The following is a 57,671-nucleotide window of genomic DNA, read 5'->3' on the forward strand; positions in this document are numbered from 1 at the left end:
GGAAAAGTTTTCGTATCCTTCTTCATCTAACAGCTTCAAGCCGTTTCTAATCAAATCTGCCTTTAAATTTTCATGATGGTAATTTTCGTTTGACACTCGACCATACTTCCTCTCAACAAGCATAAATATATTATACCACAAGTTTATAAAATGTTTACACCGCAAACATTCCGTGCTATTATTATGTTGACACCGTAAACATAATTCGATAAGGAGTGAATTGAATGATAGCCTTGTTGATTTCAGATCAGGAGTATCTGACCAAAACCTATCAAGATCTGAAAGATTTGATAGGCAAGTTCCTGAAACAAAAGGGATATGAGATAGAGATGACGGAACTAAGGGAGAAAGATCTAACCTTTTGTAGGGGTTGCTTTGGCTGCTGGATCAAAAAGCCAGGGGAATGTATTATCAACGACGGGATGGCCCTGATCAACCGCAGGGTTATGAACAGCGACGCAGTTATTTATCTCAGTCCGATCATCTTTGGACAGTTCAGCTCAACTATCAAAAATGTCATAGATAGAGGCTTGCCCAATATGCTGCCATTTTTCGAAAAGCGACCTGATGGCTCTACAATGCATCCCCCCCGGTATGATACCTACCCCAGTCAGATTATCATCGGTTATGGAGATGATATTTCAGATGAGGATAAACAACTTTTCATCGATATCACCAAAAAACATCGGAGAAGTATTGAAGTCCTGATCTATCAAGAACCAAAGGAGAAGACCATTGAGGCCTTAAATAAACTGGAACTTGGAAGGGTAGGTGGACTACTGTGAAAAATGTTGTTTTAGTCAGCGCCAGCCCTAAGATAAATGAACAATCCGTCTCTAAGCAATTCTTAGAAATGTTGGGAAGCCAAATAAATTCTGAGCTATTTAGTAAAACATTTATTGATGTCAGGAAAAGCTTTTCAAGTCATAACCTTACAGAAGATTTTGAAACTCTTGCCAAAGCCGATGCCATAATCATTTCATTTCCTCTTTACTATTTTTCCTTGCCAGGCATGTTAACACGATTTTTAATTGATTACCATAATTATTACACGGCCAGCGGGGACGTTAAAAAAACGGTCAAAGTATATGCTATGGTTAATTGTGGGTTTCCCGAACCAGAAATAAACCTAGAGGCTGTCAGAGTTATCAAGAGTTTTAGTCAACACCTGAGCGCCGAGTTCCGGTTCGGCGTTCTCATCGGCGGAGGTTCCATGATGGTTGCGGCCAAAGATGCACCCTTTATGAAAAAAGCCAGCCAAAAACTCAACTCTGCTTTTACCTCCATAGCAGCAGATATTCAAGCTGAGAATTCAACACCGATGGATTCGATTTATATTGGAGTTAATTATCCTTTATTAAGACGCATTTACTATTTCATGGGTGGCAGAGGCTGGATTACAATGGCCCGAAAAAACGGCCTGAAGAAAAAGGATCTTTATAAGAAACCGTATCGGCTAAATTAATAACGACAGCTGATCTCTGCTATCCTTTGTTCCACTCCTCTAAATGAGTAGCAATGAATTCAATAATCTGGCTATTTTCCTCTTTCCCTAAACCATTGATGGACAATGGTTCGCCAAAAGCCATATGAATGGGTTGCTTACGATTGATGGGACCTAAATCCTTTAAGTATTTACCGTTTCCCCAAAAATCCGTTTTTATTGCAATGGGAACCACCTCAACCTTGGCTTTGCTGGCCAGCTTTACTCCCAGTGAATTAAATTCCTTCGGGACGAAATTTAGGGTTCTCGTGTTTTGTGGAAACACAACGATCGATATTCCATTGGCTAATAATTCTTGCCCCTTTTTCATCACAATTTGAAGATCAGCTCTGGAATTCTTCCTGCTTACGACAATTGGATTTTGGGCACTGATGATAGGGCCAAAGAAAGGATGTTCAACCAGGCTGTCCTTTACGACAAAGGTTACCTCCATAAGCGGAGCAATCAGACAGGGAAAAATCATTGTTTCAAGAGTGCTCATGTGGTTACTGATAAAAACAACAGGCCCTTTACACTTATGCAGATTATCAAGTCCTGTGATATGAAACCTCCCCCCACAGCCCTCTATCAACTTAAAAATATCATAGGAAGATAATATCCAGGCCTCTGTATCGTAGTGGCCCTTTACGGCAGCACTTCGGGATTTAAGAACAATCTTAAAGAAGTTAAGCATAAAAAAAAGACGTGTATTGATCAGTAATCTATCTAGCAGGAAACGCGGAGTATTCTCGGCAGTATGATATGAATCCAACATGAAAAAGTTTTTTTTCAAAGTCTAACCCTCCTGTTTTCTAGTAACGATACCTTTAAATCTTCCACATATCCGCTGAATTTTCCTGCTTCAACTCATTTTCAGTACTATTTCTTTCCTCAATATTATAACCATTTAATACACAGCCAAATAACCTAATATCATGTACCGTCAGGACTGGATAACAATAATAGAAGCTAAGATTGGCCGAAACGCGAAGCAACAAAAGTTGCCTCGCGTTATTTTTTCAAGCACGAATACCTTAGGTAGCCGAGTTAGATTTGATCTGATATACTTAAGTTGGGCAGTATCCTCAGAACTGCACCTTTTCAGGAAATCCATTTAATTATACTGCCTGTATCCGTTGCGGACCGGGACAGAGGGATAAAAACTTTTTTGTTTTAAAAGTTCCTTCTGATAGGGACTTTTTTACTGCTAAAATTGTTTTTGTCACCTCTCCTAAAAAAGGAGGAAAAAGAATGAAATCAACAAAAGACTTCTGGGTACAAAAAAGCGAGGGAAAGAAGATTGTAATGGTTACAGCCTACGATTATCCTTCGGCCAAGCAAGTTGAGCAAGCTCAGGCGGATGTGATTCTTGTGGGTGATTCTCTTGGCAATGTTGTGCTGGGCTATGACTCAACAATCTATGTAACAATGGAAGATATGCTTCATCACGCTAAAGCAGTCAAGCGTGGGGCTCCTAACACTTTCATAGTAGTAGATATGCCATTTATGAGCTATCACCTTTCTGTCAGAGATACACTAATAAACGGCGCAAGGCTTATTCAGGAAACAGGTGCTCATGCAGTGAAACTAGAAGGGGCTGATGATGTACTCCCTCATATACAGGCACTTGTAAAGGCAGGTATACCTGTTGTTGCCCATCTGGGGCTTACCCCGCAATCCGCCGCAGTTCTTGGTGGATTTAAAGTACAAGGCAAAGATGCTGAAGCCGCTAGAAAAATGCTAGCAGACGTAAAACTCTGCCAGGAAGCCGGAGCCTTTGCAATTGTTCTTGAATGTATTCCTCAACAACTTGCCAAGGAAATTTCAATGTCCTTAGCAATTCCTACTATCGGAATAGGAGCAGGTGTCCATACTGACGGACAAGTCCTGGTATACCATGACATTCTCACTTATGGAGTCAATCGAGTTCCAAAATTCGTTAAAGCATACACAAATGTAGATGAACAAATGACTAACGCCTTACGTGAGTATGTAAGCGAAGTGAGAAGTGAACTTTTCCCTAAAGACCAGCACAGTTTTACGATGAAAGAAGAAGAATTAAAGACTCTTTACGGAGGTAGAGAATAATATTCAACGCCTGTCATACTAACGCCGTTAAGAGCCAACGAATAGTCTATGATAGCCATTGCACTTTAAATTAAAACTATGGTATTGCATGCAAACTATTAAAAGCTGATTTCCTTTACAAGTATGGAATATCAGCTTTTATTTATACTATCTCTTCAACGAGCCATTCATTATCTCCGTATTTGATAAAAAACTGACCCTCCCGCTCGATCAGACTTTTACATAACTCAGCATAGGCAGGACGAGACAGTTTCGTATCACGCTGCCAGAACAGAGAGATGTAGGGGATATTGCTTTTCATGAGAATACTACCAAGGGGCATGGGAAATCTTCGGCCATCATAGAGTTGTATTATAAGTTGACCATCCTCCCCAGTTAACGATGGAACGAAAAAAGGCACATCCTCCACCCTCACAGGGTACAAATGACCCTGCCAGTCAATATGATATTCTTTATGACCATCATTTTTTAGATGGGAAGCAAATAGCTTAATGATTTCGTTATTGATCATAAGCACACCGTCAGCGTACCATAGCCCATCCTTATCAATAAAAAGTTCGGGGGCGCGAAAATTTTCCATGATTCATTCCTCCTTAAGATTAAGGTTGTCAAATCAAAAGATTAGTCCTTAATTAATATTCCATTATCCCCCTCAATTTCCTGCCTACAGTTTCCAATGACTTTCACACATTGAGATACACTAAGGGGCCGGCTGAAAAAATACCCTTGAAATTGCTGGCAGCGGAGCTTTTTCAAAACCTCTGCTTGCTCTGATGTTTCTACGTATTCGGCAAGAACCGTGATTTCCATTGATTCAGCTAGGTAAGTAATTGAGGAAATAATATCCTGGCAACTTTTATTGTCGATAACATCCTTCGTGATAGAACCATCTATTTTAATCTTATCCAAGTTAAAATACTTCATATAATAAAGGGAGGCGTGGCCCGCTCCGAAATCATCCATGGCTATACTTACACCCAGACCTTTAATCTTCTCTAATAAATCAACGGTTTGGGTGTTGGTCCCAAAGGCAACTGTTTCAGTAATTTCTAATTCAACGTCTCTGGGATTAAGTTGAGTAATCCTAAATATATTGACTAGTATATCTAATAGTTGATCATTCAATTGAGTCGGCGAAATATTGATGGCCATTCGAATATCAACAATACCATTCTTATTCCATTCCCCCAGTTGAAAACATGCCGCTTCAATAACCCATCGTCCTAATTTATTTATTATTCCAGCCTCTTCAGCTATAGCAACAACTACCTGTGGGTTCACCCTTCCATAGAAAATATGATTCCACCGAAGCAAAGCCTCCACACCTATAACCGTTCCCTTTTCATCAACCTGGGGCTGATACTCAAGGAAAAACTCTCCCTTTTCAAGAGCTACTTGAATGTCGTAGCTTAGAGCATTAGCCATATTCCCTATCTGATCATTCCTGGTTAAAATTCTCTTTTTTATACTATAATCTTCGCTCAGAACTGTTTGAACTAATTGTTCATAGGTATTGATAATTGCTTTTTGTTTTTGAAGTTCATAGAGCCTAACAAAGGGATAGTACAAACAGGTACCAATTATTATGTTGAAAATCTGCAAAGCCAAGCCCCTCCATGAAGAGGTCGCCAGCCATCCACCCAAAAGGGGCGGTGTTGTCCAGTCAACGGGGGCTATGGTTACCGGGACTAGGCCTATAGATGTTGTTAGATAAGCGATAATAGTTAAGATAAGGGGAACTAGTATATAGGGGATCAAAAATAAGGGATTAAGGACAACAGGCAGACCAAAAACAATTATCTCGTTAATATTAAAGATTGAGGTTAGAAAAGCTATCTTGGCTAATTTTAAAGTATTGCTCTTTTTTCCAGTCAGAAAAATTGCTATTAACAAACATAATGTTGAACCTGAGCCTCCTATCAGGACAAACACATCGAGAAAAGGTTTAGTTAGAATATGTACCGGTTCCCCTCCTGTGGATAGGGCACTGATATTTAGATTTATTGCTTTCATATAGATATCTTGTGAAACGGAATATAAAATATTGTTCCCATGAATACCAAAAAACCAGAAGACCTGATTCAAGAAAACAAATAATATAGATTCTGCAAACTGATTTTCAATGTTTAAAAATAGGTTCATGGATAAATCAGTTATTAGTTGGTTAATATCTTCAATACCCAGATAGGTTAGTAGGACTCTCAACACTGAAACCCCGACGAGGGTTAAGCAAAAAGGGACTATTAAGAATAAGACTTTAGGGATAAGCGGATCGGCATCCACCATAAACGATAAATAATACTTATCCAAACACCTATTAAGATGAATAAATAATTCTGTAGTGAGAACTGTCACAATAATAGATAAGAATATACCTGTTACTCCGGCATTGCTTGTATGTATTCCTGAGCTTCCTGTGTTAATAATAGTTAACAGAGAGATTAGAGCGACAAGGGAAGTTATGATGGGCTTGACACTGTCCTTAGACATCTGAGGATCAGCTATGGCAAGAGAATAGGATATTGTGACAGAAAGGGCCAGTCCCATCAAGCCGAATGTCAAATTCCAAACACTTTGGCCAAAGGTTTTCCATTCAGCTCCAAACAGCGACGTCATTAGATCTTGGTACTGAACAAGGGGAAAATTATTAATAACTAGAGCTATAGACCCGGCAATAATTAATGGGATAATTAGGATTAACCCTTTGTTAATTGATTTTACAATAAGATTTTCAGAGATTGCCGTTGACAAATCCAATGCCCGTTGGGTTAACTTCATGGAAACCACACCCCAAACTTTTTGAAACTCTCTGATAACTATGGAAAGTGATTCTTATTAACATAAATTACTAGAATTCAACATTTTTTGCGAAAGTCCTTCCCTAATCTTTACCTAATATGAAAAGCCGCTACAATTTCTGTAACGGCTAATCAGCTATTTTATAAACCCATCCCGACCGATCAATCTTCACTTATCATCTCAGGCTATATGGACACCATGCCACTGATGATACGATTTCAGAATCAAACGGAATTATTTATATCTTAGATAATAATTGAAGTAATAATTATAGTTGGAAACTTGAGAAGTCTCGTTTTTATTTTGGTAGTGGTCAATACTAAATGCGATAAACCCTTGAACATAGGGGGCAGCGGCGGAAATTCTCTCTTGAATATCAGATTGGGTTGCTGTAACATTACTGGATGATTTCGAGGTATAAGTTTCATTATCCGCATAAAGAGTCATACCCATCGCATCCGTTGCCGTTTTAGTATACCTAAAGAGATTTTTTGCTTGAGAGATTGTATTATAACCGGCACCTACACTATCTTGAAGAGCAACAATATGGATTCCTGTACCGTTCAATATGTTTTTAAGCATTTTTGTCCAGCCAGATAGTGAAACTAAATAAGAGTATTTAGAGTTATAAAAAGGTGCAACCATGATATTCAAAGTACTTTTAAGCTGAATCTCGGCTGTAATCTGCTTATAAAAATTATTAAGATTAACTTGGTGGATCCTGCTTCGAGCACTTAATTGAGAGAATTCATATGGGATATACCACCCCCCTAAGGATGGATGAGTTCCATAAACATCCACAATCTCGTCCACAATCAGCTTATTCTTTGAGGCTTCAACATTGAGCCAATTCATGTTGCTGGCATTAACCTTCCACCAATCCCCGTTAAATCCTAATCCAATCCGCACTTTCATGTTTAGGGAATCAGCAGCGGTTAAAGCATTGCCGACCATATCCACATCATTAAGCGCATATCCAGGAATCTTCGTGGGGTATGCTGCATACATCGCTTTCGTATCTGCTATATCTTGTAAAATAATCTCGTTAATCCCTGTGTTTTGAAGCATACTTAATTCCTGGGTCCAGCGGTTCAAATCCCAATCTTGCGCGTACCAATATTGGATAAAAGAACTGCCAAAAATTGGTTTCACTCCAGGCAGCGTTTGAGGTGGGGGCGGCAAAGTTGTTGTTTTTGGCTGCTTTGCCATTACGGCTGTGACCATTGTTAAATTTAAGATCAGGGTTAATACCAAAATCTTAATAATCTTTCTTTGCAAATTCAAAACACTTTACCTCCATTTTACTCTATAAAGCTATAGGTTTTTATTTCGCCAGATATACAATTTCTCTATTAATCTCTATTTTTCCTTCTTGCAACTAATAGGTAGGGTAACTTATACACTTGTGTTGCGATATGCCTTGAAGGTAAAACAGTATAGCCCGGAGACGAAAATCTCCGGGCTATACTGTTTTACTTTTGAGTAAATGACTGGTGAGCTTGAGCAGGTTTAAATATATTATCCAGTTCTATCTCTGTTTTCCTCTTAATCATGCTCCTCATATTCTATTATTACATCGTGCCCTTTTGCTAACTGGTGTCTGGCCTTGCGGATTGCCACCGTATCGAAAATAATCGAAAAATCATAATCCTCCGGATAGAGTTCGCTGGCGGGAAGGAAAAGCTTTAACCGCTTGTGATTAATCAGCTGCTTCTTATCTTTAATCTGCACGCCAAGCTCGCCTTTTTCATTGGTTCTCCTGTAAACAATCCCCAGAGATTTTTGGGGGTAAACTCTTACACAGTCACCTATATTAAAGCTTTCGCTCCGTGAGGGTGTTTTTTCCTTTGGAATTTCTTTTTGAATTTTGTTGTGGGAAACATTGTCTGATTTTTTGGTGTTGTCCTCATCATTAGTGTTATCCTCATCAAACATAATAGTTGGTCTGTCTCTTAACTTAGAGGATCTGCCGCCATAGGCTTCCATTTGTGCTCGCTTCAGCATATGCCCGGGAAAGCCTAATCTTTTGGCAATGTATAAGGCACAGCTTTCCCCGGCCTCGCCAATTTGTAGTCTGTATAGGGGCTGTAAGTTTTCCCGATCAAACTCCATACGGGCATTCATAAGTCCTTTTGTGTTCTTGGCAAAATCCTTGATTTCCGGGTAATGGGTGGTGGCCACAAAAAGACAGCCTCGCTGATTTAATTCCGCTAAAATTGCAATTGCTAGTCCCATTCCCTCAGCAGGGTCTGTACCGGAGCCTAACTCATCAAGCAAAACCAGACTTTCCCTTGATACCTCCTGGAGAATAGCTACAATATTTTGGATATGGGAGGAAAAAGTAGATAGATTCTCAGAAATGCTTTGCCCATCACCGATATCGCAGAAAACACTGTTATGCATAGAAAATACACTGCCTGGGGACACAGGAACGTGAAGTCCACTTTGAGCCATAATTGACAGTAAGCCAATGGTTTTTAAGGCAACGGTTTTTCCCCCTGTATTCGGCCCGGTAATTACAACCCCGTTAATAGCATCATCACCCAGGCCCCCTAGAATCTCAAAATCAAGAGGAATACAGAGGTCTGGCTTCAATAAAGGGTGTCTTCCCTGCTTTATGATGATTTTTCGTTCTGTTGTAATGGACACAGGAACTGCTTTCATCTCGATGGACAGCTTTGCCTTGGCAAATATAAAGTCCAAGGTTTCCATGCAGTCCTTGTTGATTCTCAACTCATTAATATGCTCTTCAACAAGTACGGTAAGGGTGTATAATATTTTTCTAATCTCATTATCTTCATCAATTTGTAAAAGGGACAATTCCTCCTGCAGCTTTCTGACTGCTGCTGGCTCAATAAAACAGGTGCTGCCAGTGCTTGAAGTATCAATGACTGTTCCGCTCAACTGATTTTTATAGCCTTTTTTAACCGGCAAGACAAACCGTCCATTACGGATGGTGACATATCCATCTGTGAACCATTCCTTTTTGCTGCGCAGAATGTCCTCTAGCTTTATTTTAACGGCAGATTTTGTGTTTTCTATTTTTCTGCGAATGTCACGAAGGACTGAAGAAGCACCATCGTCAACCCCTTCATTTCTGATACAGCGCTCAATTTCCCCAAAAAGCATATCCAGTGGACTTAAAGAATGACCATAAAAAGCTATACCCGTATTAAAGGCTTCAGCCTTGTTAAGATATTTCTTCGTTCTTTTGCAGGAAGAAATAAAACCACAAATACCTGTGAGCTGTTCAGGGGCCAGCATTGAGCCTTTCTCTGTTAAATCCAGAATTTTATCCAACTCTTTCATTGAGGCCAGGGGTGGCGTGCCTATACCCTCTAAAATTTTGCGTGCTTCTGTTGTTTCCTGCATTTTGGCTTTGCACTCTCGCTCATTTAAAAATGGCTTTAGGGAGAGCAATTTTTCCCTTGCCTTTTGGGAAAGTGCATGCTCAGCCAAAGTTTCAAGTATTATATTAAATTCCAATGTATTGTTGGCATTCATCAAAAATCCTCCCTATACAATTAAAATGCCCACAAGAGAGATTACCTTATTTTCAGGATCTTTAGTTCCCAAAAATACGCAGAATACTCCTGTGGGCAATGATTTTAACTGATATAAAATCACTTAACGCTATTGAGAAAATAAATAGAGTGCCACAGGACATGCCTGTTACACTCTACAAAACTATACGATAATAATCGCCATAGTTACAATGTCAGCTTTGTTAAGCTTATCGACAAAGGGTGACACTGTTTATAACTCAAATGGTTATTGTAGGACGTAATCTGTAAGGCGTTATCCAAAAACGCAAAGGTTGCGCTTTCAGAAAGGTGCACTTAAAAAAGCAGGTTTAACACCCACGTTTTATAAAGTAACCTCTCTCAACTGTTTAGTTGAAAATCACCATTACAGACACATTTAACAAAAAAACCATCCTCTCGTTTTTAGGTATACCCTAGTTTATTACAAATACGTAGCAAATGTCAATTATAGCTGATCAAAACAGGATAAATAACTAAAATACTACTCAAAAATATTTTTGCACAGAAGGTAATTTTGGAGAGAAATCAATATGCTTTTCAAAAAACTTGCTGCATTGAGCAATTATGAGGCCGTTAACCAGAGCGCAAATTACCGTGCCGATACCAACACCGCGCAGGCTATTAAAGAAAAGGTACGACATGGCCACGGCCACGGCACAGCTGGTGCAGTCATAGCCAATTTTAAACTTATTAATATCTATCCTGTACTTTTTAGAAACTTCTTTTACGAACAGTTCATAAACTTCAGGTGCAAGATAAGTGTGAAAGAGCAGTGAAATACCCATGGCGCAAAAGAGCATACCTACTAAATATAGAGGGATGCGGATACTCAGCGTAGCAGCGGTTACATCATTCAGCATCCAGATCCAACCATCCAACACCAAGCCATAAATAACTGCCGTGACAAAAGAGAAACAGTAAGACAGCTTAAACTGGCCCAGCAACAGACAGACGAAAATCAGCAGAACGGCCTGGAGAGTATATTCAGCCATGCCAAATGTGAGAAAATTAACTTTCAAGGATATTAAATAGGCTGGGGCAACTACCATAGAAATGCCGAGGTCGGCCTTTTCCATTAGTGCCACGCCTAAGGCCAGAATAATCAGCCCCAACAGATAGGCCATCTCGGCAAAGTTTTTGATTTTCAAGCTATTCCTTCCTCCCACAAAAAAATGCTATAACTCCTGGCTGTTTGATATCAGAAACAGCAAAAGTTATAGCATTTCATTTATTGATTTAGAATAAGCCTATTACAAAATCACTCTGTCGTCAATGTTTTTTAATCATTACTTCATAATAATTCCCTCTGGGTCGATGACTTTATAGAGCAGTTCCAATTCCTCATAAGTAGGAGTCAGAGTTTCACCTTTACACTTAGAAATATTCAGATCAAAACTACAGTTTTCCCGGCATTCTTCCGGCGTAAATCCAGGGTGGACCGTATCTAGATACATTTCGCCCTTTTCATCAAAACGGTAAACACCCATATCTGAAATAACAGCAGCTGGCCCCCCATTGAACGCCGGCCCATAAACCTCCTGTTTGGGAACCCATTCTTTATCCGGCCAATGTGGAATTTTCCAGCCAGGCGAGGTAATATAGCTGACTCTCTCAACAAAACGACGTTTTTGACCAAATTGTGGCATGATTAAAACGCTGCGCTTAGCAAGGGAATGAATATCAGAGTTACCACCGCTCCCCGTCAGCCTTTTCCCTGTGGGGCCGCCCATAAAGGTACAATTGACATTGCCATAGAGATCCACTTCTGCACCACCCAGATAGGCCAAATCCACTTTGCCGGACTGGAGCTGACCGAAGACGTCAGTTAAGCCATCACCAACTGCCGCCTGATAACTGCAGCGGGCATCGGCAACGGAGGTCGGCAGATCTATAGGTCTACCGTCAATGGAGCCTGATTCATAGATACAGACTGCAGTAGGCGCTTGGGTATGCTGAGCTACCATGATGGCTAACATTGGGAGGCCTGTTCCCGCAAAGACAATCTCTCCATCCTTTACTTCCCGTGCTGCAGCACAAGCCAAAAGATCCATGGGCTTAAACTCACCGGGTTTAGAATGGCCTTGTTTGTTTTCCATTATCTTGACCCCCTTTTCATGGTGGAAGAATAGCCGAGAGCCGGATTGGCTTTGAGGGATTCCAAACGCGTAACTCCTAGCTTGCTAAGATATTCTTGGAAGTCTTTAACTCCAAAGATCCATTCTTCAGCCCACTGATCAAAACCCTCTTGTGTTCGGGTAGCCTTAAAGAAGTTAGAGATAAATTCTCCGTCAGGTTCGTGTACGCCATACAAACCTGTTGGGTGAGCCCCCCAAGGCTGCTCGACAATATAATCTACCAGATACCCCCCTATCATGTTGCGGGTGGGTTCTCGACGTAAATATTCTTCCGGAACCACTTGTTCAGCAATAATAATGTTATGTTTAGACGCCTTGATAACTTCTTGATCGCTGAATTTTAGGCCATCCACTCGAACGGTGCCTTCCGCGCCGACCATTTGAACGTGAGTAATACACCAATCTGGATTAGCGGCGGGAACCAAAACAATTTCCGAATTCGTAAAAGGCTCTTGGTACATGGCGTATTTTAATTTACCAATATGGGGGTTAGATCCGTCACGGAGTCCGGCCTTACCAAGGTTATCGTTCTCCGGATTTAACATATCACACCCCATGGCAGAATAGGTGGGCAAAAAGGGCAGTCCCTTCGATCCGGCAGTCAGTCTGTTTAAGATATGAATATGTGCCCAGTCTTCGTAGAGAATCTCACCTTTTTCTATTTTACGGGCCAGATTACTGCCGAATTTCCCATAAAGTTCGTGTCCGCACCAACTTGATTCCCAGATTCCCACACATCCGGCCCCTACGAGCATGTCATCATGAGTTCCGCCATTAACTTCTACGAGATGCAAATTGCGCTTTTTCTGGCGAATTAACTCGTAAATAGCCGCCATAGGACGACGCCAAACCGTAAACCCTCCAAAGGTTAACATATCCCCGTCATTAATCTGTCCTACTGCTTCAGTAAGACTCACAATTTTAGGCCTAGCCATTCCTAAAACCCCCTTTAAAGATAGTAATTTATTATTAGACTTCGAGAGCTTAATCAGATAATTTCATCAAGAATCGTTTTCAGAATTACTAAAAACGACCGATGACTTCACGGCCAATAATCATCCGTTGGATTTGATTAGACCCTTCATAAATTTGGGTGATTTTTGCATCCCTCATCATACGTTCAACAGGAAACTCTGAACAATAGCCATATCCGCCCATTAACTGCACGCAATTCGTCGTCACTTCCATGGCTGTATCTGTAGCAAAGAACTTAGCCATTGAGGCTTCTTTGTTATGGGGCAGATGATTATCCTTGAGCCAAGCAGCCCTGTAAATAAGCATTTGGGCGGCATCTATTCTTGTCGCCATGTCTGCTATCATAAACTGAACCCCCTGATTAGCCGCTAAGGGCTTATCGAATTGCTGTCGTTCCTTAATATAATGGTTTGTGTAGTCCAAAGCCCCTTCGGCGATCCCTAATCCTTGAGCTCCAATGGTAATGCGGCCACCAGCCAGTAATCCCATAGCAACGGAAAAACCATTATTGACTTCGCCCAGAACATTCTCTTTCGGTACTTTTACATTTTCAAAATAAAGTTCACAAGTAGGATCAGCATTCATACCCATCTTGGCCACCGGTTTGCCAATGGTAAAGCCGGGGGTGTCTTTTTCAATGATCAAACAGGTTATTCCTTTGCCTTTTGGCTGAGAAGGATCTGTTTTAACAAAGGTACAGTAGGTGGTGGCATGCCCGCCATTGGTAATAAATATTTTGCTGCCGTTGACTAAGAAATGATCCCCTTTATCTTCCGCCCTTGTTTTAAGGGCAGCAGCGTCAGATCCCGCGTTAGGCTCAGTCAAAGCATAAGCCCCAATGATTTCACCGGTGGAGAGCTTTCTCAGATATTTCTCTTTTAATCTCTGACTGCCATAAAGGTAGATACTCATACATCCCAAACCAGTGTGTACGCTGGTGATAACCGCCGTTGAGGCACAGGCTTTAGCCAATTCTTCAATGATGATGGCAAAGTCTAGGTAAGTACCTCCCCCCCCACCCCATTCTTCAGGAATAGGAAATCCTGTCAGCCCTAGCTCTCTCATCTTGTTCCAGGTTTCCATGGGAAACTCATGACTTTTATCAATTTTTTCGGCCATTGGTTCAACTTGGCTTTTGGCAAACTTTTTAACCATCTCTTTAACCATAAGGGTTTCTTCACTCAGTCTAAAATCCATTTAACTCCACTCCAATTCTAAACGTTGTCTGAAATTCCGTCTCTTAGTCAGCATCGACACGGATAAGCATGGCATCCCCTTGGGCATGACCGGCACAGATTCCACAGATTCCATATCCGCCCCCGCGGCGTTTTAGCTCATAAGCCAGTGTCATAACAATCCTGGCTCCCGTTGCTCCAATGGGGTGACCATAGGCAATGGCACCGCCATTTACATTAACCTTTTCCAGCATCTCATCCTTGGTCATCCCTAAGATGCTTCGTGCACTAACCAGGGCTACAGCTGCAAAGGCTTCATTAATCTCAATAAGTTTAACCTCATCCAAGGTCATTTGATTTTGTTCCAAAACCTTCTTAATGGAAAGCCCCGGAACAGTGGCAATATCTTTGGTAGGTTGGGATACTTCTGCGTAATCTACGATGGTAAATAGAGGCTTTAAACCTAATTCTTCAGCCTTAGCTCGGCTCATGAGCAGGCACACATCTCCGCCATCATTAGTTCCCGGCGCGTTTCCGGCGGTTACACTGCCGGGTTTTCCTGTAACAGCGCTTGTGTGATTGAAAACCGGTCCAAGCTTAGCCAAGCCTTCCATTGTGGAATTGCCCCGTGGTCCTTCATCCTGCTCAAAAATATCTTTACCCTTATGGATTGCAATGGGGAATATTTCATCATCAAGTTTTCCCGCCGCTATAGCCTCTGCTGCAGCCAACTGAGAATGTAAGGCCCATTCATCCAGTTCTTCACGGCTAAACCCAAATTCATCCGCCACTTCTGAACCATGAATGGCCATATGACGATTGTAGATAGAGTCCCAGAGTCCATCTTTAACCATCAAGTCCTCGCAATCAGCATTTAGAAAACCCATCCTTTTTCCCCGTCTCATATCCGGAAGGGCAAAGGGGATGTTGCTCATGCTTTCCTGTCCCCCCGCTATAACGATCTCGGCTCTTCCCAACGCAATCATTTGGGCCCCTAAGTCAATGGTTTTAACCCCAGAGGAACAAACCTTATTAACCGTAATGGAAGGCACATATTCGGGAAGCCCTGCTAAAAGAGTAGCTTGACGACTTGGAACTTGACCACAGCCGGCCTGAACCACATGGCCCATGATCACATAATCCACATCGCCAGGAGCAACTTTGCCCTCTGTCCGGCGAATGACTTCCTTAATAGCCAATGCTCCTAACTCAGCAGCATCAAACTCAACTAAAGCTCCTAAGGATTTCCCATAAGGAGTTCTACAGGCTTCTACACAAACAACTTCTCGTTGTTTAGCATAGGTATTGCCAATTTTTCTGCCCATGGTTGAATAATCCGGTACTCTTTCACCAAAGGCACTTATTTTCGCACCCTTATAATAGGTTTTTCTAGTTAATTCAAGCTTTTGGGTTATTTTGGACATTTGATTTTCCTCCTTACTATTTGTTGAAGTCTTGACCAAGATTGTTATTCATTAACCCCTCCAGTTGTTGGTTCATAAGACTCCAGAACCATAATGTTTGAATAGTAATTAATCCACTTTTTTGTTTGTTAATTCTGAATAATATAACTATTTTGCAATTAGTGTGCCAACTAAGGTTTAACAGACTTTGTTTTCTGCCTTAAATTCTTGACTCACTAGGGTTAACAGCATTTATTGAGCCATAGGCCTTGTTATTCGCCACTCCAGAAAAATCATTGTTGTTCAACTTATTCTCATAAGCTTCGAATCCAACTAAGTCTTGGCACTAGAAAAACGTCCCGGAAGCGGACACATTTGTTCTAAATGTGTCCGCTTCCGGGACGTTTGTTTAACTCACACCTCAATACTTGAGATCATATTTATCTAGTTTATCGTAAAGCCTTGACCGACTAAGATTTAGGAGTTTTGCAGCCTTGGTTTTATTACCTCCAGCCTTTTCAAGAGCGCGAACAATCATATCTCTTTCAATACCAGCGATTTTCTCTTGGTGACGAATATTTCCCGCGGATAGGGGGTTTTCTCTAGGGCTGCTGTTCAGTAAATGATTGGGTAAATGCTCTAACAGAAGCAAGCCACAGCGCGAATAGTTTACAGCCCTTTCGACGACATTTTCCAGTTCACGAATATTCCCCGGCCATGAGTAGTTCAACAAAGTCTTCATGGCATTATCTGCAATACCACTGACGTTTAGTTTTAAAATCTTATTGAATTTTGTAATAAAAAAATGGGTTAAGGGTTGAATATCGTCCGTACGTTCACGTAGGGGCGGCAAATGCAAATTGATCACATTTAATCGATAGTAAAGATCCGCTCGGAACTCTCCTTCAGATATCCCTTGATAAAGGTTTTTATTAGTAGCAGCTAAAATGCGGACATTCACCTTAATCGTCTTTGTACTACCTAACCGTTCAAATTCACGGTCTTGCAATACCCTCAATAACTTGGATTGTAAAGCCATGGGCATATCCCCTATTTCATCCAGAAAGAGAGTTCCTCCATTAGCGATCTCCAGACGCCCCGGTTTGCCGGCCTTAGCCGCACCGGTAAAGGCACCGCTAACATAACCAAACATTTCTGCCTCAATTAGATTTTCCGGAATTGCCGCACAGTTGACTTTTATGAAAGGGCCTTGGCAGCGGTCACTGCAAAGATGAATCGCATGAGCTACACCTTCCTTTCCAGTACCGCTCTCCCCAGTGATTAACACCGTTGAACGACTCGAGGCAACAAGGGTTATCTCTTCTTTAAGTTTCTTCATTTCAGTACTCTCGCCAACAATATCCTTGATAACCTCTTGCGCGGTTTTGTTTTTCTGTAATTCTTCCTGGAAAAAATTCACCTTATTTTCTAATAGCCGAATCTTTTCAGCCAGCTCCCGTACTTCAGCAAGTTGAGGAAATACCGCTTTTCCGACGGCTCCAACCACTTCTCCTTCTTTGATGATGGGCAACCGTGAAACAATTAACGGTTTGCCTCGTATTGTAAGCACTTCACTTGTTTCCAAAATGCCGGAGCTTGCCACTAGGTGTAACCTGCTTGACTCAATAATCTCTGTAATATGTTTACCAATCACTTCTTGGGGAGTTAATGTTAAAAAATCCGCCATTGCTTGGTTTATAAGTGTGGTTTTTCCCGTCTCATCCACCACAATGATTCCGTCCTGAATAATATTGAGAACTGTATCAAAGGTCTTGTTGAGGGCTTTAACAGTTTCCAACTCTCTTGCTGCTTGTTCCAAGTCAGTGAGGTCTTGAAAAATAACAATTCCTCCGGCAATATTACCGCCAATTTTTAAAGGCGTAATATTGACGACCATTGTAACATTACGATGTCTGTACCTTAGCCCGATTTTAACCTCACCATTAACTAATGCCGGGGTTAAATCTAGTTTAGGCAGTAATTGCTGAAAGGGCCGATTAAGGGATGTATCCGCTTTCAAGCCTAATATTCGACTGGCCCCGATGTTAAGGTGTGTGACGATCCCATGGCTGTCAACGGCAATCACACCATTATGCATGGAATCCAAAATTGCTTTCAATTGTACGTTTAATAGCTCCGAATGTCTGAATAGGGTCATAACCATATTGGCTTTACATAACAGACCAACGACCTTTCCCTCTCTGTTAACAACCGGAACGGAACCTACTTGACTCATCTTCACAAAATTAGCTAACTGATCGTCGGGGATATCGTCCGAGATACTGATTACTTCTTGTATCAGGTAAGGATCAATGATATCCTTATGAGTTGCACCATCTAAGATTGCCCGATAAAGACTACTCCTGCTAAAAATACTCAAAAGTCCGCCCTCTCCATTTAACACAGGAATAATAGCAATCTTCAGTTCCATGAAAATTCTGACTGCTTTACCGATACTGTCTCCGAGGTTCAAGTATGAAATCCGAGGATTGGTTCCATCTTTAAGGAGCATCATAGCACACCTCAATTGTAATATCTTTGAGTACAACATGGTTCTTAAGCATACTGCAACCAACTGTATTTTATCATTTATAAAGATAATTTTAAATATATTCAGATATTAGGGCAATATCTCTAATATTCATTCTTGATAACCCAGGATCTATCGCCGAACAACTAGATCACAGGCGAGGAAGAGTGACCATCCTACTCCTAGGCCGGTCACTCTTCGTTATTTACCCTTATTGAACTCCGTCTTAATGTTTTGTATCACTCTCGCACTTATATCCATCTTAAGGAGATTGCTCCTCAGTGATCCTACAATTCAATATAGTAAAGGATAATGTTCTCATAGTTTCCGTTGCCAAGCAAATAACCTTTCGGGATGACGCCTAATCTCTGAAATCCCATTTGCTCATAAAGATGAATTGCTCCGGCATTAGTACTGACCACCGCATTAAATTGCAATAACAAGAATCCGGATTCTCGTGCCACTTTCATAGAGTGACGCACCAGCTTTTCTCCAATATGAAGCCCTCGATAATTTTCACTAACAGCATAAGAGGCATTAGCAATATGTCCGCATCTTCCTATGTTGTTGGGGTGTAATATGTACAACCCCAAAACTTCATTCTCAACTGTTGCCACTCCAGTAAAGGTTTGAGAGTAAAAAAGATTTTTGGCCCCCTCTTCACTAAGTTGTTCTATTTGGGGAAATGCATTGGACTCTTGAACAACATGATTCCAAATCCTCATCATTGCAGGTATATCCGTATCCTGATATTTTCGTAGGACTACTTCCATTTCCAACCTCTCCTTTGTGCCTGAAAGATTATTATTCCCTCATACACTTGTTCCTCTTCAAAGGACTTTTTCCCTGCTTCTTGGCATTCCCGTAAAACTGTTTAGAAGTTGGTTTTCCTCACCTCGAGGAAAACCAACTTTTTTTAATACTCATTATTCAACGACAATCAGGAGTTCACCAGCCTTGACTTGCTGTCCTTCTTTTATTTTCACCGATCTGACAATCCCTGAGAAAGAACTGGATATCCTTGTTTCCATTTTCATAGCTTCGACAACCACCAGGGTCTGATTTTGAGTTACCTGATCTCCTTCTTTTACCATTAACGTCACCACAGTCCCTGGGATAGGGGATCCAATCTCATTCTTATTGTCAGGGTCTGCCATCTCCGTCAAACTGTATTCTCCAGATTGGCTAAGAAGGTTGATATCGCTCCAGCTCTTATCCTTGATTTTGATTTCTCTTCTATTCCTGTTGACTTCAAACACTAGAGTTCTGTATCCTTCCAGATCCGGCTTACCAATGGAGCGGAGCTTGATCATCAGACTCCTTCCTTCTGCGACCTCAGCCTCGATAATCTCTCCTTCATGTAGACCATGGAAGAACACGTCGCTCCCGAGCCTGCTCAGGTCTCCGTATTCGGCTACAATTTTCAAGAAACCTTCAAACACTTCCGGATACAAGGCATGGCTCAGGATATCCTTTTTAGTTGGTTCAAACTCAAATTTTTCCCTCAGGTGATTAGAGATTTTGTCAAAATCCTCATCTGGGAGCAGTTCGCCTGGACGCTCAGTGATGGGTTTTTCCCCCTTCAGAACTAACTTCTGGAGTTTCTCCGGGAAACCTCCCATGGGCTGACCCATCATCCCTTTAAAATAAGCTACGACGGAATCAGGAAAGGTCATATGCTCTGCTTTCTCGTAAATATTCTCTGAAGTGAGGTTATTTTGAACCATAAATATGGCAAAATCCCCTACGACTTTCGAGGACGGAGTGACTTTAACGATATCCCCCAACATCTCGTTAACTGTCTTGTACATTTCCTTAATCTCAGAAAATTTATGCCCAAGCCCGAAACTTTCCACCTGAGGCTTAAGATTGGAGTACTGCCCTCCGGGAATCTCATACTTATAAATTTCAGCAGATCCCGATTTCAAACCCGACTCGAATTTGCCATAAACCGGTCGTACCGTTTCCCAGTAGTCTGACACCTTTTGGATTCCTTTCAAATCAATTCCCGGGTCCCTATCCATATTTTTAAGAGCTGCAGCAATAGAATTCATGGCTGGTTGGCTCGTAAGTCCTGACATACTGTTAAAGGCAGTGTCTACAATATCTACCCCCGCTTCCACAGCCATGTGTACCGTTGCCACCCCATTACCGGTGGTGTCGTGGATATGAAGATGAACAGGAATACCGATCTCGTTTTTCAAGGCGCTGACCAGCTTAAAGGCGGCATGGGGCTTTAAGAGGGCCGACATGTCTTTTATACACAGAATATGGGCACCGGTTTTTTCTATCTCTTTCGCAAGCTTGATATAGTAATCTAAATTATACTTTTCCTTCTTACTGTCAAGGATGTCTCCCGTATAACAAATACAGGCTTCAGCGATCTTCCCGTTCTTTAAGACTTCCTCGATAGAGAGTTCCATGCCTCTCAGCTCATTTAGAGAGTCGAAGATTCTAAAGACATCAATACCCGTAGCTGCTGACTCTTTAATAAATTCTTTGATGACATTGTCCGGATAGTTCTTATAGCCTACCCCATTCGCTCCTCTTATGAGCATCTGGAAGAGGATATTCGGGACTCGTTTCCTCAGCTGCTCCAGCCTAGCCCAAGGAGACTCTTTGAGGAATCTGTAGGCCACGTCAAAGGTTGCGCCCCCCCACATTTCAAGAGAAAATAGATCTTTACCGTAGACTGAAGTTGCCTTGGCAATCTTAATCATATCCTTGGTCCTAATCCTTGTCGCCATCAGCGACTGATGAGCATCCCGCATGGTCGTGTCTGTAAGCAATACTTTCTTCTGAGATTTTATCCAGTTGACAAGCCCCTCTGCACCTTGAGCATCAAGGATCTGCTTGGTTCCACTCAGATCCTGCGGAGTAACACCTTCAATTTCGGGTACCTTAGGAACATCATAATCCTGCTTTAACCCCCTCGTCTCATTGACTACCACATTGCCGAGGAATTTCAGAAGCCGGCTTTCATCATCCGTTTTCTGGGTAAGGGAGATTAAATCAGGATTTTCCTCGATAAAACCAGTATGACATTCTCCGTTGAGAAACTGTGGGTGATTGAGAACGTTGATTAAAAATCCCATATTGGTCTTGACCCCAGTAATTTGAGTCTCCGTTATAGATCGGATGGATTTCTTGATGGCATCCTGAAAACTCCTGGACCAGGAGATGTTCTTGAAGAGGAGGCTATCATAATAGGGACTGATTTCTGCGCCAGTGAATCCGTTTCCGCCGTCCAATCTGATCCCGAATCCCGAACCCGTCTTGTAGGATTCGATCTTCCCTGTGTCAGGAGCGAAATTAGTCGCGGGATCCTCTGTCGTGACTCTGCATTGAATGGAATACCCGTTGAGCATGATATCCTCCTGGGAGTTTATCCCAATCTCCGGAGAATTCAAGGCGTATCCTTGGGCGATCAGGATCTGTGCCTGGACGATATCTATTCCCGTTACCATCTCTGTAACCGTGTGCTCAACCTGGATCCGCGGATTCATTTCAATGAAATAATAACTCCCTTGGTCGTCTACCAGGAATTCAAGGGTTCCGGCGTTCCTGTAGTTTACAGCCTTGGCGATCTTTAGTGCATCCTGATAAATATTATCTCTAATTTCCTGGGGGATGGAAAAGGCTGGCGTGAACTCTACGACCTTCTGATGCCTTCTCTGGATCGAACAGTCTCTTTCAAACATGTGTACAATATTGCCGTACTTGTCCCCGAGGACTTGCACCTCGATATGTTTGGGTTTTTCTATGAATTTTTCCATGAAAATATGATCAATGCCAAAGGCTTTTTTCGCCTCGCTTTTAGCGCTTAAAAAGCCAGACTCCAGCTCACTTTCATCTCTGACGATGCGCATTCCCCTTCCGCCGCCTCCGGCAGCTGCCTTAAGCATCAGAGGATAACCGCATTCTTTCGCGTACCTTCTTGCTTCAGCCACAGTTTTAATATCCTTCTCATAACCTGGAATGATAGGAACTCCGACTTCCTTAGCGACAATCTTTGACTTGATCTTGTCGCCTAGGGAGTCCATCATCTTTGCCGTCGGTCCAATGAATTCGATACCTTCCTGCTCGCAACGTTTGGCAAATTCAGGATTTTCCGACAAAAAGCCGTATCCCGGATGGATTGCATCTACGCCCTTTTTGATTGCCAGACTGATGATTTCCTCAATATTCAGGTAAGCGTCAACCGGACTTCTGCCTTCACCGATGAGATAAGCCTCGTCGGCTTTGCTTCTAAAGAGGGAGTATTTGTCTTCGTTGGAATATATCGCAACAGTCCTTATTCCCAGCTCATTACAAGCTCTAAATACCCTAATAGCGATTTCGCCTCTATTGGCTACCATCACTCTTTTAAAACTACTCATAATCTTCCTCCATGCTTATTTACTCGGCTTTACCAAAGGTACTTAATACAAAGGGTTTCTGAGAAGTGAAACCTTTTTAATAATTCAATGTTTTTAATTATACTTTATTTTTTTCGTTCTTGTTGCCATTATAACAATGTATACACGAATACTTACCGCCGGAGAAGACATGAAGGCAGCTTTAGGTTAAATTAACATAAGCCCAGAGACAAAAATCTCCGGGCTTAGCTTTTGACCAATAATTATCGGTAGGCTCTGGCGGGTTTAAATAAATAAATTAACGTTTGAATCCTCTGCTTCTCCTAAATAATAACCCACTCCGCCAATTTTAACGCCATCCAGCAGTTCCTCTTGTTTTAGACCCATCACATCCATGGACATTTGGCAGGCTACTACCTCTACTCCATTGCACATTGCGGCACTGATAAGATCTTCCAGGGAAGAAACATTTTTGTCCTTCATAACTTTTCTGATCATTTTTCCGCCCATGCCTAGCATGTTCATGTTCGACAACTTAAGACGTTTACTTCCCCTCGGCATCATCATGCTGAACATCTTATCCATAAAGCCCTTTTGAGTGCTGACCTTTTCGTGTTTACGCAAAATATTTAATCCCCAAAAGGTGAAAAACATCGTGACTTTCTTGCCCATGGACGCAGCTCCATTGGCAATGATGAAGGAGGCTATAGCTTTATCCAAATCTCCGCTAAAAACCACTATTGTCTTATTATCCTTTAAAGTTGCAGCTGCCGGTTCTTGCTGAACTGAGTCCCTTGGCGCACCTTTTTTAATGAATGCTGTAATAACCCCTCCGGCCTTGGCTACGTCTATCAGTTGATTATTGGTTCTTTTACTCCAAGCTTTAATATCCTCATAAAAGCCCGGATCAGAAGCCAAAATCTTGAGGATTTGACCTTGTTTCAACGGATCCATAGCAGCCTTAACCTGCATTAATGGCCCGGGACAACAAAGACCGCAAGCATCAATGCTTTTATCAAAATGCCCATGAGGGGTATCCACTTCAACTAGTTCTGAATCGGATTGTTGACTCTCAGAGCTTATCTTTTGAGGATCGAATTCTTGTAACGCTACAGTTTTATAGCCCCCGGTAATATTTAAGACGTTATAACCATTTTGACTTAAGATCCTGTCTGCTATATAGCCCCTTAAGCCTACTTGACAGTACTCTACTATCTGTTTATTCCTGTCTAACTCGTCCATCCTGTCTCTTAAGCTGTCCAAGGGAATGTTGATGGAACCGGGTAAGTGTCCATTGTTATATTCCTCTTCCGTTCGTACATCCAGAAGAATTGAATCCTTAAGTTCTGCCAACTCCATATCCTTCCAAGCCACAACATGAGTTCTGCCGGCCAGTAGGTTTTGCGCTGAAAATCCCGCCATATTTACCGGGTCTTTGGCCGAGGAGAAAGGCGGTGCGTAGGCTAATTCTAATTCGGCTAAGTCGTCTACCGTGCCTTTTAAGCGAATGACAGCAGCAATAACATCAATTCGTTTGTCAACACCATCATAACCGATTCCCTGTGCTCCCAAAACTCGGCCTTCATCATTAAAAATCAGTTTCAATGTCAGCTGTAAAGCAGCCGGGTAATAGGAGGCATGAGCCACGGGATGAACGTAGACGACTCGATAAGACAGATTGGCTTTTTGCAGACTTCGCTCATTGGCTCCCGTGCTGGCCGCCGTCAAGCTGAAAACTTTAAGGATCGAGGTTCCTTGAGTGCCCTTATAAATGGAATTCAAACCCTCAATATTATCCGCAGCAATTCTTCCTTGCTTGTTGGCCGGTCCGGCCAAAGGGATAGCCGTCTTTTCTCCGGTAATAAAGTCGACAACCTCGATGGCATCTCCTACTGCGTAAACACCCTTTACATTGGTCTGCATTCTTTCATCAACGATGATATGGCCTTTTGGGCCTAACCCTATTCCCGAGTCTTTCAAAAAAGCAGTGTCAGGTGCAACCCCGATGGCCAGAATGACTAGATCAGCAGTCACCATTTTTTGGCTGCCCAAGGTTACTTCGATTTGACTACCAACCTCTTTAAAAGCTTTAACCCCGTCACCCAAGATAAGATCCACGCCATTTTCAGCTAATTCCTTTTCAGCCATTACCACCATGTCTGAATCAAAAGGAGCTAAAATGTGAGGAGCGGCTTCGACTAAAGTGACCTTCAAACCTCTCTCGATCAGGTTTTCAGCCATTTCAACTCCGACAAAACCGCCGCCAATAACTAGAGCGCTACTTATACCTTTTTGATCAACATAGGCCTTAACTTTATCTGTGTCTGGAATGTTTCTCAAAGTAAATATTTTCGAGCTGTCTATCCCCGGAATATTGGGCCGAAGAGCTTTGGCTCCCGGTGATAATACTAGAGCATCATAGGATTCTTCGTAAATCCCTTGATCCTTACTTCTGACTGTCACGATTTTCTTTTCTGTGTCAATGCCAACAACTTCACTATTAATTCTCACATCAATGTTAAACCTAGCTTTCATAGCCTCAGGAGTTTGGACAAGAAGTTTCTCCCGTTCCGTAATAGTTTCACCGATGTAATAGGGCAAACCGCAGTTGGCGAATGAAATATAGTCATCTCTTTCAAACAAGATGATCTGGGCCTGTTCATCTAGTCTTCTAAGACGCGCAGCAGCGGAGGCTCCTCCAGCTACACCGCCAACTATGAGTACTTTTTTTGTCATAGAAATATCCCTCCATAAAAGCTTAGTAACTTATAGTTTGACTTGTAAATGCTTAGTTTATTTCCGAGTCGATTTCGAGCTTCGACAGCAAGCTTTACCTGCTTCAGTAATTACATTATACCCCCCGGGGCCATAGGGGTCAATGGGAAAATAATAACAAAGTATTTACCAACAAAAAACTACCTCATTAAAATGAGATAGTTTTCGCATAGACTTATTCTTTATACTATAATCCAATGTTCATTCCATACATTTTCTATCAACTTGAAAGTAAGTTGATAGGCACCCTAGAAAAATGTCCTCCCTACGTTCAGTCCACGTTTTTGGTCCTCGTAGCACCAAATTAAATTATTGTATTACAATAACAAAACAGCAAATACCAATATTTATTTATTGATATTCAATAAATAATACATTACAATTTACTCAGTTCAAACTTAACTCATGATAACTGAGGTGCTGTTTATGAGTCGAGCACCACTGTTGTTAAAGGTCTCAAATACTTTAAGAATTAGATTTATTGGAGGTTATTATGGAAAACTTCATTTCTGAAAATCTTGAACAGCCAGCTGAATTGGAAAGGTATTATCGGCAGGAGCCCGAGAAATTTATTAAAGCCTTTCCCGAGGTATTTAGAGAAAATCAGAATCTAACTATCCTGAAAGTTTGGCAGGAAAGGCTAAATTTTGATATACCAAGGAATGAAAAGATGGAAACTGATACTAGGTGGAAAGACCTTCTGCTAGTAATTGTGATTTCGTTGCTGGCGGGAACAATTGCCAGGTTTTTGTTACCATCCATTGAAAAAGAATTAATTAATCCGGCAAATATTGTTTTTTCGATTTTTCCTTTGCTTTCAGTCTATTTTCTTTTAAAGAACCGCCCTTCGAAAAAGCTTATTCTGTCAATTAGCCTATTCTACCTGGTGGCATTGATTTACCTAAACTTTCTACCTGTAAAATTCACAGACAGTATTATTTTGGCAAATTTGCATTTACCCTTTTTCTTATGGTCGTTAGTTGCCCTTTCCTTCACGGGAGACTATCGCCTGCAACCAGGAAAAGTATTGGAATACCTGAAGTACAACGGTGAGCTTTTAATTAGTGCCGGTCTGTTACTTATTTGTGGTGTCGTTTTAACAGCTTTGACCATTGGTTTATTTGCGGCAATTCAAGTCAAAATAGAAGATTTTTATATGAACAACATTGCAATTTATGGAGTTGCTGCTGCACCCTTTGTTGGTACTTATTTAGCGAGGGCCAGGGGCATAACCAAAAATATTGCGCCTTACTTAGCAAAGGTTTTTAGTCCTTTAGTTTTAATAACCTTAGGTGTCTATTTAGCTACAATTATCGTAACCCAGAAGAATCCTTATACTGATAGAGAATTCTTATTAATATTTAACTTAATGCTGATCCTGGTCTTAGCAATCACGATTTTTTCCGTCGCTGGAAGAGAAACTGGTTCAAAAATAACTTTCAATGACCGAATAATCTTCGCATTGTTAACAGTTGCTATAGTAATTGACTGCGTAGCCTTATCGGCTATCTTGTTCAGATTAACTTCATATGGCATAACTCCAAACCGGTTGGCAGTTTTGGGTATGAATCTAATTGTATTTGTCCACTTATTGAGGATTACGGTTAATTATTTCCGGTTTATACTGGGTAAAGTTAAAGTGGAGATGATTGAAGCTGCCATTACGCGATATTTGCCGATCTATTCACTGTGGGCGCTGATCGTTACCATTTTCTTTCCGATAATTTTCACTTTCAAGTAAAATTATAGTTACTGATGAGCGGGCCCGCGCGACAGGACAAAAACCACTGAAAAAACTTTTCAGTGGTTTTCCATATCACAGTAACATAAATCTTCAATAGATCTTTAGCGCTGAATAGACCAATAACAGGGTATGGTAAAACTGCGTAATCGCGGTGAGGAAATCACGTTACGGTGTCATTACCTTACTTTTTTATCGGAATCCAAACCTCACACTTATAATCCGGAGCAGATATATCACCCAGTGGATAAACTCCAATTGTGGTCCTTCCTCTTGCTGATAACCCGTTGCAGGAATCCATTCGGAATAAATCCGTTCCCATACCTTCTGTATGGCACCCGGCATGGGACCAACTGACTCAAACACTGCCCACCGTGCAGTAGGTATCTCAACAGACGAAAAATCTGCCGGAGTTTCCCCATTGTCCTCCACAGCAATCATATAGGTAAAGGCTTCATAGTTGGGTTCAAAATCCAGACAAATCCCAAAGACCCCCATGCCGCCTGCCATGGAGCAAATTTTTTCATAGGATCCGTCCGCCTGGCATTCCTTCCAAAAAAGCGGAACCAAATTTAAATTTTCTCCATCCAGAGTTGTTATTCTTTTAGTCTTGCCGATCACTTTAAACGAATCTTTTTCGATTAATTTGTAATCCATATCCTGATCCCCTTTGATTGAAATATGAAAGGAAAGCTTTGAAAATGCTTTAAAGCATATGATACATCCGCTGAAAGTGAAATGGGGTTCTCCCTGTTGTCTCTTTGAAAATCGCTGAGTGCCAGGATGAATATCCTGCAGCATTTGAGAGCTGCTTAAGGGTAATCTCTTCATATATGTGATTCTCAATATAATCCTGCATTTTTTGCACTGCCCTTATTGCTTCAACCTGATTCATTTTCTCACCTCCCGTATCTAGCATAAATCAACCGGAGAAGTATTTCTTGACCTGAATTGCTGAGTTTAAGAAGAGAATATTTATCAAATTTTTGCCCAATAAGATTTAGATGAACAACTAAAGCCTAAAGTGATCCACTTAAGCGCGAATCACTTTAGGCTTTTAGTATAAGATTATGCCAGACTTTCAACTTTTTCTTCATTAAAATCTAGCATATCAAGTCCATTTTACAAAGCAGCAAAAACCGGATTAAGATCAATTATCAAGTCCGGTAAGGCGCTCACGGTTATTTTTTCTTCATCTGAATAAACAGCTGGCCGTCCATAGCGCTTATTGTTCTGTAAGGTAAATACGCTCACGAACTTACCATCTGGTTCAATGACCCAATACTCTTTAACCCCGGCCATTTCAAATTTATTAAACTTAAAAAGCTTATCTATCCTTGCGGTTGAGGGAGATGATATTTCAATAATCAGGGTGGGAGTACCATAATACCCAGTACCTTTTAAACCAGCATTATCACAAATGATAGTAAGATCAGGCTGACATACAAACGTTGTTTCTTCGTCTTCTTCATTTAATTCAGGTATCCTTAAATCGAAAGGTGAAGCAAAAATTCTACAGGGCTTATTCCGTAAGTATTCACCAAATTGCAACATAAGTTCACTGGATATGGCTTGATGCTGCCATGTAGGAGCAGATTGCATATGGGGCACGCCATCAATTATTTCCCATCTTTCTCCATCCGTCCAGGTAAGATAATCTGCATAGGTATATTTCTTATCACTACTATGCGGAAATATTGACATTAAACCTCGCCCCCATAATATCAACTATCCGACTATCTGAAATATTAAGCATTGCCATATTATAACACATCATCTGTGGAGCTACAAAGAGTTGACCAGTACCTAAAGAAGAACATTTACAAATCACCACATTATATATAGACGCAAATGAAATGCATGCATTTTCACAAGAGGGGAAGAACTGATCTACAGCGAATCACGACACGCTGGCCTGGCAGATTGTCTGATCAAATTCGCCAAAACCATTCAGAAGTTTAACTATCCGGGAGAATTGATCCCCTTACCCCGCAAGCTGACTTCCAGCTGCGGCATGGGCGTCAAATTTGACTTCAGTCAAGATCTTGGCGGGATTATTTCTGAGAAAATCGAGAAAATTTATGCAATTAAAGGGAATCAGTACCAATTAGTCTATTAGGCCAAGGCGTAAACATAATAAATAGTAAGGGCTTCAGAAAATAAGGAAGCCCTTACTAAAGGAATGATGTTATGGACGGAATATATTTAGATAATGCAGCCACCTCTTTCCCTAAGGCTCCTGGGGTGGCTGCAGCTGTGGCCGGATTTCTCACTAATAGCGGCGTTAATATTAACCGTGGGCTTTACTCGGCATCTTTTGAGACTGCCAACATCGTTTATGAAACCCGGGAGCTCCTTTGCCGCCTGTTTAACTTCCCGAAACCGGAAAACGTTATTTTTACGAAAAACATTACGGAAAGTCTGAATGTTATCCTTAAAGGGCTGCTGAAACCGGGAAATCACGTGCTGGTTTCTACCATGGAACATAACGCAGTGATGCGACCCCTGGCTTCTCTGGCTGAAAAAGGGGTTGAAGTATCGGCGGTCCACTGCAATCACCAAGGGGAACTTTCCCCCGGCGATTTAAGACTGCAAATCAAATCAAATACCAAAGCGGTTGTTATAACTCATGCCTCCAATGTCAGCGGTACGATCATGCCTTTAGAGGAAGTGGGCCAACTGTGCCGGGAGCATAAATTGTTCTTCATCGTTGACAGTGCTCAAACAGCCGGCTTCTTAAGCATTGATTTTTTAGCCCTTCAGGCAGATGCTTTTGCCTTTACAGGCCATAAAGGTCTCTTGGGACCTCAAGGAATCGGCGGCTTTTACCTAAGCGATCAATTAGCCTCTCTGGTTGAACCCCTAATCGAAGGGGGAACAGGCAGCGCCTCAGACAGCGTCTTCCAGCCCAGCTATCTGCCTGATCGTTTCGAAGCGGGCACTTTAAACCTGCCGGGAATTTACGGCCTCAATGCCTCACTTAAATACTTAATCAGGGAAGGGATTCCTGCCATAAGAGAAAAGGAGCTGAGCCTTGTGCAGAGGTTTATGGAAAATGTGCAAACCCTGCCGGGCATTCAGCTCCTTGGTCCCGATCCCAAACATGAGCGGACCGGAATAGCTTCTCTTAACTTTTTGAACCATGACAATGCCCAGGTTAGTTATGAACTATTCAAGGACTTTGGAATCATGACCCGCTGCGGCCTCCATTGCGCTCCGGCAGCCCACCGGACCCTGGGAACGTTTCCTCAGGGTACCGTCCGCTTTAGTTTCGGCCACTTTAACTCCCTCCAAGATGTGGACTATGTGATCCATTCCTTAAGAAAGCGCTTTTAGATTTAGATTAGGCTTAGTGATTTTTACTCCGCAAGCTTTATGCTCATAGGTTTGGGATACTTTATCCGCAGCTCCATTGGTTAAGACATTGGCCGGGGTCTTCATATAATGGAAGATCATCCTCTGGGGTAACCCGCTCAGTTATGCGGATTTTCGTTTCCAGTTCTCCCCGCCGTAAGGCCACCTTAACACGTTTCCCTTCTTTAACGCCCAGGTGCTGAGCATCTGTGGGATTAATCTCAGCAAGCTCTTCGGGAGAGTAACTGCCCAGAGCTTCTAAATTTTTGGTAAACACGTTGTAATGAGAGAGTTTGCGGCCGGTGTTTAATACGAAGGGATATACTTCGTCCGGCAGTTCATTGGCTTTTTGACAAACAATTCAGAAAAAAATGTCCATGGCTCTGATCCGGTTCCCATTTAACAAGGATCTTCATATTTATATTGAGTAATAACCCCTTCCTGACAACGTTACTTTCCCGTTTGACAGTTACATAGTGCACAACTTAAAAGGAGATTTTCAGAAAATGGAAGCAAGCAAAGAATATTTCGCAGTATTTTTTACCCCTTCCGGAGCAATAAGGTTTCACCGGTTTTTGCGCAGCAATAACATTCCAGCGGAAGTTAAGCCCCTGCCCAGAATTCTGAGCATAAGCTGCGGCATAGGGATTGAGTTTTTCACTAATCTTGATGTAAATCTGTTAATCAGCAAGGATATTAAGGAACTCTACCTTCACCAAGGCTATCAGTACACTTTAAAGTACACCAAAGACCAGTGAATGCCTGGTTTGAACCTTTAAAATATGGAAAAATCCCGCAATTACTTGCGGGATTTAATAATCTCTGGTGCGCCACCCAGGATTCGAACCAGGGACCTGCCGATTAAGAGTCGGATGCTCTACCAGCTGAGCTAGTGGCGCCTTTGGTAGCCCCAACGGGATTCGAACCCGTGTTTCCGCCTTGAGAGGGCCGGCCTGTGGCCGCCACTTATCCCTTAACCTCGCTGTACACCGTCTCCTGTGAATTTAACATTGCTTGATAGACAGCCGCTACAACTATGTTATTCTCCTGCAGCAGGGACTTTGCCCCAATATAATCCGCTACCCGAAGGGCGATGCCGCAGCCGGCTTTGATGCCGGAGGGCAAGGGCATCACCCCTACGGAATGACCGGCCTGCAGGAGGGTTTTTTCGGCTAAAATAGCCCCATGGGTACTGGTAAATGTAAGAATGTACGACACAAAGGATCCTCCTAAATATTGATAAGCCGCTTCGCCCCAGCCATTGCGGTAACAATACCGTACATGTTAGCGATCTCACCGACTCCCAGCTTCTCCGTAATTTCGAAATAATTAGTGCAGGTTCCGCAGGTCAGGATAACCGTCCCCGCTGCTTCCAAAGCACGCAGGTCTTCCAAACAGTTAGAGTCACTACTTGTAAGGCGTACTCCCGAATTAAAAAACAAAACATGGGTGGGCGGCGGCGTCAGCTCTCTGAGGGCAAAAACAAAACCTTTAATCAGTATTTGGCCCAGCTCCTGACTTCCTTCCCCCATGGTATTCCGGCCAATGGCTACAACCAGGCCCGAATCTCCTTCTGTCGGGCAGCTTTCCACAGCGCAGCCTTCTCCTGCTACGATGGTAACCTGGATATTACCGTCTTCTCTCTGCTCATATTCGCTTTGATAACCCAGTTCTGTGGCCATCTTTTGCAGATTTTGGCGGGCGATGTCGTTATCGACTAAAACAGCTACCACGCCGCCTGCGTCCCCCAAGCCCTCCAGGGCTTTTTTAGCTTTTATGACCGGGATAGGGCAGACCAGCCCAAGACAATCAATGTTATTCATAAATATTCCTCCTTAGCGTACTAAAATCAGTGAATTTTGCGGTTGGAGCACTTCACCTACGATTCTAGCCTGGGGTTCCACTTCCTGAATGGCACTTAACAGCTCTTGAGCACAGGATTTCGGGGCGCTGAGAAACAGCCCTCCCGAGGTCTGGGGATCGAACATCAATTCCTGCAAGGCAAAGGGGGTATCGCCGAGACCCACAAAGCCTTGCATATGGTTGCGATTGCGCTGGCCAGCTGCAGTTATCAAGAAATCTCCGGCATAGGTATAAGCCTGAGGGATATAAGGCAATTCCGAGCTATATATGACCAAGGATGTAGCATCCCCAGCCATTTCTCTGGCATGGGCCAACAGTCCGAAACCGGTGATATCTGTGCAGGCATTAATGGGAAAACTGTGCATCTTCTCCGCCGCATATTTATTGAGCCTCTGCATGGAGGAAATCGCCGACTGAACGGCTTGATCATCGGCCATTTCTCCCCGCAGGGCAGCCATGACAATGCCAATCCCCAGGGGTTTGGTAAGGATCAGTTGATCCCCCGGAACCGGAGTATTATTGCGCCAGATTTGTTTCGGGTCGATACGTCCGGTGACTGCCAGCCCATATTTGGGCTCTTTGTCATAGATGGAATGGCCCCCGCAAAGTACCGCTCCCGCCTCTTGGATTTTTTCAGCCCCGCCCAATAATATTTCTCCCAAGGCGTCCAGCTCCATTCTCTCGGGATAACAAACGAGATTGAGAGCAAAAAGTGGTGTACCTCCCATGGAATATACATCGCTTAAGGCATTAGCTGCCGCGATTCGGCCAAAGGAGCGACCATCGTCCACCATGGGTGAAAAGAAATCCACTGTGGAAACAATGGCAGTGTCCTGATTAATTTGATAAACAGCAGCATCATCCGAGGCATCAAAGCCTACCAACAGGTTAGGGTTACCAAAAACCGGCATACCGGACAACACCTTGGATAGTTCGCCCGGACCAATCTTGGCTCCGCAGCCTCCTGAGGTACAGTTTGACAATAAACTCATCATGAGAATCCCTTCCTTTACACAGAGGTTTAACTTATACTAAAATATAAAAATACCTTTTATTAGAGATAGGAGAAAAAAATGATTTATCTGGACAATGCCGCAACAACTCTTCAGAAACCTCCTTGCGTCAAGGAAGCTGTTGTGCGGGCTATGGATACCTTTGGCAACGCTTCTCGGGGAGCACATGCACCGGCCCTGGACGCTCTTCGCATGTTGATGGAAGCACGAATTGCCTTGGCTTCCCTCTTTGGGGTTGATGATCCTATGCGTGTGGTATTCGCTCCTAACGCCACCGTTGCCTTAAACATCGCCATTTCCGGAATCCGGGGGCATATTGTGACAACCGCCGCTGAGCACAATTCGGTACTGCGGCCTATCTACAAACGGGGTAATTATACCATTGTCCCTTGTGACAGCTTAGGATGCGTTTCCACAGAAGCAATCTCTTCGGCCATCCGTCCGGATACCGGGGCAGTAGTACTTACCCATGCTTCCAATGTTACCGGCAACGTCTTCGATATCCAATCTGTCGGTGAATTATGTGCTGAACGCGGCCTGGATTTCATTGTTGACGCCTCACAAAGCGCCGGACTTTTGCCTATTGAGATGAAAAACATATCCGCCCTCTGCTTTACAGGGCATAAATCACTCTTCGGGCCCCAAGGCACCGGCGGACTCTGTTTAGGGCCCAATTACAGGCCCGAATCTCTGTATGTCGGAGGAAGCGGCCATCATTCCTTCGACTCCAAACATCCCGGGGAATTGCCCGATGCCCTGGAAGCCGGGACGCAAAATGCCCACGGTATCGCAGGACTACTGGCCGGCGTGCAATATATCCAGTCCACCGGACTATCGACAATCCACAACCAAGCAGATACCTGGGCGCGCCTGTTTGCCCATTCCCTAGCGGATATCCCCGGGGTTACCCTCTATGGAGATTTAGCCGCGCCACTTCGTACACCCATAGTCTCCCTCAATATCCAAGGATATGATTCCGCTCAAGTCGCAACTCTGCTTTTTGAGAAGTATGGCATCGCAGTACGCGCAGGGGCACATTGTGCACCTTTAATGCATGATGGACTCAAACTATCCGGCTCCGTCCGCTTTTCATTCTCTCATTTCAACACTCGAGAAGAGACACTGTTCGTTGCCGACGCTGTTTGCGCTTTGGCTGCCAGTCGATAGCGAAATACATTAAACAATTCATGATTATCTTTGTATTATTATTACTTATTATTATTCAATTATATATCTTGACTTGTTCAAATATCAAGCTACTTGATAGGGGAATGCCTTCTTTCAGGTTTTTTTGCCTTCCGCCGCTCATTGAGCTCTGGGCCCAGACAGGTAGCTTTCTACAGTTTTTACATCTCTATTGTTCTTTGAATCGTTTATCTTTTGATCTAACACCAGATCATTAGCAAAGGACCCATCGGATTTTTGAAAATAGACGGTAGCTAGAGGATTATTCCCTTGTCCGGGATAAGCATCATCTACAATAATAATTATATCTTTTAGACCGTCTTTACTGACATCTTCAAAGGAAACGGCTTTAACGTCTACCATATAAGGAAGATTTGCCTGAAAATCATATAGGATCTCCCCATCTTTATCGGTTAGGTAAAAGACTACAGGTATATGGTTGCCTCCTGTCAATTTTCCGGAGACGAATTTAACCTTTCCCCAGGAATTTAAATCCACCATGAAGGATTGATTTTCAATGGGCCTAAAGCCCACGATATCTTTAAGATTATGCGGACTGAACTGAAAAGTCCCTTCCGGTGGATGGGCTTTAGTATCTAATGCGGGGGATGCCTCAGATTGCTCCCTAGGTTGGGAGTTGGTATCAGCTGGAGCCGTTTTCCCACATCCGGTTATAAGTAGGATAACTATGATTGTTGCTAAAAGAATTTTCCGCTTCATTCGTTTTTACCTCCAAGTTCCCCTTAGCCAAATTAGTTTTTAGTTCTTCGCTAAACTTCCTCTATCCCTTCAACTAAATAATCAAGATCTTAAAAGGGACTTAAAATTAATTACCTCCTTTATATAGGCACAGAAAAGTACGTACTTGTATCTTTATTCCTGGCCATTACTGGCCGGCCTCTGACTCTGCATTTAACTCCTACCCTGAAAGTGCTTGAGTGAGTCATGTCAAGTATAAAGTAAAAGGCAGCTTCTAGATCCCTAAAAAGATCCCCGAAGTCCGCCTTTGTCCCTTGTTCTTATTTAACAACAAGTCTATTGTTTGCAGGACTCCAAAAGAATGACCTTCGTTTTGGGAATACTTCCAATCACAATCCCTAACGTAGTAAGGATAAGTGCTAAGATATGTATCCAGGCGATTTTCTCATTTAAAAAGACGAATCCACCGAACATGCTCGCAAAAGGCATACCATTTAAAAACATAGCCGTTCTGTTGGCCCCCAACTGTTTTATACCGTCATTCCATCCTAAGGTACCTAGAGCTGTAGCTCCCCAAGCTGATATTAATAAGACAAGTATTGCTGTAGATGATAAGTGAATCTGTCCATAAACCGCAGGCCCAAAGGAAACCAGCGTCCCCAAATTTAACAATAGACCCCCTATTAAGGTAGAATAGGCAGTCACTACTAAGGTTGGAATCGGGTTTTCCAACAGCTTTTTAATGAGCAAACCCCCAATGACATAGGTCAACATGGCTAATACCATCGCAACATCTCCGATTAAGGAAAATTGGATAGTACCCTCCGGGGATTTTGAAAACACAACCAACACAACTCCCGCAAACCCAAGTAGTATGCCAAGCCCTAAATTCCTGGTGAATTTCTCCTGAACAAATATGGAAGCCAGAAGCGCTGTAGTCAGAGGATTTAAGGCCAGGATAAGTGAAGCATTGGTGGATGATGTCACAGAAACTCCGTACCCCAAAAGCAATTGATGCAGGCAAACAGAGATTAGTCCTATACAAAAAAGCAATCCCCATTGTTTTTTACTTGGATTGTACAGCCCATATTTCTTAAAAACAAAAAACAGCAATATAATTCCCGCCAGGGGCATTCGTACTGCAGCTACCAAGATCGGGGACATTTGCTGAGTTAAAAACTTAATCATTACAACATTTAGGCCCCATAATAAGACAACTGACAATAATATCGGATAAATTAGCTTCTTTCCTGTTGGCATTGTAATAATCTCCATTCCTGAAATACTACTAATATAATAGCACTTCTTAGTCTGGAAAGCTTTAGTAAGTTGATTCCCCTAAAGAAGTGAACACTCTTCTCATGAAGAACTGAATCATAGAAAAAAGTAAGACGCAAAAAAACCCGGCACTGATTCAGGAATGCCGGGGCTTTTTGCGATAATTCACGGTAACAACAGGTCGCTCTCAATATATCATCTATCCCCTAATGGGTAGAATTTTTCATGATAATTCGTGAAAACTTATCCGAAAACAGCTGGGTAATAAGTGACCCAACCTCCGCACAAATTCCTAACTTGAGTAAATCCGTGCTGAGTCAAGATTCGATAAGCAACGTAGCCTCTGAGCCCAATCTCACAGTAAACTACGATTTCCTTATCTTTGGGAAGTTCCGATAATTTGCTGCGCAGGTCGTTGACAGGTATATGCAACGAGCCACGGATAAACTTAGCTTTTCGTTCCTCTTCATCCCGTACATCAATAATACATATATCTTTTGCATTAAGTTTACTAAGTTCCTGCCAATGGATCATTTTAACATCACCATTAATGATGTTTTCCGCCACATAGCCAGCCATGTTCACCGGATCTTTAGCTGATGAAAAGGGCGGGGCGTAGGCCAGTTCCAGGTCCTGTAAATCATAGATAGTACCTTGGTTACGGATTACCCCGGCGATATCATCGATCCGTTTATCGACACCCTGAGCTCCCACAGCTTGGGCACCCAGGACTCGGCCATTGCTTTTATCAAAGATAAGTTTCATGGATAATCTTGTTGCTCCCGGATAATACCCGGCGTGGGAATTGGAGTGCGTAAACAACACCTCATGAGGAATTCCTAATTTCTTAAGCATTTTTTCATTTGCCCCAGTCGACGCTGCCACTAAATCAAAGACCTTGGCGATGGCAGTCCCTTGGGTACCCTTATACCGGCTATCCCGACCTGCGATAACGTCGGCAACAATGCGGCCTTGTTTATTAGCAGGACCGGCAAGGGGTAAGAGAGCAGCTTGTCCTGTGACTAAGTGTTTTACTTCAATGACATCCCCAACAGCGTAAATATTAGGGTCTGAGGTCTGGAGTCGCTCATTAACTTTAATGCCGCCTAACTCTCCGATAGTTAGCCCGGCTTCCTTGGCTAATTTAATTTCCGGTTTTACCCCGATCGCCATGATTGTCAAATCAACTTGTACTTCCCCACCGCTTTGGAGTGTAATAACAGTCCCATTATCCTTTTTAGCAAAGGATTTCACCCCATCTTCCAAAATGAGATTGATTCCTTTATTAAAAATGTGCTCATGCAGGATTGCAGCCATTTCAAAATCCAGCGGAGCCATGACCTGATCGCTCATTTCTATGATCGTTGTATCTACTCCTCTGGCATGAAGATTTTCAGCCATTTCCAAACCAATAAAGCCCCCGCCTACGACTGCTGCCGTTTTAGGATTCTGCTCATCGATAAATCGTTTAATCTGATCAATATCTGTAACATTACGTACAACAAGAGCCTCGATGTCATTGATCCCGGGAATCGGCGGACGGAGCGGAGCTGCCCCGGGAGAAAGGATCAATTGATCATAAGATTCTCGATAGACCTTGCCACTCTGTTCTTGAACTTCGATGGCCTTTTCCTCAGGAAAAATACGGGTAACCTCACTAAAGATTCTCACATCAATACGGAAGCGGTTTCTCATCGCTTCAGGCTTCGAAACCAAGAGAGCCTCCCGCTCATTAATAACTCCACTGACATAATAGGGTAAGCCGCAGTTAGCATATGATATATGTTCTCCCCGCTCAAAGATAATGATTTCCGCCTCTTCATCCAACCGGCGCAAGCGTGCTGCAGCACTGGCTCCGCCTGCAACTCCACCAACAATGAGTACCTTTTTACTCATTACAACATCTCCTTTAGCATAGATTATCTCAGCAAAACCAAGTTTATGAAAATAATAACATGATTAATTACCATTCACAATCATGTTATCTTCTCTTTTATAAGTTAATTACTCCTTTGGGAGACTATGATATGATTCATCTATCTTAGTTCCATAAACCTTAATCAACCACTTCGGTTCTTGATTGGATAAGTATTGTCTAATTGCGCCAGCAAATCAATGAATCTTCTTTCTAATATATTATAACTCAAAATCGGATTATATCTTGATATTGACTGAATAATACAACGCATTTATAATATAGTTGTTAAGACAACTGAGGTGATAATTTAATGGAGTTTAAATTAGAGGATTCATTGGGATTTATCCTAAGTAAGACAAATACAAAGCTTAAAAATAAGTTATTTCAACGATTCTATGAATATAATGTAACACCGGAACAATGGTCTGTACTTAACTGTTTATGGACACGAGAAGGTCTTACCCCTAAAGAGTTGGCTGATATGATCTTTAAAGATAAACCAAATACTAATCGCATTCTTGAAAAATTAGAAACCAAAGAATTAATTGTCCGTAAGCCCCATCCAGTAGATAGAAGATCTTATCAAGTTTTTCTAACTAATCGTGGTTGGGCATTAAAAGAGGAATTAGTTCCTAAGGCTGTTGAATTATTAGATGAAGCCACAAAAGGAATCGAACAACAAAAAGTCGCAGAAATGATCAAACTGTTAAATCAAATCTACGATAATATCAGCTAATATTATTTTACGGTTATAGTTGTTCTGACAACTATAGTGCAGGGCAGATTAGGGTGAAATGAAACGATAAGGAGGCAACTAATATGAAATAATTACGCCTAATTAATCACAGCTAGTTCCTTTTATAATCAAGGAAAACTCCAATGCTATTCTGAATTATTAAGAAAAAGAAAAAGAATAAGAAGAATAAGAGGTGTACGTATGAAAAGCAAGATTGCCGGTTCCATAAAACTTAAAACCCAACCCGTTGCAGTATTTCGTACAGATCTCAAACCTGAAGGGGCCTTACAGTTTAAGGAAGGAAAATGGGGCTGTGTGATTTCTATGTTAAGTGCTGCCGCCAAAGGCCGTGTCGCTGTTTTTGACGAGAAAACAGCCTCATGTGTAGGGGGCAAAGTTGGCCTTGGTTTCAACCGCTTTCAATTAGGCTTTATTGAATATTTCTTGTCAACCGGCGGTGTCGGTAATAGAGAAGGAGAATTCTATAAGAAAAGTCCTGAGCTTGCAGCAAAATTTGCTACCGGATTACCGGAAGTTACCCCAAAAACTTATATTGTCTTTAAACCTTTACTAGAGTTGGCTGAGGACGAAACACCGGAAATCGTTATCTTTCTAGTGAATGCCGACCAATTATCTGGACTGGTACAGTTCGCTAATTATGATAAATCGACTCAAGACAATGTCAAAATAGATTTTGGTGCCGGCTGTCATCAGTCCGTACTCTATGCTCTAGAGCAAGTAGAGAATGATAATCCCAAGTGCATTGTAGGGCTAACTGATCCCTCTGCACGTAAATTTATCGACAAGGACATCCTTTCATTTAGTATCCCCTATAAACGGTTTTTAGAGTTAGAAGCGCAAGTGGATGAGAGCTTTCTGACCAAAGAAACCTGGTTGCCAATTGCAGCTCGGATTGAGTAGGCTTTTTCCTAAAGGCCTTTTGTAACAATAATCTTGGTTTAAATAACTTTAGAGTTCTTTCCCTTCTAATGTAATAACAAATTTAACCTCATCAAATTTATAAAGCAAAAGAGTGACTACTCGCAAGTTGGTCACTCTTTTGCTTTGATAGACTTTATTAGATAGATTAATGCTTAAACTTACACAAAACTATTTTCCATTAAGATAATCCCGAGAGGAATCGTTTCGTAGATTACTGTGGCATTTTGCATTATTGGGACATTGATGATCACTAAAATTTGCTCATTCTCAGTTTCAATTCGGGGTCGCTCTTCATCGTCTAAAGCACCTTTTAGGAAACGATCAAATTCCATTCCAGTTGCATTGGTCACAAGGGCAATTTCATCTTCAGTCGGATTGGTCAGATTTATCCAAGAGCCCTTTTCTTCGGGTTTATTTGTGTTAATGATGATATTATCAATTGTTCTATACGCTGCTAGCATTCTCGTCCCTCCAATCTAGATAACTAGTTCAAATTCCTAATTGGGTGACTATACTTCATGAGTACTTCGATTAATTTTTTTTGAGATTCCCAGAAACAGGATAAGCCCTACTAAACAGGTAAGTCCTTCCGAAATTGTATTAGCCCAAATAACGCCATTGACAGCAAATATCAAATTTCCGCAAATCAAAATAGGAATAAATATAACACCCCTTAGAGAGGACATAACCGTGGATTGTACACCTGTGCCAAAGGCTTGAAATATACCTGTAAAAAGTGCAGATAGCCCGGCAAATATGGTCGAGCAAAGCTGGGCAACCAGGATTGTTTGGCCGATTGCAATAACCTCAGGGTCAATGCTAAAGATGCCTATAACTTGGGACCTGAGGGCGAAGAGAATTAATGACAACCCTAAAGTAATACCCACCATGTATAAGGCTGTAGTTTTGATAATTAGCCGTAACCGCTCCCGATTCTTAGCTGAATAGGAGTAGGCAATCAGGGGTACGGCGCCCATGGAAAAACCCATTCCCACAAAGTCAATAATTTGAATAACTCTTTGGGAGATACCTAACCCGGCAACAACACTATTACCATAGAGCATGGAATAATTATTAAATAACAAGGTGGTAATCACCATAAAACCATCCAGCAAAAAGGCTGAAATTCCAACTTTAATAATATTCTTATAAATCTCTTTACTTGGTTTAAAATTCTTAATTGCTACACTCTGAACTGTACTTTTTCGCTGCAGATAATAGATAAACCATGCTACAGAGACCATATTACCAAGCACAGAAGCAAGTGCTGCCCCCATGATATCCAGGTCTAGAAGAAAGATAAAAATGGGGTCAAGTATTATATTAACGACGATACCAGCTGTCAAACCAATCATAGAGGCTGTAGATGCCCCCTCAGCCCGGACAGTTTCTTCCAGAGAAAGATTGGCAATAACAATCGGAGCGCCAATCACAAACACCAGAATATAATTTCTTGTGTAGAGCAATGTGTCCCCCTGTGCTCCCAAAAGCTGCAAGATCGGAGACAGCAAAGGCAGACACAACGCCATAAAGATGATCCCTGTGAGGATTGATGACCAAAAGTTTATGGAACAAACTCTTTTGGCCCTTTCTGAATTGCCTTCGCCTAAAAGTCTTGACACATAAGTTCCTGCCCCCACTCCGAACAAGTGGCCTAGGGCCATTAATATGCAGGAAAAGGCCAAGGCCAGAGTAACTGACGCCATCATCGCTGTGTTGTCAAGTTTTCCAATAAAAAAGGCATCCGTAATATTGTAGATGATAGTAACAATAAAACTCAGCATCATAGGAATAACCATGTGCATAATAGCTTTGGAAACTGGGGCCTCTTTCAGATAGTATAGAGATGCTTGATCATCTATTTTTTCAATACTTTCCACCATATTCAACACTCCTTTACCTAGTAAACCCTTAAAATTGGCGCAAAAAAATAAGGCACTGTTACAAGAGGTTGCCGCAGTGCCTTTAGATCGCTGCTGTACTACAAATCATTTTTTATTCAGGTTTATCTGGGTATGGGCCAGGTCGTCGTCCATGCCCCATTCCAGGCCGAGGGCCAAATTGAAACCGGCGGTCAAATGGATTTCCCCCATGAAAGCGAGGGTCAAAATTAAATTCTGGTCCTTCATCCCCAAGTTGAGTTTCGAGTGTTTTGATAATACGGTCAAGAAAGCCGCTCATAGTCTTTTGTTCGTCTTCACTCAGGCAATCAAACAACTTATCAAAACTGAATTCCTGTTCAGTTGATTCAGTTGCTTCAATTCCCTCTTTTGTAAGCTTAATATTCATAACCCGGCGGTCGGTTTCCGATTGTTCACGAGTAATATACCCGCTTTTCTCCAACTTAGAAAGAAGTTCTCCTAAGGATTGGGGTCTCATGTCCAGCAGGTAGGATAAGTCTTTTTGGCTAATTTCCGGCTTCATCTTAAGAATCCCTAACACCCTGCCTTGCCCTCTGCGGGGATCTCCCATAGGTCCAAAATTCATGTGGTTTTGTTGATGGTACCTGTGAAGCAGCCATTCAACCCGGGTAAGTTGCATGATTAAGTCAAAGTTTTTTTCTCCCATGTTATATCCTCTCCTTCGATTGATGTTTTGTTCTTGTAAGGTACCTTATGATTAAATATTACAGGTACCTTACCTTTTTGTCAATCTTTTTTTACAGGTACCTTATAATAAAGTAAAAAACAAAAAAAGAACACTCCAGGTAAACTTACCCGAAGTGTATCCATAAGTATATGGTTTTATCACGGCGACCCATCAGCACTAGTCCCCGGAAGTTAATTCTCTTTCACATAAGGAACTCCCAATTTAGCAGGTACACTAAAGGATTTTCTGGATACGGTTAGAACAATCGTCATAATATAGGGCAGAGCAATAAACAATTCATTGGGAAATAATGCACTGTTCCCTGTAGACTGCATATAAATAGCAATTGCTTCAGCAAATCCGAAAGCCAGGGTACCAATAACTGCTCCTTTGGGATTCCAATTGCCTAAAAAGCAAATGGCAAAAGCAATCCAACCACGACCACCAATAATATTCGTCGTAAACATGCCCAGAAAACCAATGGAATAAAAAGCACCGGCTACTCCGCCCATAACCCCTGCTAACAGCACCGTAAGAAAGCGAACCCTAAGAACATTGATTCCTGCCACATCCACTGCTTCAGGATTTTCCCCGGCGGACCGGATGGTTAAACCGATAGAAGTTTTATAGAGCATGAAATAAGAGAGGGGTGCCAACAAATAGATAATGTAGGTCAATATAGTTTGATTAAACAGTATTGGCCCCAGCAGAGGAATATCTGAAAGCAGGGGAATTGGAATCGTTGCTAAAGGATTAACGGTTAACGGAGTTATAGGAACTCCAAAAATGACCCGGTACAAAAATGAACAAAGGCCCACTGCCAAAAGATTGATGGCCACCCCTGTAACCACTTGATGCTGCTTTAAATAGATGCAGATCCAGCCATATAAAGCTGCCACCAATAAACCGGCCAGCATGGCTGATAAAAATCCTAAGGTCAAACTACCGCTTAAATACCCTCCCACAAAACCGGCCCAGGCACCCATTAAAAAGATACCTTCAATCGCCGTTACCATCATCCCTGTTCGTTCGGCAATAACTTCGGCTAGAGCTCCAAACAGCAATGGCGTCCCCATCATGATTGTTACACTTAACAAATAGATCATTTTGCCACCGCCTTTTGTAATTTGCGTTTTTCCCGGTTATTTTCCAACCAGGTCCGAACAAAATACGAGAGAATGACAAAAACCATCACAAAGCCTTGCATCAATTCAATGATACTTGAAGGGATCCCTGACATCTGTCCCATAATAGTACCACCAACCTTCAGCGCACCAAATAAAGTAGCGGCAAAAATTATGCCTATGGGGTTGCCATTGGCTAAAATGGCAATGCCAATCCCAGCTGCTCCCAGGTCTGGATTAAAGCCCTGAACCAACATATGCTGCACCCCGTTAACTTCCGTAAATCCTGCCACTCCGGCTAAGGCTCCACTGATAAAAAAGGCCAGGATATAAAGTTTCTTGGCATTGATGCCTGACATTTCCGCAGCTCCTGCATTATAACCTACGGCCCTGATGCGATAACCCAGGGTCGTCTTGTAAAGCAGAACCCAAACTCCAACGCAGGCCAGTACTGCCAAAACAAAACCAATGTGCAGCCTGGTACCGGGAATGATACGAGGCAGCCAGACAGACGCAGCCAGGGCATCCGTTTGAGGGTATTCAGCTTTCCCTTCTATGAGAAAGGTTCGCAGGGAATAATTCATTATGGCCAAAGCCACATAAGTGGACATCATACTAACTAAAAATTCATTGGAATTGTACTTAGCCTTAACAAAACCGACAAATGCCCCCCAGAGACCGCCTCCAACAATGGTTAGAAGCAAAGTAATAATCAGAACCAGCCAACCGGGCAGGATGTTCTGAAGAAACAAGGATCCGGCGGCGGCGATTATCGCACCAATGTAAAACTGCCCTTGGGCACCAATATTGTACAAATTAGCTTTGTAAGTAAAAGCAAAGGCTAAAGCAGTGAACATTAAGGGGGTTGCTTTCACAAAGATGTCAGCAAAGGTATATCCGTCGCGCACCACCGAGGTAATTAGTACGCTATAGGCGTTAATAGGGTTTTTACCCAGAAAAAGCAGCATTAACCCACTGGCAACGAGTCCTAAGACAATGGCCAAAATATTGGTGATCAGGAGATCTCTTAGCTTAGCCTGCATCATTGCTCACCTCTCCTTCCCGAAATCCGGCCATTAACAGACCAATCTTTTCCGTGGTAAGCTCCGCACTGTTAAATACCCCTTGTATTTCCCCCTTATACAAGATCGCAATCCTGTCAGAAAGGGCAAAAATCTCCGAAAGCTCAGTAGAAACCAGTAAAATACTTTTTCCTTTGGCACGTTCCTTAAGAATAACTTGGTGAATGTGGTTAACCGCACCCAGATCTAACCCTCTGGTCGGTTGATCGAAGACTATTACCTTCTCTCCATTATCCACTTCTCTGGCTAAAACCACTTTTTGTTGATTGCCCCCTGATAAACCCCGGGCAATGGTCTCCGGAGAAGGAGCCTTAATTGAATAGTCCCGGATCTCCTGTAAGGCGTATTGATTAAGCCTTTGCTTGTCAATAAACCCGCGCTTTTGCCATTTTTTATCGTAACTACTCTTCAGCAGCATATTCTCGGCAATGGACATATCCATAATCATGCCGTCACTGCTTCTGTCCGCAGGAACATAGCCAATTCCCAAATCAATCCTGTCTCTGATTTTCCGTTCAGTAACATCCTCCCCATCTAAAAAGACTCTTCCCTTTGTCGGCAAAAGAGCACCACACACTATTTCGCAGAGTTCCTGCTGGCCATTGCCGCTAACCCCTGCAATCCCCAGAATTTCTCCTTTGTGCAAGGTCAACGAAATATCCTTTAAGGCCGGAACCCCGGTTTTCTCCTGCAGGGTAACCTGTTGGAGTTCCAAGCGCACTTCCTGATCAAGAGATTCCTGCCGCTCATCTTTAGTTACCCAATTTAAATCTCGGCCGATCATCAATTTAGATAATTCCAGTTCATTGGTCTCAGCCCGTTTTATGTCTCCGTAGACCCTTCCTGCCCTCATGACAATAATTCGATCTGCAACACTCATGACCTCTTTTAACTTGTGGGTGATAAAAATAACCGAATTACCTTGGGCGGTAAAATCTCTGACAAAGCCCATGAGGTTTTCAGCCTCTTGAGGGGTGAGAACTGCCGTTGGTTCATCCATAATTAACAGATTGGTTTTTTGATACAGAGCCTTTAAAATTTCCACCTTCTGTTGAACACCCACGGCCAAGTCGCGGATATAGTCATCAGGATTAAGCTCGAAACCATAAAGCTTAGCCAACCTTTTGATTTCTTCCCCAAGCAACTTCTGCTCAATTATTCCCTTAACATTGCCTAAGATAATATTTTCGGTCACTGAGTGAGCAGGCACCAGAGAAAAATGCTGTTGGATCATGGAAATCCCCAGCTCCATGGCCTCCTTAGGCGAATCTATTTTTATCTCTTTGCCATCTTTAAATAGCTTCCCTTCGTCAGCCTTATATAGTCCGTAGAGGATCTTCATAATCGTACTTTTACCTGCTCCGTTTTCTCCTAACAAAGCTAAAACTTCCCCTCTTTGAATGGAAAAAGAAACATCTTTATTAGCTACAACTTTAGCAAAGTATTTACTGATCCCCCTAAGTTCAAAAAAAGCTGTCTCCACAATTTCACCACCTGTTCAAAAAAATAGAGGCACCTCTCGGAACCGCTATTTTTTGATTTATTTATTTATCCTTAAGTACCTTTTATAAAATTAAAACGAACTTCTACTCTGAAAAATACCCCAAAACACGCTTAAGAAAGTAGACCCAAAAGACAGGGAGGCTTCGATCCACAGGAGTGACCCCATTGCATGGAGAGGCAGTACGGCACACAAAGCTTTCGTGGGAAGCGTAGCCACAGGTTCACATCAGGTATTACCCTGAGGTTTGGCGAAGCTCCCACGAAAGCCAGTGGGCGAGCCTCGGAGTGCTGGGTGAGCGGATGTGGGCGAAGCCTCCCGACCCGAGCATGCGGTCTATTTATTCACAAACATTGCGTTAAAATCAACTTCACCTTTTTTAGCTTTTTCCATGCCTGCAGCTACTTTGTCTTGAATATCTTTACTGATGTTAGCTGTATAGACCGGTTTAAAGATATTCTCAGCGATTCCTGCTTCATGGACTTTGTTGCCGTCTAAACTGCCATCCAGGTATTTTTGAATAGCCCAGACATAAAAGGTTTCAAAATCAAAAACCACGGAACTGACTACTGTATTAGGATCAATGGTAGTCTGATCTCCCGAGAAACCGATGAACTTAGCCCCTTTTTCTTTGGTAGCCTGGATAGAGCCTAAGCCAACCTGATTGGCATAAACAAACATCACATCGGCACCATTGTCAATCATTGTAGAGGCCATTTGTTTGCCTAAAGCTACATCATCCCAGCTATTGGCATAGGCACGGACTGCTTTGGCACCTGAAATTCCGCGCTCTTTAGCAAGATCCACAGCAACTTTTTCATAGACATCCAACAAATGCTCCATAGCCTTATTGGGGAAACCGCCGATTGTAGCAAATTGACCGTTTTTGCTAACTTCTCCAGCCATTAAGGCTGCTATATAACTGGCCTCATATTCTTTCGGAAAAATTGGAGCGACATTTGGACCCTTGCTAACCATACCATTGACGACGCAAAAGGTTGTTTTCGGATAGCTCTCCGCAACCTTATTGGCCGCTTCATCAAATTGAGTACCTGCTGCCATAATCAGGTTATAACCACGCTCAGCATAATTTCTAAAGGTAGACTCATAATCAGCCGCCTGTACGTTTTCCACGTATTCCATTTTTGTGCCCAGAGTTGCATTGGACTTAACCAGCCCGGCGTAGTTTGTGGCATTCCAGCTTTGATCGTTAATAGGACCGGGTAATATCAGAACCATTTTGTAATCGCTTGCACCTTTTTTACCTGAATCTACTACTTTAGTGGTGCCGCATGCTGTCAGTAAAAACAGCATTAAGACGGCCAAGACAGCTGCCGTCAATTTGGATCTTTTCTTTAACATTTCTCTTACCCCCCAATTAAATCTAGTTTTTGCCATTGGATCAGGATCAGCCCTTCAAATCTTAACCTAATTGTAACAAAAATAAGCCGCTCAGATAGTAACGGTCATGTCGAGTTTCTAGCACTATCTTGCTGCTGTGCACCAGCCCATGTCACTTTCTTAACATTTAGCACTATTTTGCTTTAAGGCTGTTTTTTCTCCGCTCATCCTCTGGGGTAATTCCCATATACTTCTTGTAAAGCCTGGAGAAATAACTTGGGTTCTGGTACCCTACCCTATAGGCTATATCCGTAATTTTAAAATCTGTATTGATTAATAGTTTTCGCGCTTGGGTCAGTCGATAATTAATCAGGTAAATACTAAAGTTTTCGCCGGTTACCTCTTTAAACAAGCGGCTGAAATACTCAGGAGACCGATACACCTGGCCGGCAACATCCGCCAGGGAAATGGTTTTGTCGAAATGTTCATGAATATACATTAAAGCCTTTTCAATAAATTGGTTGTTGGTATCAATATGCTCACCGGAATGCTCTGTCAAAGTTTTTTGGGCCGCACGTTCCAACTGATCCGCAATTCTTGGTCTGTCATATTGGGTATAACGCTCCTCTTCAATTTTTACCAGTATTTCAATTAATTCCGAGCTTCTTAATTCAGACTTTAAGATGTATTCCTTTGCACCGCAGGTAATTGCTTGTTTAGCGTAGGAAAAATCAGCGTAATTTGTCAAGATAACAAATTCCGTCTGAGGCAGTACTTTCTTAATATTTTTCATCGCCGTAATTCCATCCATTTTCGGCATCCTGATATCCATAATCACCACATCAGGCTTCTCTTGCACCGCCAGCTCTTGGGCCTGCAAACCATCAGAAGCGATTCCAACTATCTTTAACTTGGTATTTTTATCTTTCAGACAATAGTTCAACCACTCCCGAATGGGCAGTTCATCATCTGCAATGACAATTCTTAACATAGTTCCTCCTAAGCATAGTGTAATTTAAGAATCACTTTAGTTCCTTCCGGTTCATTCTGTTCAATGGTCAGACCGTAGGCACCTCCGTAAAGAATTCTAATTCGTTCATGCACATTTAAAATTCCTACTCTGCTCATCTGAACCTCTTTATTAAAGATCTCGGTAATTTTCTCCTGGCTCATGCCGATTCCGTTGTCGGAAATCTTGATATATAAATCATCATCTGCCAATTCAGCTTCCACCTTAATCACAATCAATCGATTGACCTGCAAGCCGTAAAAAATAGCGTTTTCAATAATTGGCTGCAGGATAAAGGAGGGGATCTGAGCATTTAAGGTGTTTTCAGCCAGTAAAAATTCCACGAGAAAGGCGTTGGCATACCTCATCTTTTGCAGAACTACATAGTCCTCCAGGTGCTTAACCTCATCTCTTAACAGGACGAATTCATCTCCGCGGGACAGTACCCTGCGCAACAGCTTAGAAAAATGATAAAGCATCTCCTCAGCTTCTTTGTTTTTCCCCATTTCCACATAAAAACGAATGGAGCTTAAGGTGTTATAGATAAAATGGGGGTTAATTTGAGCTCGCAAAAAATCAAGCTCCAGCAAACGTTTTTGTCGTTCATTGTTGATGTTTTCTTTAAGCAAAAAATTCACCCGCTGAATCAGTTCATTAAAGGAAATGGAGATTTCCGAAAACTCCTTATAAGTACTATCCTGAATTTGAATGGAAAGATTACCATCATTGAATTCAGTCATTTTGTTCCTGAGTAAACTTAAGGGTTCTGCAATCTTTCTTGCCACAACGCATAGTACCACACCCGTCAGTAAAGTGCATAAAATCCCAAAGGCAATTAAAAACAGCTCAATTTTTTTGAGAGGCAGCAAGGCACTTGCTAAAGAAACCGACTCCACAAGGTACCAGCCGCAACCGCTGATCGGTTGAGAAATAAAGAGCTTATCATCTTGCAAATAATAGTTATTCAGCTTGTTTTTGCTATTAGCTTCCACAAAGCTATTCAGCTTTTCAGTGATTTTATCTTTATCCTGGTGAGAAATGATCAGCCCATCCTGATCAACGATAAAGAAATCTTTTTCTTCATTGGTCAAGCGAATATAATTATCACCCAGTAGTTTTTCATTGACATTTAACAAGAGCACCCCATAGTCTTGTTTGGAAATATAGTCTTCAACTTTTCTGGCTACCTGGAAATAATAATTATATCCTCCTGTGGAGGTAAAGTAAGACTTGATGGGGAAAATTTCAATACCCTGGCCATTTTCCAGAGCTTTGTCAAAGGCTGCTAAGTCAGCCTCCTGATTGGAGGACATGGAATAGGAGGTGGAATAGGTATTGCCGCGCTTATCAATCAAATGGGCGTCGATGAGCATGGCCGTACTTCGATAAGACCAGATGTAACCCGACATAATTCCTTCAATTTTCAGAAGCTGTTCCTTGTTGGCACTCTCTCCACCTGAGCCTTTTTTCAGGGATTCAATAATACTTGTATCATAGGCAATGCGGCTGGCCAGAACTTCAACATCCTTTAATTCCTGGTTGATCCTGATGGCAATCTGCTGAAGCATATTAGTGTTCAGCTGAATCACCTCTTTGAGAATAACTGATTCCGCATATTTATAAGTCGAATACGCCAAAAAGGCAATGAGGCATTGGAGAATGATAAACAGCATAATGAATAACTGCAGAATTAAACTTCTTTTTTTCATTTGCAATTTTCCTTCAATCTGGGATTCTTTGCCGAGGCTACTTAAGAAATAAATTCGACAAGGCTTGGAATTACCCTTCCACCCTTGTTAAAGTGCAGCAACTATTTAGGGCTTATAATCTAAGCGACATTTTGCTTTAGCGACTAGGGTAATTCCCATAAAAATATGACGCCCCCAAAGTATTTTGGCGACGTCATATTTTTATGGGAACCGGGAAAACGAGTACAAAGGCAAATTTAAGTTAAGATCGTCAGGCCGCTTTCGTAAATAGGTGGGGCAATAACCTCAAAGACGCATACTGCCTTTAAGATTGCACCAAAGTATGCATGAAAAAGGCACCCAATCAACTGATCGGCGCCCTTAGTTTTTCTAACGGCTTATTAGACTCTTTTAATAGCTCCAAAAGCTGCAAAACATGAATTCTTGTGTAACAGTTCAACGTGGTCAAATCCAACTTTTCGAAGCAAGTCCAATTGATATGTGACGGAACGAGGCGAATCCTCTTTGTCAGTGTAGGAAAATACGTTGTTTTTATACTCCTCTCCGCCAATTGAGCACAAATATGCTCCATATCTATCCCACATCATCTTTTGAACTTGCTTGGTTTCATGGGATACTAAATCCGTAATCCAAACACTTCCGCCTGGTGCTGTCAATCTATAAATCTTGTGGAACACATTTTCCCAGTCTTGATCATCTCGCAGGTGATGTAAGACGGCAGCAGCCAGGATAATATCGTACCTTTGGTCCGGTAAATCGAGCATGCGGAAATCACCTTGAAAAGTTCTGATTTCACCCGAATTGGCCGCCGCAATCCTAGTATGTGCCCTGTCGAGCATAGGTTGACTTAAGTCAACAAGGTCACAATCAAAGGGACTGGCATACTGAAGAAGTTTCAAAGTGTTGTTGCCGGCTCCACAGCCTATATCCAGGACTCTTTTGATGTCTGTAGTACTTGATACCGCAGCTTGGGTAATTAACTCCATAGCAAGCGGAGCATCGACTGTGGAAACCTGCCCAGTATCAAGACTTGAGAAACGATCAACATCGTTGTCAAATCGCTTCCTGATGTCTTCTACAGTTGACTTGTCTTGGAAATGTGTTTTCATATTACTCAAGTACAATGCCACCCTTTTCATTTAAACCATTTTACTTCATTATCTAACATAATTAATATTCATTCCCCAGCTTCACGATACTATTGACTGTAGGTAAGATAATCTGCATAGGTATGTTTTTTATCACTACTATGAGGAAATATTGACATTAAAACTCGCCCCCATAATATCAGCTATTCGATTATCTAAGCTTAATTTTGGCCTCGCCCTATTACCATATTATAACACATCATCAGTGGGGCCTCAAAGAGCAGTCTTGAGTTCACTATGATCCAAAATTCCCCTATGCTCTAATTACACCATAATATGGCGAATTCGTATTTAGATTACTCTTTCAGAAGCCTCTCTTGTGTCTCTTCTTCCAGAGCATCAGAGCATATCATAAATTTGTAGCCGCTAACCATTGCCGATATCGTACCGTCATCATCTAAGAGCTCTTGGCGGATGACCATATAAAGGTGGCTCAATAAGAAAATAGCATATCCCCAGGCGACAAGGTGGTGCAGATTACGAACCTGATACTCGCCTCGAAAATTTACAACAACCCAGCCAAACAGAGTTTGCACGATTCCATTCGGGTTACTGCCTCCGCGCATAGCAAAGCCCGTGAGGATCATAAAAAGACTGGAAATCCAAATGAAGATGAGATACATAAGTTGAGCCAGGGCATTATGACCCACTTTGACTGTATGTTCCGGTGCCAGAAATGTATAGTACTTAAAGGTGGCCACAACATCTTGCCAAAAATCCTTCTTCCAAAATCGGAATTTTGAGTACTCATTTCCTACCCAATACCAATACAGCCGAAATAACATATTGGCGGTGAAAACATAGGCGAATATGCCATGCCAGTAACGTACATTTCCTACAAAAAAATTCCGAACCGCCTCACCTGGTGACACAAAAATAGGGTGTCCGATATACATTCCAGTCAGAAATAAGACTGTGATAGCCACAGCGTTAACCCAATGAAAAAACCGGATTGGGAATTGCCAGACATATACTTGACGCCTAAGCAGACCCATCTTTAAACTCCTCCTTTCTTAAAGTACCCTGACCTTGAGAATTTCCTCTCCTTGAGGTGTTAATAAATGGGTAGCACACGCTAAACAGGGATCAAAAGAATGAATAGTGCGGAGCAGTTCCAAAGGCTGGTCTTCGTTCACTATAGGGGTGTCCAGTAAAGAGGATTCGTAAGGGCCTTTCTGACCAGAGTCATCTCGTGGGGAAGCATTCCAAGTCGTTGGAACCACGGCTTGATAGGCACTGACCTTGCCATTGTTTATCTTAACCCAGTGTCCTAAGGCTCCCCTGGGTGCCTCTGCAAAGCCAACGCCCTGGGCTTGAGCAGGCCATTTCTCCGGCTCCCATTTTTCTCCGTTAAAGGTCTGACTGTCCCCTGCTTTAATATTAGCCACTAAATTCGAATAAAATCCGGCTAATTGATTTACTAAGTATTTTGATTCTAAGGCCCGGGCTAGAGTTCGCCCCAAGGTTGAGAACAGAGCTGTCAACGGGAGATCCAAACGATGAAGGGCATCATCTACCAGCCCTTTAATCTCTTTGTTTCCTCTGGCATAGGCAATTACGAATCGTGCTAAAGGACCAACTTCCATTGCCTGCCCTTGCCAACGTGGTTCCTTGATCCAACTGTACCCCTTTTTCTCATCGACATTAGTATAAGGTGGCCTCGGTCCATCATAAGCGGCTTCCGTCTTTCCCTGCCAGGGATGTAATCCCACTTTAGGATCGTCGTAACGATACCAGGAATGAGAGACAAATTCTTGGATTTGCTTGGGGTCTTTGAGATCGATGTCGTGCACCTTGCTGAGGTCTCGGTTTAATATAACTCCACTGGGAAACAAGAAGCTTTCCGGTTCACGGATATCACCGGTTGGTATTCCTCCATAAGCCAGGTAATTTCCGCCTCCCCCACCATAAAGATCCTGCTTGTAAAAACTAGCAATGGCCAAAATATCCGGAATAAGCACCTGATCCACAAAGACTTGAGCCTCATCGATCTTGGTCTTCACCAAATTCAAGCGTTCCGTATTAATCACACTATTGTCATCCATGTTTAGGGTACTGGCCATCCCCCCTACTAAATAGTTGGGATGAGGATTTTTTCCACCGAAGATAGTATGAATCTTAGCCACTTCTTTCTGCCAGGTTAAAGCTTCGATATAATGAGCAACCCCCATCAAATTAGCCTCGGTCGGTAAGCGATAGGCAGGATGTCCCCAATAGGCATTGGCAAAAATCCCAAGTTGACCGCTTTCCACTAAGGTTTTTACTTTCTTTTGCACATCTCGGAAATAGCCATCCGAGGAGTTGGGCCAATTAGAGATGGATCGGGCCAGAGCACTTGTTTGAACCGGGTCAGCCTTAAGGGCACTTAGAACGTCGATCCAGTCAAAACCATGCAAATGATAAAAATGAATCACGTGATCTTGGACAAACTGAGTTGCGGTCATAATATTGCGAATATAATTAGCATTTTTAGGAATACGAATATCCAACGCGTCTTCAACCGCACGAATCGATGTTAAAGCATGAATATGCGTACATACACCACAGATCCTTTGGACAAAGGCCCATACATCGCGAGGATCCCTGTTTTCAACTATTTTTTCAATTCCTCTAAATACAGTCCCGGTACTAATCGCATCAATGATGCGATTTCCCTCTACTACTGCCTCAATACGCAAATGTCCTTCTATTCGGGTAATAGGGTCAATTACGATTCTTGTCATGGTTTGATTCCTTTCCGTTCTTTTCACGGTTTTTCACAACCGCCGTCATTCCCGCGTGGGCTGCGACTGCGATTCCTGTAAGTCCCAAAACCCCTGCTCCTATGGTATCTGCATCTTTGCCAATGGCATTGTTGGGAATCATTGCTAAGCGTGTATAGAAGGGAGTATTATCGAAATAATTGTTTTCCGAACAGCCGATACAAGGATGACCTGATTTAATGGGGTAACTCACCCCGTCATTCCATTCTGTAATAGCACAAGCATTATAGGTCGTTGGACCTTTACATCCAACCTTATACAGACACCATCCTTGTTTTGCTCCGGCGTCATCGAAGCTCTCCACAAACTGACCGGCGTCAAAGAACGCCCGTCGTACACAATTATCATGAACACGATGTTGATAGAATGCCTTCGGCCTCCCCAGGTTTGTCAGCTCCGGTATTTTTCCATAAGTAAGATAGTGAACAATCGTCCCTGTAATTACTTCAGCAATGGGAGGACACCCCGGCACATCAATAACCGGTTTGTTTTTGACAACCTTCCGAATCGGAACAGCTTGGGTGGGATTAGGATAAGCCCCTTGTACACAAGCATTTGTGGCACATGATCCATAGGCAATGACTGCAGCGGCACCATTCGCGACCTCTTTTAAAAGCTCTGTCGATGACTTACCGCCAATAGTACAATATACTCCGCCATCACCTAGGGTTGCGCTTCCTTCTACTATTAATAAGTACGCTCCGGGATAATCCTTCATCGTCTTTAAGCGGATCTCTTCAGCTTGTTTTCCTGCGGCCGCTTGTAACGGCTCCATGTAGTCCAACGAAATCATATTAAAAATCAGATCTGCGATAAGCGGATGGGCAGAGCGCAACAAGGATTCCGTGCAACACGTGCATTCCTGTAAATTAAGGTAAATCACGGGTAAACGCGGTTTAGTCTCCAGGGCCTGGACAATCTTTGGAAACTCGGCGGCATCCAGCCCCAACATAGCACCTGTTAAGGCGCAGAATTTGAGAAAGTCCCTGCGCGTTACTCCTCGGCGACGAGCCAACTGATAATAACTCTCGGATTCTGACAATCTTAACCCTCCCTCATTCTTGGGTTGTTCCTAATCAAAACGAATTCATAGTTATTCTTCGAAATTTGATGGTCAATTATTCCAAACAGCAAATTCAGTTCCTTCGGAATCATCCCCCTGGAATCTCAAAGGCTTTCTGGACAATGAAATGGAGGATATCTCAATCTATATGAGACATCCTCTGATGGGCCTCGCTGCTGTATACACCAGTGTTCTTTGGACAGCATCAATATCCATCCCGGTAATTTCTCCGTCTTTCACGGCAACTTTATAGGTGCAAATGGAGGGATGACGTTTGGAAGTAAACTCCATGTCTTCCCGCCGCTCAAAGATCACCTTCACCGGCTTGTTGGCCTTTTTGGCTGCAACTGCGGTTTGACAAGCAAGAATGGAAGGGAAGGCTTCCTTACCGCCAAGGTCCCCGCCGGTGACATCCTGGATAACCTGAACGTCCTTCTTCTCATAACCCAGAGCCTTAGCCACTGCACCATGGACATAATAGGGACACTGCAAATCACTCAAGCCTTCAACGGTGAGAATCCGTTTTCCTACGAACTTCGATACTTTCTGCACGCAAGCCTTAAGCGCTTTGCCATCCACTAAAACCATACATGTCCCGCAGGCCCCTTCACTGCAGCCATCTTTTACCGAAGCAATCCGCAAATCGTCTCTTAAAAAGAGTAATAAACGTTTGTCACTCATAGCAAAGACATCTTCACCATTGATATTTAAGGTAAACATAAATAACCTCCTGTCTTATAATGATTCAACAGCTGGTGTTATGAATCATTATAAGTAGGAGGTTATACTACATCAAATTCTTTCTCAAAAGCACTTGCTTTATTTGTTTGTATTCCACTGATATCAAGGCAAATTTAGCTCTGCCAGCCTTCATCAGTATTCACTGGATTACTCTTACCGTAGCAAGATCAGGCTTGCTGAACGCTTGAGATCACCATAATAAAGTACAAAGCAAACTTAGCATAAGCACTAACTGCATCTCCCTTTTCAAGCTTAACAAACCCCTCACATTCATACCTGTTTCGGCTTTTGATTCTCGTCAGAATTTTTTATCCCTAATAAGTAATTCTTTGCACTAGCATAAAATATTTTAGCCATATCCGAAAACATTGTATAAGTAATAAACAGCCGCGCAGTCCTGGGCAGTAACCGGTAACCATAATCAACTACAAAGGAAAACTTTTCATCCCCGTTTTTGAGCACCAGACACTCTGCTTCCTTCTCAGCTCGGAGCATAAGCGAGAGAATGATCTGTGCAGCCTCAGCCTTCCCTTGAGTTACCAAGAAGGTGATAAAGCCTATAACGAATAGGATTATCCCCCAGTAATTCTGGAGATACGCTAAAATAACATCCACCTCTGTTTTCCTCCCTTTCAAATACAGCTGTAGATAAACTTAAACCTTTTTGCCCATACCCAATCCCCGGAACTGACCAATGCCCCTTCAGATTTTCTCAGTTATTGTTTTGTGTCATGGTATACTCAAAAACATTAACGCTGTCAGTGTTGCGCTGTACGGCTCCTTTTTGAGCTTGACCTGCCTCAACTGCCTTTTTTACTTCGGCGATTGCAGCATCTTGATAACTTAATGCCATGGTCTGCTTGTCATTTAGAATGACACGATACATAACGGTAGGTACTGGATTTAGAGCAGTATCTTTAACCGATTCTGTATAAGGGATACCAACAGCACGGCTGAAGCCCCTGCAGATTGCCGAAGACACCGACTCATCAAACCGGTCTTGTTTCATGAGTGCCTCTTCAGCGGGATTTGAGATAAAACCGATCTCCACCAAGACCGCGGGGCAATCCGTTTCCCTGAGCACGTGGAGATTATTAAACTTAATCCCCCGATTAGTGAGGCCAGTTGCAGCGACTAACTCCTTCTGGATCTCCTTAGCTATCTTTTCTCCCTTCCCGCCAGCTCCTAAGGCTATCGTTTCAATTCCGTGGGCATTGGGATCTGTGAAGGAGTTGGCGTGGATTGATAAAAAGTAGTGTGGCTTATAGTCGTTCGCTTGGTTTGTCACATCCCATAGATCTCCGTCTTGAATTGCAAGGATCTCCCAGCCGTTCTTTTTCAACTTCGTGACGACTAATTCTCCAACTTCTTTATTTTGCATGGCCTCCTGATAACCTGTTGGCCCAATGGCTCCAGGATCATAACCAATGTCTTTAGGGCCGTGGCCGTAGTTTATGACTGCTTTCACTTAACCAGCTCCTTCGAATAAAAAGCTCATTTAATAATTGCGATTACGGCAATCGCTGTACTAATAAAGGCCCCGACGACTGTGCGCCAGAGCCATGTATTGTTTGCTTCGAGTTTGTCGATACGGTGAGAGTTTGATT

At 42.4% G+C, this 57,671-nt stretch carries 50 protein-coding genes, 1 tRNA gene and 2 pseudogenes (2 of these 53 running past the window's edge); 10 read left to right on the top strand and 43 right to left on the bottom strand.

Annotation, left to right across the window (positions count from 1 at the left end):
* Positions 1–96, bottom strand: partial view of a TetR/AcrR family transcriptional regulator gene (locus DESMER_RS15460; protein WP_014904002.1) — the start only. 513 nt of this gene lie to the left of the window's left edge; the window shows 96 of its 609 coding nt (coding positions 1–96); the start codon lies at positions 94–96; its stop codon lies beyond the left edge, outside the window.
* A 128-nt stretch (positions 97–224) separates the two neighbouring features.
* Here DESMER_RS15460 and DESMER_RS15465 point away from each other — a divergent pair, with 128 nt between their 5' ends.
* Together DESMER_RS15465 and DESMER_RS15470 are read left to right on the top strand one after the other, a co-directional pair.
* Positions 225–785: a flavodoxin family protein gene (locus DESMER_RS15465; RefSeq protein ID WP_014904003.1), complete on the top strand. Its 561-nt coding sequence runs from the start codon at positions 225–227 to the stop codon at positions 783–785.
* The gene (locus DESMER_RS15470) at positions 782–1,465 is read left to right on the top strand and encodes an NAD(P)H-dependent oxidoreductase (RefSeq protein WP_014904004.1); all 684 of its coding nucleotides are present in this window, start codon (positions 782–784) and stop codon (positions 1,463–1,465) included. Before DESMER_RS15465 ends, DESMER_RS15470 begins: the two co-directional genes overlap by 4 nt.
* A 19-nt stretch (positions 1,466–1,484) precedes the next feature.
* Here DESMER_RS15470 and DESMER_RS15475 read toward each other — a convergent pair whose 3' ends face one another.
* Positions 1,485–2,276: a lysophospholipid acyltransferase family protein gene (locus DESMER_RS15475; RefSeq protein ID WP_014904005.1), complete on the bottom strand. Its 792-nt coding sequence runs from the start codon at positions 2,274–2,276 to the stop codon at positions 1,485–1,487.
* A 458-nt stretch (positions 2,277–2,734) separates the two neighbouring features.
* Here DESMER_RS15475 and panB point away from each other — a divergent pair, with 458 nt between their 5' ends.
* Entirely contained in the window at positions 2,735–3,571 is an 837-nt protein-coding gene (panB, locus tag DESMER_RS15480) for a 3-methyl-2-oxobutanoate hydroxymethyltransferase (protein ID WP_014904006.1), read from the top strand.
* 142 nt (positions 3,572–3,713) lie between these two features.
* On the opposite strand, the gene DESMER_RS15485 is transcribed toward panB, so the two are convergent.
* The 13 genes from DESMER_RS15485 to DESMER_RS15545 form a co-directional block, all read right to left on the bottom strand.
* Complete coding sequence (locus tag DESMER_RS15485) at positions 3,714–4,151, bottom strand: DUF1285 domain-containing protein (RefSeq protein WP_014904007.1); 438 nt, start codon at positions 4,149–4,151, stop codon at positions 3,714–3,716.
* A gap of 41 nt (positions 4,152–4,192) precedes the next feature.
* Entirely contained in the window at positions 4,193–6,349 is a 2,157-nt protein-coding gene (locus tag DESMER_RS15490) for an EAL domain-containing protein (protein ID WP_014904008.1), read from the bottom strand.
* A gap of 255 nt (positions 6,350–6,604) precedes the next feature.
* Positions 6,605–7,654 (bottom strand): DUF4434 domain-containing protein, encoded by a 1,050-nt coding sequence (locus tag DESMER_RS15495; RefSeq protein WP_014904009.1) that lies wholly within the window; start codon positions 7,652–7,654, stop codon positions 6,605–6,607.
* Positions 7,655–7,915: 261 nt separating this feature from the next.
* The gene (locus DESMER_RS15500) at positions 7,916–9,874 is read right to left on the bottom strand and encodes an endonuclease MutS2 (RefSeq protein WP_014904010.1); all 1,959 of its coding nucleotides are present in this window, start codon (positions 9,872–9,874) and stop codon (positions 7,916–7,918) included.
* 526 nt (positions 9,875–10,400) lie between these two features.
* Positions 10,401–11,063 carry a YczE/YyaS/YitT family protein gene (locus DESMER_RS15505; protein ID WP_014904011.1) on the bottom strand — a complete coding sequence of 221 codons (663 nt, stop codon included), beginning with the start codon at positions 11,061–11,063 and terminating at the stop codon, positions 10,401–10,403.
* A gap of 138 nt (positions 11,064–11,201) precedes the next feature.
* The gene (locus DESMER_RS15510) at positions 11,202–12,011 is read right to left on the bottom strand and encodes a CoA-transferase subunit beta (RefSeq protein ID WP_014904012.1); all 810 of its coding nucleotides are present in this window, start codon (positions 12,009–12,011) and stop codon (positions 11,202–11,204) included.
* Positions 12,011–12,985 (bottom strand): CoA transferase subunit A, encoded by a 975-nt coding sequence (locus DESMER_RS15515; RefSeq protein ID WP_014904013.1) that lies wholly within the window; start codon positions 12,983–12,985, stop codon positions 12,011–12,013. The genes DESMER_RS15510 and DESMER_RS15515 overlap by 1 nt, the downstream gene beginning before the upstream one ends.
* Before the next feature lie 88 nt (positions 12,986–13,073).
* Entirely contained in the window at positions 13,074–14,222 is a 1,149-nt protein-coding gene (locus DESMER_RS15520) for an acyl-CoA dehydrogenase family protein (protein ID WP_014904014.1), read from the bottom strand.
* 43 nt (positions 14,223–14,265) lie between these two features.
* Positions 14,266–15,624, bottom strand: a complete 1,359-nt coding sequence (locus DESMER_RS15525; RefSeq protein WP_014904015.1) for a thiolase family protein — start codon at positions 15,622–15,624, stop codon at positions 14,266–14,268.
* Positions 15,625–16,024: 400 nt separating this feature from the next.
* Positions 16,025–18,115 carry a sigma 54-interacting transcriptional regulator gene (locus DESMER_RS15530; protein WP_042334620.1) on the bottom strand — a complete coding sequence of 697 codons (2,091 nt, stop codon included), beginning with the start codon at positions 18,113–18,115 and terminating at the stop codon, positions 16,025–16,027.
* 305 nt (positions 18,116–18,420) lie between these two features.
* Positions 18,421–18,906, bottom strand: a complete 486-nt coding sequence (locus DESMER_RS15535; RefSeq protein WP_014904017.1) for a GNAT family N-acetyltransferase — start codon at positions 18,904–18,906, stop codon at positions 18,421–18,423.
* 153 nt (positions 18,907–19,059) lie between these two features.
* Positions 19,060–22,512, bottom strand: a complete 3,453-nt coding sequence (locus tag DESMER_RS15540) for a pyruvate carboxylase (RefSeq protein ID WP_014904018.1) — start codon at positions 22,510–22,512, stop codon at positions 19,060–19,062.
* 264 nt (positions 22,513–22,776) lie between these two features.
* Positions 22,777–25,227: a DsrE/DsrF/DrsH-like family protein gene (locus DESMER_RS15545; RefSeq protein ID WP_014904019.1), complete on the bottom strand. Its 2,451-nt coding sequence runs from the start codon at positions 25,225–25,227 to the stop codon at positions 22,777–22,779.
* A gap of 532 nt (positions 25,228–25,759) precedes the next feature.
* Between DESMER_RS15545 and DESMER_RS15550 the strand changes: the two genes are divergently transcribed.
* A complete protein-coding gene (locus DESMER_RS15550; RefSeq protein WP_014904020.1) occupies positions 25,760–27,007 on the top strand; it encodes a hypothetical protein in 1,248 nt (415 codons plus the stop codon).
* 192 nt (positions 27,008–27,199) lie between these two features.
* On the opposite strand, the gene DESMER_RS15555 is transcribed toward DESMER_RS15550, so the two are convergent.
* From DESMER_RS15555 to DESMER_RS15565, 3 genes are all read right to left on the bottom strand, one after another.
* Positions 27,200–27,664, bottom strand: coding sequence for a GyrI-like domain-containing protein (locus DESMER_RS15555; RefSeq protein ID WP_014904021.1), 465 nt, complete (start codon positions 27,662–27,664; stop codon positions 27,200–27,202).
* A 49-nt stretch (positions 27,665–27,713) separates the two neighbouring features.
* Positions 27,714–27,902, bottom strand: a complete 189-nt coding sequence (locus DESMER_RS23635) for an AraC family transcriptional regulator (RefSeq protein WP_014904022.1) — start codon at positions 27,900–27,902, stop codon at positions 27,714–27,716.
* Positions 27,903–28,129: 227 nt separating this feature from the next.
* Complete coding sequence (locus DESMER_RS15565; RefSeq protein ID WP_014904023.1) at positions 28,130–28,711, bottom strand: Uma2 family endonuclease; 582 nt, start codon at positions 28,709–28,711, stop codon at positions 28,130–28,132.
* Positions 28,712–28,937: 226 nt separating this feature from the next.
* Here DESMER_RS15565 and DESMER_RS15570 point away from each other — a divergent pair, with 226 nt between their 5' ends.
* Together DESMER_RS15570 and DESMER_RS15575 are read left to right on the top strand one after the other, a co-directional pair.
* Complete coding sequence (locus DESMER_RS15570) at positions 28,938–29,126, top strand: putative Se/S carrier-like protein (protein WP_282433081.1); 189 nt, start codon at positions 28,938–28,940, stop codon at positions 29,124–29,126.
* Positions 29,127–29,197: 71 nt separating this feature from the next.
* A complete protein-coding gene (locus tag DESMER_RS15575) occupies positions 29,198–30,343 on the top strand; it encodes an aminotransferase class V-fold PLP-dependent enzyme (RefSeq protein ID WP_014904024.1) in 1,146 nt (381 codons plus the stop codon).
* Here DESMER_RS15575 and DESMER_RS23125 read toward each other — a convergent pair.
* A pseudogene (locus tag DESMER_RS23125) lies at positions 30,326–30,701 on the bottom strand (molybdopterin dinucleotide binding domain-containing protein); the annotation flags it as partial. The gene DESMER_RS15575 and the pseudogene DESMER_RS23125 overlap by 18 nt on opposite strands.
* 166 nt (positions 30,702–30,867) lie before the next feature.
* On the opposite strand from DESMER_RS23125, the gene DESMER_RS15580 reads away from it, so the two are divergent.
* On the top strand, positions 30,868–31,119 hold the full coding sequence (locus tag DESMER_RS15580) for a putative Se/S carrier protein (RefSeq protein ID WP_014904025.1): 252 nt from the start codon (positions 30,868–30,870) through the stop codon (positions 31,117–31,119).
* A 65-nt stretch (positions 31,120–31,184) separates the two neighbouring features.
* Here DESMER_RS15580 and DESMER_RS15585 read toward each other — a convergent pair.
* The 4 genes from DESMER_RS15585 to selD all read right to left on the bottom strand — a co-directional run bounded on the left by DESMER_RS15585 (position 31,185) and on the right by selD (position 33,219).
* Positions 31,185–31,260, bottom strand: a tRNA-Lys gene (locus tag DESMER_RS15585).
* A gap of 67 nt (positions 31,261–31,327) precedes the next feature.
* Positions 31,328–31,579 carry a putative Se/S carrier protein gene (locus tag DESMER_RS15590; protein ID WP_014904026.1) on the bottom strand — a complete coding sequence of 84 codons (252 nt, stop codon included), beginning with the start codon at positions 31,577–31,579 and terminating at the stop codon, positions 31,328–31,330.
* A gap of 11 nt (positions 31,580–31,590) precedes the next feature.
* A complete protein-coding gene (gene yedF, locus DESMER_RS15595) occupies positions 31,591–32,184 on the bottom strand; it encodes a sulfurtransferase-like selenium metabolism protein YedF (protein WP_014904027.1) in 594 nt (197 codons plus the stop codon).
* Positions 32,185–32,196: 12 nt separating this feature from the next.
* Positions 32,197–33,219, bottom strand: coding sequence for a selenide, water dikinase SelD (gene selD / locus DESMER_RS15600; RefSeq protein WP_014904028.1), 1,023 nt, complete (start codon positions 33,217–33,219; stop codon positions 32,197–32,199).
* 78 nt (positions 33,220–33,297) lie between these two features.
* Between selD and DESMER_RS15605 the strand changes: the two genes are divergently transcribed.
* Complete coding sequence (locus tag DESMER_RS15605) at positions 33,298–34,404, top strand: aminotransferase class V-fold PLP-dependent enzyme (protein WP_014904029.1); 1,107 nt, start codon at positions 33,298–33,300, stop codon at positions 34,402–34,404.
* A gap of 138 nt (positions 34,405–34,542) precedes the next feature.
* Here the strand turns inward: DESMER_RS15605 and DESMER_RS15610 are convergent, their stop codons facing one another.
* The 3 genes from DESMER_RS15610 to DESMER_RS15620 form a co-directional block, all read right to left on the bottom strand.
* The gene (locus DESMER_RS15610) at positions 34,543–35,142 is read right to left on the bottom strand and encodes a hypothetical protein (RefSeq protein WP_014904030.1); all 600 of its coding nucleotides are present in this window, start codon (positions 35,140–35,142) and stop codon (positions 34,543–34,545) included.
* Between the two features lie 315 nt (positions 35,143–35,457).
* A complete protein-coding gene (locus tag DESMER_RS15615) occupies positions 35,458–36,381 on the bottom strand; it encodes a DMT family transporter (protein ID WP_014904031.1) in 924 nt (307 codons plus the stop codon).
* A gap of 261 nt (positions 36,382–36,642) precedes the next feature.
* Complete coding sequence (locus tag DESMER_RS15620; protein WP_014904032.1) at positions 36,643–38,295, bottom strand: FAD-dependent oxidoreductase; 1,653 nt, start codon at positions 38,293–38,295, stop codon at positions 36,643–36,645.
* A gap of 332 nt (positions 38,296–38,627) precedes the next feature.
* Between DESMER_RS15620 and DESMER_RS15625 the strand changes: the two genes are divergently transcribed.
* Positions 38,628–39,053, top strand: coding sequence for a MarR family winged helix-turn-helix transcriptional regulator (locus DESMER_RS15625; protein WP_014904033.1), 426 nt, complete (start codon positions 38,628–38,630; stop codon positions 39,051–39,053).
* A gap of 201 nt (positions 39,054–39,254) precedes the next feature.
* Positions 39,255–39,974 (top strand): DUF169 domain-containing protein, encoded by a 720-nt coding sequence (locus tag DESMER_RS15630; protein ID WP_014904034.1) that lies wholly within the window; start codon positions 39,255–39,257, stop codon positions 39,972–39,974.
* Between the two features lie 179 nt (positions 39,975–40,153).
* Here DESMER_RS15630 and DESMER_RS15635 read toward each other — a convergent pair whose 3' ends face one another.
* The 17 genes and pseudogenes from DESMER_RS15635 to DESMER_RS15715 all read right to left on the bottom strand — a co-directional run.
* Positions 40,154–40,456 (bottom strand): CorA family divalent cation transporter, encoded by a 303-nt coding sequence (locus DESMER_RS15635; protein WP_014904035.1) that lies wholly within the window; start codon positions 40,454–40,456, stop codon positions 40,154–40,156.
* Positions 40,457–40,504: 48 nt separating this feature from the next.
* Complete coding sequence (locus DESMER_RS15640) at positions 40,505–41,878, bottom strand: MATE family efflux transporter (RefSeq protein ID WP_014904036.1); 1,374 nt, start codon at positions 41,876–41,878, stop codon at positions 40,505–40,507.
* A 112-nt stretch (positions 41,879–41,990) separates the two neighbouring features.
* On the bottom strand, positions 41,991–42,563 hold the full coding sequence (locus DESMER_RS15645) for a MarR family winged helix-turn-helix transcriptional regulator (protein ID WP_014904037.1): 573 nt from the start codon (positions 42,561–42,563) through the stop codon (positions 41,991–41,993).
* Between the two features lie 212 nt (positions 42,564–42,775).
* On the bottom strand, positions 42,776–43,690 hold the full coding sequence (locus DESMER_RS15650) for an ABC transporter permease (protein WP_014904038.1): 915 nt from the start codon (positions 43,688–43,690) through the stop codon (positions 42,776–42,778).
* Entirely contained in the window at positions 43,687–44,754 is a 1,068-nt protein-coding gene (locus DESMER_RS15655) for an ABC transporter permease (protein WP_014904039.1), read from the bottom strand. Before DESMER_RS15655 ends, DESMER_RS15650 begins: the two co-directional genes overlap by 4 nt.
* The gene (locus DESMER_RS15660) at positions 44,741–46,273 is read right to left on the bottom strand and encodes an ABC transporter ATP-binding protein (protein WP_014904040.1); all 1,533 of its coding nucleotides are present in this window, start codon (positions 46,271–46,273) and stop codon (positions 44,741–44,743) included. The genes DESMER_RS15655 and DESMER_RS15660 overlap by 14 nt, the downstream gene beginning before the upstream one ends.
* 354 nt (positions 46,274–46,627) lie before the next feature.
* A complete protein-coding gene (locus DESMER_RS15665; protein ID WP_014904041.1) occupies positions 46,628–47,653 on the bottom strand; it encodes a BMP family protein in 1,026 nt (341 codons plus the stop codon).
* A 172-nt stretch (positions 47,654–47,825) separates the two neighbouring features.
* A complete protein-coding gene (locus DESMER_RS15670) occupies positions 47,826–48,623 on the bottom strand; it encodes a response regulator transcription factor (RefSeq protein WP_014904042.1) in 798 nt (265 codons plus the stop codon).
* 8 nt (positions 48,624–48,631) lie between these two features.
* The gene (locus DESMER_RS15675; protein WP_014904043.1) at positions 48,632–50,350 is read right to left on the bottom strand and encodes a sensor histidine kinase; all 1,719 of its coding nucleotides are present in this window, start codon (positions 50,348–50,350) and stop codon (positions 48,632–48,634) included.
* A gap of 380 nt (positions 50,351–50,730) precedes the next feature.
* The gene (locus DESMER_RS15680; protein ID WP_083856547.1) at positions 50,731–51,459 is read right to left on the bottom strand and encodes a class I SAM-dependent methyltransferase; all 729 of its coding nucleotides are present in this window, start codon (positions 51,457–51,459) and stop codon (positions 50,731–50,733) included.
* A 335-nt stretch (positions 51,460–51,794) separates the two neighbouring features.
* Entirely contained in the window at positions 51,795–52,493 is a 699-nt protein-coding gene (cybH, locus tag DESMER_RS15685; protein WP_014904045.1) for a Ni/Fe-hydrogenase, b-type cytochrome subunit, read from the bottom strand.
* Between the two features lie 18 nt (positions 52,494–52,511).
* Complete coding sequence (locus DESMER_RS15690) at positions 52,512–54,221, bottom strand: nickel-dependent hydrogenase large subunit (protein WP_014904046.1); 1,710 nt, start codon at positions 54,219–54,221, stop codon at positions 52,512–52,514.
* Complete coding sequence (locus DESMER_RS15695; RefSeq protein WP_014904047.1) at positions 54,202–55,302, bottom strand: hydrogenase small subunit; 1,101 nt, start codon at positions 55,300–55,302, stop codon at positions 54,202–54,204. The genes DESMER_RS15690 and DESMER_RS15695 overlap by 20 nt, the downstream gene beginning before the upstream one ends.
* A gap of 183 nt (positions 55,303–55,485) precedes the next feature.
* A pseudogene (locus DESMER_RS24495) lies at positions 55,486–56,043 on the bottom strand (molybdopterin cofactor-binding domain-containing protein); the annotation flags it as partial.
* 291 nt (positions 56,044–56,334) lie between these two features.
* On the bottom strand, positions 56,335–56,679 hold the full coding sequence (locus tag DESMER_RS15705; RefSeq protein WP_014904049.1) for a hypothetical protein: 345 nt from the start codon (positions 56,677–56,679) through the stop codon (positions 56,335–56,337).
* Between the two features lie 97 nt (positions 56,680–56,776).
* The gene (locus DESMER_RS15710) at positions 56,777–57,532 is read right to left on the bottom strand and encodes an N-acetylmuramoyl-L-alanine amidase family protein (RefSeq protein WP_014904050.1); all 756 of its coding nucleotides are present in this window, start codon (positions 57,530–57,532) and stop codon (positions 56,777–56,779) included.
* 26 nt (positions 57,533–57,558) lie between these two features.
* A protein-coding gene (locus DESMER_RS15715) for a hemolysin XhlA family protein (protein WP_014904051.1) crosses the window boundary here: on the bottom strand, positions 57,559–57,671 show its 3' portion. The gene runs 136 nt beyond the window's last position; 113 of the gene's 249 nt are visible here — the last part of the coding sequence; its start codon lies beyond the right edge, outside the window; it ends in the stop codon at positions 57,559–57,561.

Source organism: Desulfosporosinus meridiei DSM 13257 (genome assembly GCF_000231385.2).
Taxonomy (GTDB): Bacteria; Bacillota; Desulfitobacteriia; order Desulfitobacteriales; family Desulfitobacteriaceae; genus Desulfosporosinus; species Desulfosporosinus meridiei.

Coding starts and splice junctions, on each gene's coding strand:
- DESMER_RS15465 (WP_014904003.1), top strand. CDS start 225: ATGATAGCCTTGTTGATTTCAGATCAGGAGTATCTGACCAAAACCTAT.
- panB (WP_014904006.1), top strand. CDS start 2,735: ATGAAATCAACAAAAGACTTCTGGGTACAAAAAAGCGAGGGAAAGAAG.
- DESMER_RS15485 (WP_014904007.1), bottom strand. CDS start 4,151: ATGGAAAATTTTCGCGCCCCCGAACTTTTTATTGATAAGGATGGGCTA.
- DESMER_RS15490 (WP_014904008.1), bottom strand. CDS start 6,349: ATGAAGTTAACCCAACGGGCATTGGATTTGTCAACGGCAATCTCTGAA.
- DESMER_RS15500 (WP_014904010.1), bottom strand. CDS start 9,874: ATGAATGCCAACAATACATTGGAATTTAATATAATACTTGAAACTTTG.
- DESMER_RS15510 (WP_014904012.1), bottom strand. CDS start 12,011: ATGGAAAACAAACAAGGCCATTCTAAACCCGGTGAGTTTAAGCCCATG.
- DESMER_RS15515 (WP_014904013.1), bottom strand. CDS start 12,985: ATGGCTAGGCCTAAAATTGTGAGTCTTACTGAAGCAGTAGGACAGATT.
- DESMER_RS15520 (WP_014904014.1), bottom strand. CDS start 14,222: ATGGATTTTAGACTGAGTGAAGAAACCCTTATGGTTAAAGAGATGGTT.
- DESMER_RS15525 (WP_014904015.1), bottom strand. CDS start 15,624: ATGTCCAAAATAACCCAAAAGCTTGAATTAACTAGAAAAACCTATTAT.
- DESMER_RS15530 (WP_042334620.1), bottom strand. CDS start 18,115: ATGCTCCTTAAAGATGGAACCAATCCTCGGATTTCATACTTGAACCTC.
- DESMER_RS15535 (WP_014904017.1), bottom strand. CDS start 18,906: ATGGAAGTAGTCCTACGAAAATATCAGGATACGGATATACCTGCAATG.
- DESMER_RS15540 (WP_014904018.1), bottom strand. CDS start 22,512: ATGAGTAGTTTTAAAAGAGTGATGGTAGCCAATAGAGGCGAAATCGCT.
- DESMER_RS15545 (WP_014904019.1), bottom strand. CDS start 25,227: ATGACAAAAAAAGTACTCATAGTTGGCGGTGTAGCTGGAGGAGCCTCC.
- DESMER_RS15550 (WP_014904020.1), top strand. CDS start 25,760: ATGGAAAACTTCATTTCTGAAAATCTTGAACAGCCAGCTGAATTGGAA.
- DESMER_RS15555 (WP_014904021.1), bottom strand. CDS start 27,664: ATGGATTACAAATTAATCGAAAAAGATTCGTTTAAAGTGATCGGCAAG.
- DESMER_RS23635 (WP_014904022.1), bottom strand. CDS start 27,902: ATGAATCAGGTTGAAGCAATAAGGGCAGTGCAAAAAATGCAGGATTAT.
- DESMER_RS15565 (WP_014904023.1), bottom strand. CDS start 28,711: ATGTCAATATTTCCGCATAGTAGTGATAAGAAATATACCTATGCAGAT.
- DESMER_RS15575 (WP_014904024.1), top strand. CDS start 29,198: ATGGACGGAATATATTTAGATAATGCAGCCACCTCTTTCCCTAAGGCT.
- DESMER_RS15580 (WP_014904025.1), top strand. CDS start 30,868: ATGGAAGCAAGCAAAGAATATTTCGCAGTATTTTTTACCCCTTCCGGA.
- yedF (WP_014904027.1), bottom strand. CDS start 32,184: ATGAATAACATTGATTGTCTTGGGCTGGTCTGCCCTATCCCGGTCATA.
- selD (WP_014904028.1), bottom strand. CDS start 33,219: ATGATGAGTTTATTGTCAAACTGTACCTCAGGAGGCTGCGGAGCCAAG.
- DESMER_RS15605 (WP_014904029.1), top strand. CDS start 33,298: ATGATTTATCTGGACAATGCCGCAACAACTCTTCAGAAACCTCCTTGC.
- DESMER_RS15610 (WP_014904030.1), bottom strand. CDS start 35,142: ATGAAGCGGAAAATTCTTTTAGCAACAATCATAGTTATCCTACTTATA.
- DESMER_RS15615 (WP_014904031.1), bottom strand. CDS start 36,381: ATGCCAACAGGAAAGAAGCTAATTTATCCGATATTATTGTCAGTTGTC.
- DESMER_RS15620 (WP_014904032.1), bottom strand. CDS start 38,295: ATGAGTAAAAAGGTACTCATTGTTGGTGGAGTTGCAGGCGGAGCCAGT.
- DESMER_RS15625 (WP_014904033.1), top strand. CDS start 38,628: ATGGAGTTTAAATTAGAGGATTCATTGGGATTTATCCTAAGTAAGACA.
- DESMER_RS15630 (WP_014904034.1), top strand. CDS start 39,255: ATGAAAAGCAAGATTGCCGGTTCCATAAAACTTAAAACCCAACCCGTT.
- DESMER_RS15635 (WP_014904035.1), bottom strand. CDS start 40,456: ATGCTAGCAGCGTATAGAACAATTGATAATATCATCATTAACACAAAT.
- DESMER_RS15640 (WP_014904036.1), bottom strand. CDS start 41,878: ATGGTGGAAAGTATTGAAAAAATAGATGATCAAGCATCTCTATACTAT.
- DESMER_RS15645 (WP_014904037.1), bottom strand. CDS start 42,563: ATGGGAGAAAAAAACTTTGACTTAATCATGCAACTTACCCGGGTTGAA.
- DESMER_RS15650 (WP_014904038.1), bottom strand. CDS start 43,690: ATGATCTATTTGTTAAGTGTAACAATCATGATGGGGACGCCATTGCTG.
- DESMER_RS15655 (WP_014904039.1), bottom strand. CDS start 44,754: ATGATGCAGGCTAAGCTAAGAGATCTCCTGATCACCAATATTTTGGCC.
- DESMER_RS15665 (WP_014904041.1), bottom strand. CDS start 47,653: ATGTTAAAGAAAAGATCCAAATTGACGGCAGCTGTCTTGGCCGTCTTA.
- DESMER_RS15670 (WP_014904042.1), bottom strand. CDS start 48,623: ATGTTAAGAATTGTCATTGCAGATGATGAACTGCCCATTCGGGAGTGG.
- DESMER_RS15675 (WP_014904043.1), bottom strand. CDS start 50,350: ATGAAAAAAAGAAGTTTAATTCTGCAGTTATTCATTATGCTGTTTATC.
- DESMER_RS15680 (WP_083856547.1), bottom strand. CDS start 51,459: ATGAAAACACATTTCCAAGACAAGTCAACTGTAGAAGACATCAGGAAG.
- cybH (WP_014904045.1), bottom strand. CDS start 52,493: ATGGGTCTGCTTAGGCGTCAAGTATATGTCTGGCAATTCCCAATCCGG.
- DESMER_RS15690 (WP_014904046.1), bottom strand. CDS start 54,221: ATGACAAGAATCGTAATTGACCCTATTACCCGAATAGAAGGACATTTG.